Source organism: Chlamydiota bacterium, assembly GCA_012729785.1.
Taxonomy (GTDB): Bacteria; Auribacterota; Tritonobacteria; order UBA1439; family UBA1439; genus UBA1439.
Genome location: JAAYCL010000014.1, coordinates 1 through 55,068, shown reverse-complemented (window position 1 = coordinate 55,068; position 55,068 = coordinate 1). Strand labels below are relative to the sequence as shown.

Genomic DNA, 55,068 nt, shown 5'->3' with positions numbered 1-55,068 from the left:
GACGATCCCGAGCCCCTCCGCGAGCCCCTGGACGAAGCAGGTCTTCCCCGCCCCGAGTTCGCCGCGGAGCGCGAGCACCGCGCCGGGCTTCAGGCGCGCGCCGATGCGCGCCCCGATGCGCCGCGTCTCTTCAGGTCCCGAAGAGATAAATAAGGTAGACGTTGTATCCATCATACTCCCAGAGAACGAATTACAACTTTAAACGTACCGGGGACGATTAAAGTATTAACTCGTTGCGGCGGCGTGAGTTATATACAACGTCTACGCGAGGTGTGCAAACCCCCCCTCGATGAGGGGCCTCTCCCCCTCCGGCGTCGAGAGCGTGATGCCGTGCGCCTTTCCCATCACCGTCCCGATCCGCCGGATCCCGCAGTCGAAACGCGCGTCGAACGCCTCCTTCACGACGGCGTCGTCGACGGAGGGGGCCACCGCCGCGAGCAGCTCGAAATCCTCCCCGTCGTAGAGCGCCCTCCGGAGGAGCGTCTCCTCGTCCGCATCCCCGATCGCCGCCCTGTCGACAGGTATCCGGCCGGCGCACAGCCGGAACCCCGCCTCGCTCGCCTCCGCCATCCTGAACAGGTCGCTCCCGAGCCCGTCGCTCAGATCCATCATCGCCGTTACCGGGAAGCGCTCGACGAGGAAACGGGCCTCGTGCACCCGCGGCGTGAAGGCGAGGTGTTTGCCCGCGAGCGATCCCCCCAGCCACCCGGTCACCCAGAGGCCGTCGCCGGTGCGGGCGCCGGAGCGCAAGACGAGCCGCTCCCGCTCCACATCCCCGAGCATCGCCACCGACACGGCGAGCCCGCGACTGCTCCCGACGGTGTCCCCCCCCGCGATCCCGCAGTCGAACCGCCGGGCGGCCTCGTCCATACCCCGGTACAGCTCGCGGCAGAAGTCGACGCCGAGCCCCCCGGGGGCGCCAAGCGACACGACCGCGGCGCGCGGCACGCCGCCCATCGCGGCGATGTCGCTCAGACTGCAGGCGAGCGCCTTCCACCCGATCCGGTACGGGGAGGCGGCGGCGAGGTCGAAGTGCGTCCCCTCGACGAGCATATCCGTCGTGAAGAGCAGGACGCGCCCCGGGGCGGGCGGCTCGAGCACGGCCGCATCGTCCCCGATGCCGACGAGCGTCCCCGGCCCCGCGGACAGCCGCCCCCTCAGCTCCCGTATGAGGGCGAACTCGCCGATGTCGCCGAGCGTCCGTTCCACGCGCGCCTCCCGCCCCTCACCGCCGCGGCCTCGGTTTCACCCCCGCCTTCCTGAACGCCGCGCGCAGGTTCGCCCGGTACGGGGGGCCGACGACGCCGGTCTCCGTGATGATCCCCGCAATGAAGCGGGCGGGGGTCACGTCGAAGGCGGGGTTGTAGACCTTCACCCTCGCCGGGGCGATGCGCGTCCCGCCGATCGTCCGCACCTCGTCAGGGTCGCGCTGCTCGATCGGGATCCCCTTCCCGGTGCGGAGATCGAGGTCCACGGTGGAGAGCGGCGCGGCGATGTAGAACGGGATGCCGTGGGCCTCGGCGAGCCGCGCGAGGCCGTAGGTGCCGATCTTGTTCGCGGTGTCCCCGTTGGCGGCGATCCGGTCGGCGCCGGTGATGACGATATCCACCCGCCGCTCGAACATCAGCCGGGCGGCCATGCTGTCGCAGATGAGCGTCACGTCGATGCCCGCGCGCATCAGCTCCCACGCGGTCAGCCGCGCCCCCTGGAGGAGCGGCCGCGTCTCGTCGGCGAAGACGCTGATCCGCTTCCCGGCTTCGTGGGCGGCGAAGAGCACGGCGAGGGCGGTCCCGTACTCCGCCGTGGCGAGGCCCCCGGCGTTGCAGTGCGTCAGGATTCGAGTCCCGTGCGCGAGAAGGGCCGCGCCGTGCGCCCCGATGCGGCGGCAGATGTCGTTGTCCTCATCGAGGATGGCGAGCGCCTCCCGTTCGAGGATCCTCTTGAGGGCGGGGATGTCGTCGGTGCGGTGCCGGGCGGCGGTCTCCGTCATCCTCCGCAGGGCCCAGAACAGGTTCACCGCCGTGGGACGCGAGGAGCCGAGGTAGTCGGCGACCTTCCGGAGCTCCGCGAAGAACCGGTCGAAGGTCCGCGCGCGGGAATTCCGGATCCCGAGCAGCGCGCCCATCGCCCCCGCGATCCCGATGGCGGGGGCGCCGCGCACCTCGAGCCGCTTGATGGCGTCCCACGCCTCGCCGGGCGTCCGGCACTCCTTGTAGACGAGCTTCCCGGGAAGCTTTGTCTGGTCCACGATGCGCATCGCCCCGTTCTTCCACGCGATGGTTTTGACTCTCATACGGCCTCCATGCGGTCGAGATGCCGGACTGTCGAGAACCGATTGTAGCACAGTCAGGGGGATGCAATGGAGCGGAGCAGGAGGGCCGCCGCAACCGCCGCGCCGTTCTGGCAGAGGTGGACCGCGATCGGCGCCACGAGCGACCCCGTCGTCTCGAAGACGGAGGCCAGGACGACGCCGAGGCCGAGGATCGGCAGGAAGACCGCGGCGTTGGCGTGGAGGGCGGAGAAGAGGAGCGCGGTCAGGAGCACGGCCGGCAGCCGCCCCCACCGCCGCCTGACCGCCTGGTAGGCGAAGCCACGGAAGAAGATCTCCTCGAAGACCGGGCCGATGACGGCCACGAACGCCGCCAGGAATACCAGGGCGGGGCCCGACAGATCGGCGAAGAAGAGCCCGAGCGGCGCCTGCGGCTCGACCGCGACGCCCGTCCGCTCTGCGGCGATGCGGCTGATCACGACGAGGCAGAGCAGGACCGGGAGGAACCCGGCGTACGCCTTCACGCCGGCCCACGCCGCCGGGAGCGGCCGCCCGGCCCCGAGCCCGAGCCCCGCGAGCGGCCCGCGCGGCCCCGGCCGGACGGATACGAGGATGTACGCGACCGCGGCGAGTTCCGCCAAGAACTGGAAGGCGACCTGGAGCGTGACCTCCGAGGGGCCGCCAAAAAGCCGCCGGAACAGCGGCGCGAGCGCCTGCAGGGCGAGGAAGACGGAGAGAAAGAGGAGCGCCGCCTTCAGCACCTCGCCGATTCCCCACCCCTCCCCCGGGGTCCCGGCCGGCGCAAGACGCCGGCGGAGGAGGCGCGCGGCAACCTTGACGTCGATGAGCAGCCCCGCAACCACGGCGCCGGCGAAGAGGAGCGACAGGTGCCTCACGAGCGGCCGCTCGGAGACCGCCTTTTCGAAGAGGCGGAGCATCTCCTCCTCTCCGGGAACGGCGCGGCGGGCGGGCGCATCCGCGGGAACGGGGGCGCGCGGCGCGAGCGCCCCCCCGACGGCGATGCAGGCGCAGACGAGCACGGCGCCCCAGTATCGGGCGGACCGGGTCGGATCGGGCATCGGCAACTCCATGGCTGAGCGGACGACGATGGTAGCATCCGCGCGGCGGCGCGGGCAAGATCGCCGTCGCCAGATCGCCGTCGCCGGGAACGGGACGGGGAATGCGCTTTTCAGGGAATGCGCTTTTCGTGAATGCGCTTTTCGTTGACCCGCCTTGCGGCGCTCGTATATACTTTTTCAACCTCAAATCGCGTATGCGCACCTCTTCCAGGATTTCGCGGACGAAGCGCCCCGGTCCCGCGCGCCCCACGGCGCCCAAGGCCGGGCCGCCGCGCGCCCCCCTCGAGATATTTGACGCCGTCGGCTGTTTTGTCCTGATAGAGGACGCCTCCCATACCATCCTCTACAACAACGCCAGGCTGCGCGGACGCTACGGGGATCTCGTCGGCCGGAAGTGCTACGCCGCCATCGCCGGGCGAACGAGCAGCTGCCCCTCCTGCCCGATCACGGCGATCCTGCACGAGGGGAAGGAGTCCTTCAGCTGTGTGATGCGCGATCAGAAGGGGCGTCTCTACGAATCCTCCGCGAGCCCGTTCCTGATGCCCGACGGCGGCCGGGCCGTCATCCAGCTCCTCACCGACATCACGGCAAAGCGGAAGGCCCAGGCGGTGATCAGCGAATACACGACCGGGCTCAAGACCCTCGTGGCGGAAAAGACCGCCGAGCTCAAGGAGTCCGAGATCCTCCACCGGCTCCTGATGGAACGGGCGAACGACGCGATATTCACCATCGACCCACAGGCGGACCGGATCCTCACGGCGAACCGGATGGCGGAGACGATGACCGGCTACTCCGCGGAGGAGCTCCTCGGCCTGAAGAACTCCGAGCTCTACGCCCCGGGGGAGTTCGCCGGGATCCTGCGGCGCCTGGGCGATGACGAGGGGAGCTCCCGCGCATCCGCCCAGATCGAGATGCTCAGGAAGACCGGGGCGCATTTCGTCGCCGACGTCAGCGCGAGCGCAGTCGACTTCCGCGGCAGGCGGATCGTCCTCGCCATCTGCCGCGACATCTCCCAACGTCTCATCATCGAGCGGCATATGCGGCAGCTCGCCAGCGTCATCGAGAACACGTCGGCGAGCGTGATGATCATGGACCTCAACCGCCGGATCGTCTACGCCAACCCCGCCGTGCAAAAGATGCTCGGCTACCGGGCGGAGGAGATGCTCGGGATGCGCTCCGCCGATTTCTTCGAGGGCGTCCCCGGAAACCCGCCCGATCTCTCCGGCCGCATCGCCCGCGAGGCGAGGAACGGCCTCTGGGAGGGGGAGATCTTCGACCGGAGAAAATCAGGCGAGGTGTTCCCGGTCTCGCTGCGGATGTGCACCATCAGGGACGAGACGGGGAAACTGATCGGCTACGCGGGGATCTCCGAGGAGATCACGCGGCGCAAGCAGATCGAGGAGGAACTGATACAGAAGGAGAAGCTCTCGGCCCTCGGCGAACTCATCTCCGGCATCGCCCACGAACTGAACAACCCCCTCACCGGCGTCCTCGGGTACGCCGAGATCCTTCGACAGCATGACGCCCCGGCGGAACTCAAGGAGGACATCGACCGCCTCCACAAGGAGGCGCTCCGGTGCCAGTACCTGGTGAGGAATCTTCTCACCTTCTCCCGCAAGCCGCCGCTGCGACGCGTCTGCGCCTCGGTGAACGAGATCGTCGGCCTCGCGATCGACCTGAAGGCGCACCAGTTCATCGCCAACGGGATACGCGTGCAGACCCGCCTCGACCCGTCGATCCGGAAGGGGATGCTCGATTCCAACCAGCTGCAGCAGGTCTTCGTCAACATCCTCACCAACGCGCACCACGCCCTGATGGAGAAAGACGGGGAGCGCCTGATCACGGTGACGAGCCGCCACCAAAACGGCGCCGCCGAGATCGCCATCGCCAACAACGGCCCCCACATCCCGCCCGACCGGATCGAGAAGATCTTCGTCCCGTATTTCAGCACGAAGGAGTTCGGGCAGGGCACCGGGCTTGGTTTGAGCATCGCCCACGGGATCGTCAGGGAGCACGGCGGGAAGATCGAGGTGATGAGCCTCGAAGGGCGCGACACGGTGTTCACCGTCATCCTCCCGCTGATCAAGCCCGCGGAGGAGTGACGGATCCCTCAGACGAATCTTTTCAACACGTGGGCATCCCCGGTCTTCTCGAGCACGCAGTCGTAGTACCCTTTCCCCTCCCCCGCCACCATCCGCTCGATGATGAGCAGATCGCTGGGGATGATCTCGCCGCGCATCGGCCCAAGCGCCTCCAGCGGGCACCAGCGCAGCTCCCCCTCGGCGCCGGGGCGCAGCATCGTGCCTCGAGGTGCGAGCGCGCAAACGTGCAGGATGAAATGGCGCCTAACCCGCCCCTCCTCCACCAAATGCTCCGAGACGCAGCCGAGGTGCCGGACGAACGCCGCCTCGATGCCGCATTCCTCGCGTATCTCCCGCTCCGCCGCCTCCGACAGATGCTCGCCGCATTCGATCTTCCCGCCGGGCAGACCCCAGAGCCCCGGGTAGTCCCCCCGCGCCCGCCTGATCAGGAGTATCCTCCCCTCGTGGACGAGCGCCGCGATCGCCACGGCCAGCGGTCTCTCCTCGGCTTCCGGTCTCCCCACTGCGCACCCCCCTGCCGGTCTGGAACGCCATTGTAACACGGCCCGCGCACCCCGAGCCGCCCAGCGGGCCGAAGGCGCGCGTTCGACGCCTCACCCCCGCCCCTCCCCGCGGACGGCCCGATGCACCGCCGCCTCCACCGCCGCATCGAGCAGCCCCGCGATCTCCGGCTCGTCCGGATTCACGCCCCGCCAGCGCGCGTACCGGCGGGCGGCGTCGAGCGCCTGCGCGCGCGGCGGCGCCGCGCCCCGCATCCGTTCCGGCGACGGGAGGGCCGCGGCGGCCCCGAACTCCGCCGCCGCCTTGATGATCTCCCAGGCGAGGTCCTTCCCCTTGAACGACGCGAACAGCCTCTCCCAGAAGAAGCGGAACGATCTCCGGTAGCGCGCGCCGAGGCGCGGCAGGCGGCAGAGGAGAAGGTGGAGCAGCAGGACCGCGGCGGCGGAGAGGGCCGCGGATAGAAGCGCCGCGAACGATTTCGCGGTCTCCCTGCCCAGCCCGAGGAGCCAGTCCCGCGCCGCGTCGGCGGCGCCGGGGAGCGGATTCTTCCCGAGCCCCTCGGCGAGCTCGGCGACAGGGGCCTGGAGCGCCGCGGGCCCGGTGAAGAAGAGCCCCCCCTCGACCCCCTCCGGGTAGATGAACAGATCCTTGTCCGCGACCGAAAGACGGGCGCGCGCGGCGGCCGCGACGATCCGCCGCCGCATCTCCGCGGGCCCCGCCGCCCCCGTTTCCACCCGCAGCAGCGGAACGCGCTCCTCCTCCTGCGCCGGGGGAGACGCCGCGTCCATCGCCACGAGGGCCTTCTTGACGAGCGCGACGTCGGCATCCTTCCCCTTGATGAAGATCAGACGCGCCCGGTCGTCGCCGGGGAGCGGGAAGACCGCGAGCGCGTAACGCGGCCGCATCCGCAGCCGCTGGAACAGCTCCTTCAGCAACTCCTCCGCTCGGCCGGCGTCGAGCCGGGCCGCCACGACGTAGTCCACGACCTCCGCCGGGAGCTGTGTGGCGAGGTCGCGCTCGTGACTGGCGGGCGCCGCGGAGAGCAGCATCGCGAAGATCAGGCATGGCGCGGCACGCATAACGGCCTCCTCTCGATGTCGGCGCCGAACCCCCTGTCGGCCAGCGCCTCCGCGATCCGCCCCCGGTGGCGTCCGGCGAAGACGCACCCGGCGGCCTGCGCAAGCCCCGTCGCCGCGTCGGCGAACCGCGCGAACTCGGGCAGGAAATGCATGCTCTCGTAGACGAGCGCGTCCGCCGTCTCCGGCCCCAGCGCCCGTCGAAGGTCCCAGCACGCCCCGGCCCATATCGCGCCGTCCGCGTGCGGCGCGCCCGACAGGTCGCGCGGGTAGCGCAGGCGGTTCCCCAGGTTGCGGAGGCACGGCTCGCCGCGGGCGGCGACGACCCACTCCCCGATCAGGGGGTCTCCGGTGAGCGAACAGCCGAAGTAGTCGGCGTACCCCTCGTGCAACGCGTCGGCCTCGGGCCCCTTCAGGTGCGGATTGACCCGGTCGAGCACGGCGTGGGCGTACTCGTGGCAGATCACCGCCGCCTCCTTGGCGAGGTCGTTCAACCGCCCCGGCCCGCCGCCGTCGCCCAAGTATATGGCGCGGGTGGCCGGATCGTACCAGGCGTTCTCCATCCGCTCCCCGGCGTGCACATGGACGCGCAGCGTCCCGCGTGTCGCCAGCGCGGTCTCGATCCCGGGGTCGAGGCGCCCGAAGGCCTCGGCCGCGCGGTCGATATGGTAGTACGCCATCACCTCGTCGAAGTGCGTGTCGGAGGGATCATAGAGGAACTCCCCGTCCTCCTCGCGCGCCTCGGGGCAATCCTCGTTGACGACGGCGACGTGCGTCCCCTCCAGGAGGAACGGGTCGCGGAGGCGCTCGAGCGGGACAACGCGCGGCGCGGGATCCTCCGCGGGGCTCCTCGGGAAGACGCTGCCGCGGGCGAAGCGCATCGTGTTGCTGCTCCGGAGGATCGCGCCCGTGGCGGCGTCGACGAGGTAGACCCAGTTTCCGAGCGGCCGCGACGCGGGGAGCACCACCTTGTAGACCCGCCGCGCGTGCCGGCGCTCCACGAACACCAGCTCCGCGCACCCCTCCTCCGCCCGCAGCCGCGCGCCGCGCCCGAGGTCCGCCCGCGCGACCCGCGCCGCCTCCCTCTTGCCGATGCCCGCCTTTCGGAAGGCGCCGCTCCTCTTCAGCCCCCGGTGGAAGGCGCCGGTCACGACGGTCGCCGTCCCCGCGGCATCGAGGTGGACGTCGAGGAGCGCGCCTATGACGGGGACGCCGTCGAGGACCTGCTGGAACCTGACGTGGGCGCCGCTGCGCGTGCGCCAGAGGCGGACGAAGACGAGGCAGGGAGGATCGACGCCGAGGGCTTCGGCGTGGAGGGAGAGGAATCGCCGCGCCGTCCGGACCGCGGGATCCGACGCGGGGGAAAACGGCGCGGGGGCCGCGGGGAAACGGCGCGGCACAGGGGGCCGGCGCAGGAAGACGGGCCGGCGCCAGAAAACGGGCGCCGCCCCGTCCAGGGGTGCACGGGGGCCGCGACCGCACGGGGCGACGAACGGCCTGCGGCTGATGGAGCACGGACCGGGGCGGATCATGCGCCGTCCTCCCCGACGCAGACGTTGTATACAACACTCACCGCTTCAACATCTTACGGATTTAATCGTCCCCGGGACGAATAATGCCATACCACATTCGTGCGGAAACAGTTGCATACAGCGTCTTCGCTGCCATCGCACCCCCGGGGGACGCGCACCCTGCATCCCGCCGGCTTCGTGTGTGCCGTGAAGAGCGCCCCGAACTCGGCTACCGCTGCACTGTCACGAACACGCTCGCCTGGTAGAAGGCGTCGTCCCGGCTCGTGATCGGCCGACCCGGCGTGAAGAACGCCGCCACGATCTCGTATCGGCCCGGGGGAATCGTCCCCGGGATGACGAGGTTGTTTATGAGCGTGTACTCGAACCCTGCCGGAAGCCCCTGCACGTCGCTCGCCACCGGCTTCAATGCCGTGCTGAAGTCGAGGACGTTCACCATCGTCGCGCCGTCGGGGAATATGACGACCGCGTACGCGGTGAACGGTTGCGAGATCGGCTGGTTGGTCCGGAAGACGGCGCTGAGCGTGTCGCCCGGCGAGACCGTGCTTCCGCTGACGTCCACCTGCGCCGGCGGCACGGGGGTCGGCGTCGGCGTCGTCGGCACGCCCACGGACCAGAGTCGGTTGTCCCCCGTCCCGAAGTAGATCGTCCCGTCCGAGCCGATGGCGGGGCCACACGCCTCGACGAGAGCGGTCGCCGTGTAGGACCACCTGAGCGTCCCAATGGAGTTGCAGGCGTAGAGCCGGTTGTCCGTGGAGCCGAAGTACACCGTCCCGTCCGAGCCGATGGCGGGGGACGATTCGACGGTGCCGCCGGTGCGGTACGTCCACCTGAAGCCCCCGCTGAAATGGAACGCGTAGAGGCGGTTGTCGTACGACCCGACGTAGACCGTCCCGTCGGACCCGATGGCGGGGGAAGAATAGGCGTGTTTGCCCATCATATACGACCAGCTGCGCGCGCCGTTGGATTTGAAGGCGTAGAGCCGGTTGTCGTCGAATCCGACGTAGACCGTCCCGTCAGGCCCGATCGACTGGCCGGAGGGCTGGGCGCCTGTGCTGTACGACCACCTGACGGCCCCGTTCGAGTTGAAGGCGTACAGCCGGTTGGCCATGGAGCCGACGTACACCGTCCCGTCCGAGCCGATCGCCGGGGATTTGGGGACACCGGACGACATCCCGGGCATCTGGTAGCTCCAGCGACACGTCCCTCTCGAATTGAATGCATAGAACTGGCAATAGTCCGACCCGACGTCGTAGTCCGACCCGACGTAGATCGTCCCGTCCGAGCCGATGGCGGGGGATGATGCGGAGGATATCGGGCCGGTCGAGTACGACCACCTGAGCATCCCGGCGGAGTTGACGGCGTAGAAACGATTGTCGAGCGACCCGACGTACACCGTCCCGTCCGAGCCGATGGCGGGGGAGTTGTAGATGCCGCCGCCGGTGTGGTACGTCCACCTGTGCCCCCCGGATGAGTTCACGGCGTAGAGCCGGTTGTCCTGGGAGCCGAAGTACACCGTCCCGTCCGAGCCGATGGCGGGGGAGTTGTAGATGCCCCCGGTCAGGTAGGTCCAGTGAAGCACGGGTCTCGTGGGACCCGCGAACGGGCTCTGCCCCGTGCGCTGCGGGTTCTGCCCCTGCATCGGCCACACCGGTCCCGCTTGCGCGGCCCCCGACGCGAGCACCAGCACCGCCAACGCCGCGACAATTCTCTTCATACCCTCCCCTCCTCTCCCGACCGACCGCACGCCCGGCTGATCTTACTCCCGCCCGCAGCGGGGTGCAACGGAAAAATGGATCTCTGGCGTTTTGCTTGGGTTATGCCACATCCCCCCCTCTGATGGGGGAAAGACCAGATACGACGTGAGAGAACCGGAACTACAACGCGGGGACACTCTTCAGATCCCGCTTCTCGCCCCGCCGCGGCACAGGGCACAGTGAAAAACCCGGGGCGGAATGGCGCGTTCACCCGTGGAATGTCCACTTCGCGACCGCTTCCCCGCGTGTGCCCTGCAAAGAGTGTCTCCGCGTTACCGCGCGCCGAGACGCTTCTCCGCCGCCTTCCAGTCGACGGCGGCGAGGAACGCCTCGAGGTACTTCGCCCGGTCGAGCTTGAACTCCGTGATGAACGCGTGCTCGAAGACGTCCGCGATGAGTACGATGCGAGCCCCCGCGAGATGCCCGACATCGTGCTCGCCGATCCAGACGTTCGTCAGCCGGCCGCTCCGCGGGTCGTCGACGAGCGCCGCCCAGCCGATGCCGCGCATCATCCCCGTGTCGACGAACTCCTTCCTCCACGCCTCCACGCTCCCGAAGTCGCTCGCGAGGCGCCGGGCGAGCGGGCCCTTCGGGTCGAGCGCCTCGCGCCGGGAGCAGATGTTCTCGAAGTAGAGCTCGTGCAGACGCATCCCGTCGTACTCCCAGCCGAAACGCCGCTTCAGCTCGGCATACTCGGGCGAGCGGCCGCCCCCGGCGGCGGAGAGAGCCGTCAGCTTCTCCGCCAGAAGATTGGCGTTCTTCACGTACCCCTGGTAGAGCGTGACGTGCATCGAGAGAAGCGCATCGGGCAGGCCGGGGATCCCGTTGAGGCGCGAACAGTCCGCGGCCGTGTAGCGGGCGGCCGGGGCGGCGGAGACGGCCGCGGGCGGCGCGGCGGGCGGATCCGCCGCGGCCGCGCCTGCGACCAGCGCCGCGCAGCAGGCGGCGCACAGTCCGATATGCATACCCTCCTCCTCTCGCCCGCGACCCGGCGCGCCGGATGCGCCCCCCGCGCGGGACACCCGATTTTACCGCGGCGCCATCGGGAGCGCAACCTCGAAATGCGGCGCCTCGAAATGCGGCGCGCCCGCCCGCGCGAGTCCATACGCTCACACGCCTTCATAGTGGCATCCGCGGCCCGTTGTAGTATACTTCCCCCCCTATGAAGGATCGTTTCGACGAGATGATGGATATCTTCCTCGTCCCCATCGCCGAACTCGGGGAGAGGGTCACCGACTGCACCTACTTCCTCAGGAAGGACGGCAGCCTCGCCTTCGCCCAGGGCTACTGCCATCCGCCCGGGATGATCTCCGCGAAGATACTCTACTACCCGAAAAAGGGCGGCTGGGCGGAGATCTTCGGCCGCGACTACGACTGCCTCCACAAGACGTACCGCGACGGGAAGATGCACTCGTTCACCAACCCGCAGCAGATCGAGATGCACTACACCCTCTTCCCCGACCTCGCGCGGAGCGCCTGCGTCGCCCCGGTGATCAAGAACAACCTCCTGATGCCGCGCAGCGATTTCGTCGGCTTCTTCGACTCCAAGAAGTCCCTCCGGCTCTGCATGGAGCTCTACCCGAAGATCGACAAGGGGGTTCGGGCGGCCAGCGAGCTGCTGGAGGTCCCGGTCGAACGGATGGGCCTGACCGGCTCGCTCCAGTACGGGCGACTCGAGGAGCACGACGATGACACCGACCTCGCCGTGCACGGCACGGTGGAGGAGAACTACGCCCTGATGCGGCGCATCCTCGCCCTCGTCCGGGAGGACCCCTCCCGCCACGTCCACGAGTTCGGGAAGTTCTGGCCGCTGCGCCTCTATCACGGCGGCATCCTCGTCTGCCCGTTCTTCATCTACGCGCGCGAGGACGAGATCCCGCTGCGGGACTGCCGCATCCGCAGCCTCCGGAAGGAGGCGCGCCTCGAGGCCCGCATCACCGATATCCGCCACTCGATCTACATGCCGCTCGTCTTCCCCCTCGAGGAGGCCGAGGTCGACGGGGTGCGGGAGGAGCGGTTCGTCCTCGTCCTCTCCGACAGCTACGTGCGCGGCGAGTTTTGCGTCGGCGAGCATATCCGCGCCGCGGGCGAGCTCGTCGAGATCGAGAAGGACGGGCGCAGGACCCGCGCCCTGATCGTCGCGAACAACTGGGACGTGGAGAAGACGGCCGGCGGCGCCGCCTGAGGCGGGCCGCCTCGACGGAGAGGGGCACGATGGGATCCTCCCCATCCATCCGCATCGGGCGGCTCCTCGCGGCAACGCTCCTGGCCCTGGTTTCGCCCGGCCGGGCGGCGGCGGAGTCCCCACTCGGCGTGGACGCCGCCGAGCACCGCCTCTCCAACGGCCTCCTCCTTCTCGTCGTCGAGCACCGCCAGGCCCCCGTCGTCTCCTGTTCCGTCTTCTACCGCGTGGGCTCAGTGAACGAGGAGCCGGGGAAGACCGGCATCACCCATCTCCTCGAGCATATGATGTTCAAGGGGACGCGCACGGTCGGGACGAGGGACTGGGAGGCGGAAGAGCCCCTTCTCGCCAAGATCGAAGAGCTCCACGACGCGGTCGCCGCGATGGAACGCGGAGGCGGCGCGGCGGGGGAGACGGCGCGGCTCCGGAAGGAGCTGGAGGAGGCGGAGCGCCGCGCCGGCGAGCTGACGGTGCGCAACGAACTCTGGAAGATCTACATGGCCGCCGGGGCCGAGGGGCTGAACGCCGGCACCGGCAAGGACCGGACACAGTACTACTGCAGTCTGCCGGCGAACCGCTTGGAGCTCTGGATGGCGCTTGAGTCCGACCGGATGGCCAACGCGGTCTTCAGGGAGTTCCACCGCGAGCGGCAGGTGGTCCTCGAGGAGCGGCGCCTCACCGTGGACGACAGCCCGGGGGGGGCGTTCTGGGAGCAGCTCTTCGCGACCGCCCTGATCGCGCACCCGTACCGGTGGCCGATCATCGGATGGAGGTCCGACATCGAGCGCATCCCGCGTGCGGAGGTCGAGGCCTGGTACCGGCGTTACTACGCCCCCAACAACGCGATCGTCGCCGTCGCGGGCGACGTAGACCGAAACGAGGTCGTCGCCCTCGCGGAGCGCTACTTCGGCCCGATCCCCGCGCAGCCGCCCCCGCCGCCGGTCGTCACCCGCGAGCCGCCGCAACGCGGTCCGCGCCAGGCGCGTCTCTCGCTCGACGCCTCGCCGCGCGTCGCCCTCGCCTTTCAGAAGCCCGCGGCGGAGTCCGACGACGACATCGCCCTGAACGTCCTGGAGAACATCCTCTCCTCCGGCCGCAGCTCGCGCCTTCACCGGCGCCTCGTCCAGGAGAAGCGGGTCGCGGTCTCCGTCTCCGCCTCCTCTCCCCCCTCGCGGTACCCGTACCTGTTCGTCGTCCACGCGATCCCCCGGAGCCCCCGTACGGCGGAGGAGGCCGCCGAGGCGATCCGCGGGGAGCTGCGCCTGCTCGCGCAGGAGCCGGTGAGCGACTGGGAGCTCGCCAAGGCTCGGAACTCGATCGAGGCGGATTTCGTCCGCGGCCTCGAATCCACCGCGGAGATCGCCTCCGCCATAGGCACCTACGCCGCGATCGACCGCTGGGACTACGTGAACCGCTATATCCCGAGGATCAGGGCGGTCACGCCAAACGACCTCGTCCGCGTGGCGCGCAACTATCTCACGGAGGAAAAGTGCACCACCGTCCTCATCCCGTGACGCATTGGGCCGCCGCGCTGCTCCTCGTCTTCGCGCTCTCCGCCGCGGGCTGCGGCGCCCGGCGGGGCCCCGTCCACCCGGCCGAAATGGCGTTCCCCCCGCTTCGTTTCTCGCCCCCGGAGGCGGAACGGGTCGTCCTCGACTGCGGCGCCCCGCTCTACCTGTTCAGCGACGCGCGCCTCCCCCTCTTCAGTTTCCACGCGATGGCGCGCGCCGGCTCCGCGTTCGACCCGGAGGGCAAGGAGGGGCTCGCGGCCCTCGTCGCCGAGCTGATCCGCACCGGGGGGAGCGCCGGGATGGACGCCGACGAGGTGGACCGCCGTCTGGAGTACCTCGGGGCGGAGCTCTCCGCCGCCGCGGACCACGACGGGGCGGCGTGTGCGCTCTCCTGCCTCTCCCGCGACACGGAAGAGGCCCTCGGCATCGCGCTCGACCTGCTGCTGCGCCCCGCCTTCTCCCCGGAGAAGATCGACCTCCGCAAGGACCAGGTCCGCGAGGCGATACGCCGCTGGAACGACGAGCCGGGGCAGACCGCCGCCCGCGAGTTCCGCCGCCTCGTCTACGGCGCGCACCCGTACGCGCACCCGGTCATCGGCGAGCCCAGCTCGATGGACCGGATCGGGCGCGGCGACCTCGTCGCCTTCCACCGTGCGCGCTTCAACCCCTCGGGGATGATCTTCGGCGCCGCGGGGGAGTTCGACCGGGAGACGCTCGTGAAGACCCTCAACGACGCCTTCGGCCCGGCGCGATCCCCCGCCCCCGCCCCGCCACCCCCCGTGGAGGGGCGGGAGGAGCGCCTCGTCTTCCTCGTGCGCAGGCCCACCGAGCAGGCGCACCTCCTCGTCGGGCACGCGGGAATCCCGCGCGACGACCCGGACTACTTCCCGGTGATGGTGATGAACGAGATACTCGGGGGAGGGGTCTTCTCGTCGAGGATACTGGAACGCGTCCGGACCGCGGAGGGACTCGCCTACAGCGCGGGATCCCGTTTCACCCCGGCGGTGCGGGCGGGGCTGTTCTACGCGTCGTGCCAGACGAAGGAGAACACGGCGGCGCGGGCGCTCGACATACTGTTGGAGGAGATGGAGAGGATCCGCACGGAACCGGTGACGGACCAGGAGCTCCGGCGCGCGAAGGATTCGCGCCTGAACAGCTTCGTCTTCAACTTCACAAGCCCGTCGCAGGTGGTGGAGCAGATGATCGGCATCGAATTCGCAGGGCTGCCGCGGGACTATCTGAAGACCTGGCCCGAAAAGGTCGCGGCGGTGACCCGCGAGGACGTGCGTCGCGCGGCGCAGGCGCACCTGCGCCCCGGCGCCGCGACGATCCTCGCCCTCGGCGACGGCGAAGCCCTCCCCCCCGCCCTCGAGCGGTTCGGCCCCCTGCGCCCCCTGGTCCCGCGCTGAGGCGGCGCCGGACCCTTCAGGCGCCGCTCCCCCTCACCGCCCCCGGATATCCCCGATCTCCGCGATGACGGAGAGCCGCGTCCCCCCCTTCTCGTCGGACGCGGTTGCCCTGACCTCCCGCAGCGGCGCAAGCCACGCCAGCGCCCCGAGCGCGCGGCGCGCCCCGTCGATCCGCTCCCGATCGGCCTCTTTCTCGACGAACGCCCCGGCGATCGCGAGGATCTGCCGCAGCGAGGCGGCGGCGCGCTCCATCTCGCCCCCCCGCAGGAGGAAGCGTCCCGTCCCTCCCGCGTTCGCGGAAAGGGGAACGGCGGCGCCCAGGCCCGGCGGATCGGCGGTGGCGACGACGAGACGGCCGTCGCGCAGGAGGACGACCGGGGCGTAGAGATACTCCAGGGGCGCGCCGGGGCTGAGGCGCCAGCGGAGTCCCCGGTCCGCCTTCTCCTCCTCCACCTCCAGCGCGCCGCTCACCGGCGCCCATCCGCCGCCGCGCCCGTCGGCCAGGAACAACTCCGCGCCGTCGGCGAGCTCCAGGAAGCGCCTCAACCGCGCGCGGGCGAGTGTGCGATCGCCCACCGCAGCCGACGCGGCGGCGTGCAGCATCCCCCGCCCGTCGAGGTAGAGCAACAACGACCAGTCATCTCCGAGCCATCGCATCGAGAAGTGCGCCGCGGGAAACGTCGCCGCCCCTCCCTTCTTCTCGAACCGAACCTCGCCGCCGTCCCAGCTTCGGCGCGCCCGGTCGAGAAGGTCCCGCGGGTTCCATCGGCCCGCCGCGTACAGTATCCCGCCGCGCGCCGCGGCGGGCAGGAGCGGGTCCGCGGAAAGCGGTTTCGCCGAGCCGCCGCCGGGACGCCCGATGCGCGCCTCCAGGGTCGTGCGTTCGCCGAGCGTGAACGAACCCGACATCGTCGTCCACCCCGCCAGCGCCTCGCGCGCGGCGGCGCGTGCGGAGAAGGCCCCCCCCTCCTCGCACACGACCCGGCCGGATTTGTCGATCCGCGCGCCCGCGAGCTGCCGCAGCGCGGCGGCGTCCGCGAAGAAGGCCCCCTGCGCCTTCCCGCGGCCCGGCGCCCGCACCTCGGCGATCACCCCCTCCGCCCCCCGCGCGGGCGCGCCGCCCCCCTGCGCCAGGGCGGCGACGCGCTCCCAGAACCGTTCCCCGTCCCCCGTCGTCGCGATCCCGAGATCGCCGGCGAGGACGTAGCTGGCGTCGACCGTCCCCCGCTTCCGATCCAGCACCGAATTGACGGTGAGGGTCCCCACACGCCGTGTCTGGATTCTCCCCGCCCGCCAGAAGCATACGGCCGCGCGCCCCCTTTCCCAGAGATGGAGCAGGCGCGCTTTGAAGCCGACCCGCGCCCAGAGGGCGGCCCGGGGCGGCGTTCCCGCCCCCCCCGCGTACAGCACGAAGACGCAGTCGCGCCCGGCGATCTCGGACCATTGCGAGGTGTCGAGATCCTCCCACTCCTCCCGGAACTCCTCGTCGGCGGCGCGGAGCTCGTCGAGGGGGAAGATCTCCCCCCGTGCGACCATGCGGCCGAATTCCGAACGGGCGCAGCGCCGCCAGATCTGCCCGAGCCCCCGCGCGCGGACGCACACGGCGAGCCCCTCGCGGGGCACGAGACGGAGCATCGACGGAACCTGCCTCCTCGGGTAAGCGAGGAAGACGACGCCCGCCGCGGCGACGGCGGCCGGGATGCAGATGCGCGGGAGGAGGCGTTTTAGCGTGGCAATCGGCATGGGCGTATGATACCGTGTGCGGTGCGGGCGCGCAATCCGGAACCGGCGCCCGCGGGATCCCGGCGCGCCACAAGGAGGCGGTCGCGTGAAAAGAATCCTCGTGTCTGTGCAGCTCCTGCTCCTCGGTCTCCTCCTCGGCTGCGGCGGGGGGATGAACACGCCACCCCCGCCCCTCGCCTTCTACGCCCCCCCCGAGAAGCCGTTCGGCCACAGCCTCGCCATCGGCATATTCCAGGACAAGAGCTTCGCGCGCTACCCGCTCTTCATCGGCGTCGACGAGCTGCGCGAGGTGATCCAGGACGAGATCGAGCGGAACAAGGCGTTCATGGACGTCATCACGCTGCCGATCGACAAGGACGCCACGCCTCGGGACGTCGAGGAGAAGGCGCTCGCCGCCAAGGCGAATCTGCTGATGGAGGGCGAGCTGAACGAGTCGCTCTGCCGCTTCGAGGGGTGGAACTCGATGGGGGTCCCGGTCGCCCTCACCTACATCATCTTCCCGATCTCGTTCAACATCAAGGCGCAGACCTGGCAGGGCGCGGCGGAGGTCGTCTACCGGATACGGGAGATCAAGACCGGACGGGTGCTGCTCAACCGGAGGGTGCAGGCGGTCGCCTACCGGAACTTCAGCATCTGGGAGGAGCGCACCGAGCGGCAACTCAACAAGAACTTCATCCGCCACAGCCTGACGCCGCTGGTCCTGCAGAACCTGAAGTCCGCCATCACCAAGGATATCGTCACCAACTTCGCCGACTAGCGGACGCCGCAGGCGCCGCCTTCGCGCGCGACAGACAAGGCCTCTATCCGCCCCTCGGGCGGATAGAGGCCTTCCGCATCGGCGCCGGACTGGGCGCCCGCGGCGTGTGCTACTGCACGTCGGCGGGCGGCTGTTGCGGCACTGTGACGTCCACGCCGCCCTGCGACTTGTAGGCGTCGGCGAACCCCTTGCCCACCTCGGCCCAATCCTTGCTCGCCTGGCCCAGGTTCACGTCCACGCACCCCGCGGCGCACGCCGCCGCCATCGCCATCACCGCGCACGCGATCCTTCTCATATTCCACCTCCCTGACAACATCCGTGTGATCGATCCGCCCCGTTTCACCGAATCCGGCGCCTGCCCGCGTCGCTTCACGTTCCTTTCCCGCCCTCACCGGCCCCGTTCGCGCCCGCGCGACACCGCAGCGTCAGCGCCGCCTTTTCGTACAGCTCCCCGGCGAACCCGTTCGCCTCGGCGAATGCGTCCCGGATCTCGTCCATCCAGGCCGCGTAGAGGCCAGCCCTGCCGCTCCGCTCTGCGACCTGGCGCATCGCGGCCAGCGTCGCCGCCGCGCAGAGGGCGCTGAACGCGAGCCACCAGGCGATCCCCTTGAGGATGCGCATCGCCGTCTCGCCGCCTCAGGAGCGGTCCTTGAACAGGTAGGCGCAGAGGGCGGCCAGGACTATGGAGAGCACGATAAGGCCCACGAGGAAGAAGGCGAAATACTGCCAGAAATCCGATTCCATCGTCACGGAGGCGCCCTCCAGATTCGACCCCGTCGCCGCGTCACTCCGCCCCCCCGGCCCCTTTCGTCTCCCCGCCGCCTCCGGCGGCATAGGGGCACCCTCCGGGGGGCGGCCCCTGGAGGCCGGGCGGGGGCGCGGGAACGAAGTTCACCGGCCCCATACGCCGCATCTCGTTCAGCAACTCGCCCATCGACTGTTTTTTCGAGGTCGAGAAGGTCGAGTAGGCCCTCCGCAGCCGCCTGCTGCCGCAGGAGGCGCAACGCCTCCGCCAGAAATTCCAGGCGCCGCGCCGCTCGAGCAGTGCGGTCAGTTTTCCGCAACGGGCGCAGGAGTATTCGTAGATCGGCATTCCGCACCTCCCGGGCCGCACGCGCGCGGAGCGGAGACCTTGAACCGGCTGCAGTATAGCACCCGCGCCCGCCGCGGGCAACCCGGCGCCGACGTCGGGGTCAGGTTCTTATTCAGCATCTTTCGCCCGGCTTCGCACCGGCCGCGGAGCACGCCTCCGGCCCCCTCCCGCCTTCCGCAGCTTCCGCAGCACCGCGAGATTCCGACGGTCCATCGCCATCCCGTCGCCCTTCGGCGTCTCGAGCACCATCGGCAACCCCTCGAAACGCCGGTCGTGCAGGAGCGCCCTGAACGCCCCGAGGCCGACTGTTCCCCTGCCGATGTGCGTGTGCCGGTCGAGGCGCGCGCCGAGCGACCCTTTGCAGTCGTTCAGGTGAAACGCCTCCAGGCGCCGCAGGCCGACGAGGCGGTCGAACTCCCCCATCGTGCGCGCGTAGCCGTTCGGGGTGCGGATGTCGTACCCCGCGGCGAAGACGTGGCACGTGTCGAAGCAGACCCCCAGCCGTTCCGCGCGGCGCGAGGCCGCGATGATCTCCGCGAGCTCCTCGAACCTCCCCCCGACGCTCGTCCCCTGGCCCGCTGTCGTTTCGAGGAGCACCTTCGGCCCCCCGGTCCCCGCGGCGTCGAGCGCCTCGTCGAGCCCCGCGGCGATCTTTCGGATCCCCTCCTTCGGCCCCGCGCCTCCGTGCGCCCCGGGATGGAGGACGATGAACGGGAGACCGAGCGCCGCGCAGCGCCGCAGTTCCGCCCCGAGCGATCCGATCGATCTTCTCCGGACGCGGACATCGGCGGAGGCGAGGTTGATGAGGTAGGAGGAGTGGGCGAAGACGAGGATGCCGAGCCTGCGGCGCGCCGAGAGGAAGTCGACGCGCTCCTCCCGGCGGAGGGGCGGCATGCGCCACTGGACGTTGCTCTTGACGAAGATCTGGACGGCCTCGCAACGGAGTTCCGCGCCGCTGCGCAGCGCCTGCCCGACCCCCCCCGCGATGGAGACGTGCGCCCCCAGGAGCGGGCCCCGGCACGGGGCGGCATCGGATGGCGTCATACGCGGCGGCCCGCCCCCCCGGCCGGTCAACGGACAGCGGACGCGGGTGGAGCGGCGTCCTTGATGAAGATATCGCCGGGCCAGATGAACTCGGGCTGGAGCATCGGGTCGTAGTTGCCGGGGAGCGGGTAGAAGAAGAGGCCCGTCTCCAGGACGCCCACCACGCTCCGGATTACCGTCATCGCGATCCCCTTCAGCGGGCCCCAGGTGAATCCGAGGAGCCGGCCGCGGTCCTGCGTGATCTCCAAGGGGCATCTGATCAGTTCGCCCCACCCCGTCAGGACGTTGACGATGCCGCGGCCGAATTTGCCGCTCGCGTTCCGCGACGCGGTGTCGGCGGTCTCGATCCGTGCCGCCTCCGCCCGCGCCACTGCACCCGCCCCCAGCAACGCAACCGCCATCGCCGCAACCAGCGCCCTCCTCGTGCTCATGCCGTTCCTCCCGATTGCCGCCAGCTCCGCGCGTCCGCCGCCGTGCGGCGTGCCGCCGGCCGCGGCCTTCATCGCTTCAGCTTCCACTTCCCTATCGCCGCAATGCTCTCGTAGGCGGTCATGTCGAAATGCAGCGGGGTCACCGAGATGAACCCGGCCCGCAGCGCGGCGCTGTCGGTCTCCTCATCCTCCTGCATCTCGAGCAGCTCCCCCCCGAGCCACCAGTAGGCGTGCCCGCGGGGATCCACCCGCTTGTGAAACTCCTCGGAGAACCGCGCCATCCCCTGCCGCGTCACACGCACGCCGCGCATCGCCGATCTCGGGAGCACGGGGATGTTCACGTTGAGGAGCACCCCTGACGGCAGTCCCTTCCGCGCGACGATCCCCGCCAGACGCGCGGCGAACTCTGCGGCGGGGCCGAACTCGCGCACGGTGAAGCTGTCAAGGGAGACGGCGAAGGCGGGGATCCCCAGCATCGTCGCCTCCGTGGCGGCGGAGACGGTCCCCGAGTAGATGACGTTCATCCCCGTGTTCGGCCCCTGGTTGATCCCGGAGATCACGAGATCGGGACGCCAGGGGAGGAGCGACTTGACGGCGATCTTCACGCAGTCCGCCGGGGTCCCGGAGACGGCGAGGCCGTAGAGGGAACCGTTCCGCTTGACCTCGACGACCCTGAGCGGGTCCACGGTCGTGATGGCGTGCCCGACCGCGCTCCGCTCGCTGTCGGGCGCGACGATCGCGACCTCTCCGTGCTTTTTCATCTGCGCCTGAAGGGCGTTGAGCCCGGGCGCGTTGATCCCGTCGTCGTTTGTGAGCAGTATCTTCATCAGGGGGCGATTATGCCACATTCCGTCTCCCGCGGGGAAGGTTTCACGCGCCGTTCGCCGTTCGCGCCCCTCCGGCATGCCCGCGCGCGTCCCGCGGGCTCTCCACGCACAGCGTCACCGGCCCGTCGTTTTCGATCCTCACGAGCATCGTCGCCCCGAAGCGCCCCGTCTGCACCGGCACCCCGCCTCCCCGGAGCAGCTCGACGAATCTCTCGTACAGCGCCTTTCCCTGTTCCGGCCGGGCGGCCGCGTCGAAACCCGGCCGGCGCCCCCTCCGGCAGTCGCCGTACAGGGTGAACTGCGACACCACGAGCGCCTCCCCCCCCGCGTCGAGGATCGAGAGGTTCATCCTGCCCCCCGCGTCCTCGAAGACGCGGAGATGGGCGACCTTCTCCGCGAGCCAGGCGGCGTCTTCCTCGCCGTCCCCCCTCCCGACGCCGACGAAAATCAGGAGACCGGGCCCCGTCGCGGCGACGGTCGCCCCCCCGGCCTCCACGGACGCCGCCCGAACCCGCTGCACGACGATCCGCACGGCTCGCTCCTCCTCATCGACTGCGCGATTCCAGCCGCGGCATCCGCCCCGCGCCGGCGGGAAGGCCGTACCCGTGACGGCGTCCGACGACGACGGCCCCTCCGAGCCCGCGGGGCGCGCCCGTCTCCGCCGGGAGGCGGACGCCCCGGAGGTCTAGACGCACCGGAGCGTGCGCAGACGGTTGAGCGCCGCCGCCACCTCGAACATCCGCGGCAGCGCATAGTCGCCCCGGCGATACGGCGAGAGGATGTCCATCCCCTTCTCGTCGAGATCCCGTTTCAGAAGGGCGAGCGCCTCGGCGAGCGTCCTCTTCCCGTCCAGGTACCGCTCCCGCAGGTACACCAGGGCATCGCCGATCGCCCTTGTCTGGCTGATATCGGCGATCCCCCCGACACAGGAGAGGTCGATGGCGTGCGCGCCGAAGAGGATCGTGGCGGGCCCCTTCGCGGAGACGCTCGCCGCGCGCTTCCCGCGCGACGGGTCGACGCTCCGGGGAAGCGGACGCCGGGCCTTCACCGGGCCGAAACGGTCCCCCCCCTCGCGTTCCCGCGCGGCGGCGCGGTCCCGCGCGATCTGTTTGGCCTCCGCGGTCACGTCCCGCGGCAGATATTCCTCCATCGCGATCACCGTATCGGCGACGTCGAAGTAGTCGCCCGAGCCGCCCATCACCAGCAGCGTCGAGACGCCGAGGTCGCGCCCGAGCTGCCCGACCTTGTCGATGAACGGAGTGATCGGCTCCTTCTTCTTCGCCACGAGGCGCTGCATCCGCCCGTCGCGGATCATGAAGTTCGTCGCGGAGGTGTCCTCGTCGATGAGGAGCACCCGCGCGCCCGTCTCGAGCGCCTCCAGTATGTTGGCCGCCTGCGAGGTCGAGCCGCTCGCGTCCTGCGTCGAGAAGGAGGAGGTGTCCTTCCCGAACGGAAGATTCGAGATGAACGGGCTGATGTCCACGTTCTCGATGCCGCGGCCGTCCTCGGCGCGGATCTTCACGGCGCCCGTATCCGTGACGACGAGCTCCCTCCCGTCGCCGGGGATGTGGTTGTAGATTCCCTTCTCCACCGCGGCGAGGAGCGTGGACTTGCCATGGTAGCCGCCGCCCACCACCAACACCACGCCCGCGGGGATACCCATCCCCGTGACGCGCCCGCGGTTCGGCGTTTCGAACTCCGCGCGCAGGCCGGGGGGCGAACAGAACGGGACGACGGTCCCCTCCGCGAGCGGACGGTCGTCCACCCCGCTCACGCGCGGCAGGATGGCCCCGTCGGCGACGAAGGCGACGAGCCCCCTCCCCTCGAGGGCGTCGCGGATGCACTCGGCATCCTCGACCGTCTCCACCTGCCGCCTGACCGCCGCCGCGTCGAGGTTTGCGTAGCGGAGCGCCCCGTCCACAACGGCGGGGATCTCCCGGAAGAACAGCTCCTCCGCCTGCCGCCCCAGCACCGTCCTCCCGCGCGCCGGCAGCCCCACGACGAAACGGGCCTCGACCCCCTCCGCCCCCATGGTGACCGAGGTGCGCCGCAGCACCTCCTGCGGCGGCCGGTCGATTGAGACCAGGCCGCTCCCGCCGGTGCCGCGGCTTCCCGCCCGGGCGCGCGAGGAGAGGGCGTAGAATCTGCGCGTGATAAAATCCTCGAGGGCGGTCGCCCGGACAGGCGTGCGAAGCAGTTCGGGAGGAAAGCCGGCCACGTTCCGGGGGACGGTGACGATCACCTGGCTGGGCGGGGCGAACGGGTCCGGCTGGACGTAGTCCACCTCGAGCCGGTACCCCGGAAACGCGTAGGCGCCGCGGATCTCCCTGTACGCGGGGTACCCCCGCCCGTCGATCCGCTGCAGGATCCTTCGGAGTTCGTCGGCCGCGCCGCCCTGCCGGGGGGTTCGGGATTGGACCACGGTGTCTTCTTCTCGCGGAATGGGCTGCGCGCGCAACGACCCCGGGGGCCGGAGGCGGCATGCAGCCGGATTACCGCCCCGGGACGCCCAACTGCTCCCGGAGATCCTTGATCTCGGCGTCGATCGCGGCGATCTCCTGCGGCGGCTTGTTCTGTTGCACGGCCTCCGCCCGCCTGTGCGTGAGCACCCGCAGCCGGTCCTCCAGGAGGGTCGGCGCCGCCGGCCCCTCGGGCCCCGGCGCGACGACGGCGTGGGGCCGGCTCCGCCGCATCTCCTGCTTCGTGTGTGTCTGTTTGAACTCCGCGTCCAGCTGCTGCTCCAAAAACGGATGGTCGTAGTCCTCGGCGCGTGCGAAAAGGACCGAGACCGCCAGCACGGCGACGAGGACCGCGTACCGGCAATAGTGCATACCGCGCCTCCCGGGGATGGATGACACCGCTACCGTGCGGTACCAGTATACCCGTCCCGCGGGGCGATGGGAAATGCAATCTCCCCGCGGTTGACACCGGGGCCGCCATCTGCAATCATCCACCTGAAGGCGGGTATCCCCGCCACCGGAGCAGCCGATGCGCATCTCCAACATCTTCTCCAACATCCCGGCGAACACCGCTTCGGAGATCGTCGAGCGGGTCGTGCGTTCCTCCGCGGTCACCATCGAGCGCATCATCTCCCCGCGCGGGTACGCATCGCCCGAGGGATTCTGGTACGACGGAACGCGGAACGAGTGGGTGCTGGTGCTGCAGGGCGGGGCGGGGATCCTGTTCGAGGGGGAGTCGTCCCCCCGCCTGCTCTCCGTCGGCGACCAGCTTGTCATCCCGGCGCATGCGCGGCACCGCGTGGAGTGGACCGACCCCGACCGGGAAACGGTCTGGCTCGCGGTCTACTATTAAGCGCGAGCATTCCTCATAAGGTTTATTTCGGGGACATTGCATGAAGATAACAGTCCTCGCACTGCTTCTCCCGTGCCTGCTGTCCGTTCCGCTTCTCGCGCACGGGGCTGAAATCGCCGGAGAGACCATCACGCTGACCCTCCCGCAGTTGCACTGGGTTCTCGAGTTCGGGGCGCCCGGTTTCGTGCTCCGGGAGAAAGAGGTCGTCGAGTCGAAAGAAGCGACGCGTTTCTTCGCCGTGAATGCAAAGACAGGCATGGTCATGTCCGCTTTCCTCGAGAAGGCCGACCACCCCGGGGACTCGAAGGAATGCCGGGCCTTCTACTGGGAGCGGGGGAAGAAATCGCCCACCAGGAAAGACGATTTCTCAATGTCGGAATCCGGCGGAATGGCGATCCTCGAATACATCGTGCAAGAGACGGAAGGCGTCAAGGTCAACCAGAAGAATATGAATGTCTATCTCTCCCGCGACGGCTACTGGGGGGATATCCATCTTTCCAAAGTCAAATTCAATGCGGGAGAGGAGAAGCTCTTCAAAGAGGTTCTCGGGAAAGTGCGGTTCAGGCCTAAAGCCGCCCTATCCGATCGGCCGGCCCCCCGGCACTATGGCCTCCCCGAACACGGATCGATCACCCTTGATGTGCCGGAATCCTGGTCCGACGCCATCCCCCCCCCGGGCAAACTCCCCAACCCTACCGTTGTATTCGCTCCGAAATCAGGCAATGAATTCAGCATTCTGATTACACCCTACTGGAGTTTGAGAAACGAAGCGGGATTCAACAGCCCAGGGAAGCTCACGCACCTTGTAGAACAACTCGGCAAGAAACATATCGCGGGCTCGGTTGGGCAAAAACTCACACTGCAGGAATTCTGCAATCCTTCCGTGGCGGGGTACTATTGCTCTTTTACCGACAAGGCCCCCAAGCCGGGCGGATGGACCTACGCGACCCAGGGGGCTTTCGGCATCGAGGACTTGATGATCCATTTCACCATCCTCACGAACACGAAAGACTCCCCGGAGGAGAAAGCGGCCTTCACCATGCTGCGCACCATGCAGCGGCATAAGGAACCGGAAGCGGCTGCCGTCAAGCGCCCCATGCGGTGCTGGAAATGCACGAAGACATTTGAGACAGAGGAACAAGCGCCGGGCGGGAAATGCCCTCATTGCGGCGCAGCGTGGAAGGCCCTTGGGGAGGACTCAACGAATAACGAGATCGTCAAAAAAATGTCACTCCTCTATGACAAATTTTCATTTCGGGGTGACATTGGCGATGGCGGCGGGATATGAACACAAGGAACGCGTCAACAGTTATGACCTATATACATTTTCACTCGATGAATGTGATTTCATCGTAAAGAAGGTCACTGACGGACTCGAGATTTATGTCAGCGGCCAAGATATCAAGAAGTGCGAGGGATTGTTGGATACCCTCATCAAATCGGCCGAACAGCAGGAATAGTCCGGGATGTTATTACCTTGTGGCATATGTATAAATAATGCATACTTATATGCATGAGAACAACGCTCAACATCAACGACCGTATCCTCCTCAAGGCGGCCGAGATGACCGGGGTGAAGGAGAAGACCTCCCTCGTGCACATGGGACTGGAGGCGCTCATCGCCCTTGAGAGCGCGAGGCGCCTGGCGAGTCTCGGGGGCACGGAGCCGCGCCTTGCGCGAATTCCCCGCCGGCGCGGGTGAGGCGCGCGCATGGTCCTCGTCGATACATCCGTATGGGTGGATCACCTCCGCCGCGGAGAACCCGGTCTCCGGGACCTTCTCACCGCCGGGCGCGTGTCGACCCATCCGTTCGTCATCGGCGAACTGGCATGCGGGAACATCTCCCAGCGGGAGCGAATTCTCGCCCTTCTTCAATCCTTGCCCTCTGTACGGGTGGCTACGGACGGGGAGGTGCTTCAATTCGTCACTGCCCGCCGTCTCTACGGCATGGGGCTCGGCTGGATCGACGCGCATCTCCTCGCCTCCGCCTGCCTCACGTGCATATCCCTCTGGACAAGGGACCGAAGGCTTTCGTCCGCCGCTTCGCGCATCCGTGTGGCACTGCATACATAGACTGGGATACGAGAATTCCGCCCCTGCATGAATCCGGCTCTCTCGCATAGACTGGCCGAACTCGCCGCGCTCTTTTTCCGCCTCGGGGCCACCGCCTTCGGCGGCCCGGCCGCCCACCTGGCGATGATACACGACGAGACGGTGCGGCGGCGCCAATGGCTCGACGACCAGCGGTTCCTCGACCTCGTCGGCGCGACGAACCTCATCCCCGGGCCCAACTCCACCGAGATGGCGATCCATATCGGCTTCCTGCGCGCGGGGTGGCGCGGGCTCCTCGTCGCCGGCGCCAGCTTCATCGTCCCCGCCGTGTGCATCGTGACGGCGCTCGCCTGGGGATACGTGCGCGTGGGCTCCGCCCCGGAGCTCGACGGACTCCTCTACGGGATCAAGCCGGTGGTCATCGCGATCATCGCGCAGGCGATCTGGTTTCTCGGGCGGAAGGCGGTAACGGGCGCGGGCACCGCCCTGATCGCCGCCCTCGTCGCCACCCTCTACCTCGCGGGGGCGAACGAGATCGCCCTTCTCCTCGGCGGCGGGGCCGCGGTGATGGCGGCGAGGAATCTGCCGCGTCTCCGCCGCGGGGCGCTCGGCTCGTGCATCGTTCCCCTCGGCGGCCTCGGCGCCTTCTCGGCGGCGCAGGCGCACTGGTCGTACCCGGCGCTGTTTCTCACCTGCCTCAAGATCGGGTCCGTCTGGTACGGGAGCGGCTACGTGCTCCTGGCGTTCCTCCGGGCAGACTTCGTCGCGCACCACGGCTGGATCACCGAGCGGCAGCTCCTCGACGCCATCGCCGTCGGCCAGGTGACCCCCGGCCCGCTCTTCACCACGGTCACCTTCATCGGCTACCTCCTCGGCGGCGTTGCGGGGGCCCTGCTCGCCACGCTCGGCATCTTCATCCCCTCGATCGTCCTCGTCTCCCTCACCAACCCGATCATCCCGCGGATACGACGCTCCCCGTGGGCGGTTGGCCTCCTCGACGGCATCAACGCCTCCTCGCTCGGCCTCATGGCGGCGGTGACGTGGCAGTTGGGCGTGAAGGCGCTGTGCGACCCGTTCGCCGTCCTCGTCGCCTGCGCCTCGATCGCCCTGCTGCTCCGGTACCGGATCAACTCGACCTGGCTCATCGCGGGCGGGGCGCTGCTGGGGCTGGGGAGGACGCTGCTTTGACGAGAAGACAGGGCCTCCTCTGCCTCCTCCTCGCCGTCACCGCCGCGGCGGGGCTCCTTGCACGGCGCTACGGCGGTCCGGGTGCGTGGCTGATCCGGGGATCGCTCGGGGGGTTCTTCTACGTGCTCTTCTGGTGCCTCCTCGCCTTTCTCCTGTGTCCGCGCCTCCGCCCGGGGGCGCTTGTCCTCGCCGTCGTCGCCGCGACCTGCCTGATCGAGTTCGCCCAGCTTTGGCGTCCGCCGTTCCTCGAGGCCGTCCGTCGAACCGCCGCGGGGGAACTGCTGGTGGGATCGGTCTTCGGCTGGGCCGACATCCCCTGGTATCTCGCCGGCGGTCTCGCCGCCCGGCTCGCGGAGCGGGCGCTGCCGCCGGGGAGGTCACCCGAGGGAGCGGATCTCGTCGACTAGGGCGCGGACGAACTCCTTCTCCTTCACCTTCCGGACGACCTTCCCCTTCCGGAAGATGAGCCCCTCGCCTTTCCCGCCCGCGAGCCCCACGTCCGCCTCGCGCGCCTCGCCGGGGCCGTTCACCGCGCAGCCCATGATCGCCACGGTGACGGGGAGGCGGAGATCGACGATTTCGCGCTGCACCTCCTCCACGATCCGCACCATGTCGATCCGGGTGCGGCCGCAGGTGGGGCAGGAGACGAGCGTGGGGCCGAAGCTCCTCAGGCCGAGGGACTGGAGGAGCTCGCGGGCGATGAGCACCTCCTCGACCGGGTCGCCGGTCACGGAGACGCGAAGCGTGTCCCCGATCCCCTCGAGGAGGAGATGACCGAGCGCCGCGGAGGAGCGCACCGCCGAGATGCGCGGGGGGCCCGCCTCGGTGACGCCGATGTGCAGCGGGTAGCGGACCGCCCTCGAGATCCGCTCGTACGCCTCGATCGTGCCGCGCACCGAGGAGGCTTTGACCGAGATCTTGATGCGGTCGTGCCCCGCGTCCTCCAGCATCCTCGCGCCCAGGACGGCGCTCTCCGCCAGCGCCGCGGGCGTCGGCCCGCCGTGCTTCTTCAGCATCCCCTTCTCCACTGAGCCGGCGTTCACCCCGACGCGGATCGGGATCCCCCTTTCAAGGGCGGCTTTCGCGACCTCCGCGACGCGGCGCGCGCCGCCGATGTTGCCGGGGTTGATCCGGATCCCGTCCGCCCCCTCGCCGATCGCGATGAGGGCGAGCCGGTGGTCGAAATGGATATCGGCGACGAGCGGGATGGAGACGGCGGCCCGGATCCTCCCGATCGCGCGGGCGGACTCCTCGTCGGGGACCGCCACCCGGACGATCTCGCAGCCGGCGGCGGCGAGGCGGGCGATCTCCGCGACGGTGGAGGTGACGTCGGCGGTAAACGTCTTCGTCATCGACTGGATCGAGACCGGCGCCCCGCCCCCGATCGCGACGTCGCCGAGCGAGATCCGCCGGGTCTTCTTCCGCGCGCTCCTCATCCCGCCCTCCCTCCCCGGGAAACCCGGCGCGAGCCCCGCCGCGCATGGCGCGCCGCGCTCACGGCTTTTCGGCCGGGGCGCCGCCCCGGAACAGACTCGCGATCCCCTCCCCCCAGCTGCGCACCACGTCGTTGGCCGACACCATCAGCATGAACGCCAGGAGCAGGGCGACGAAAACGTTCTGGACGGCCGTCATCACCCGCGCGCTGAGCGGCTTCCCTCGCACGCGCTCGACGAGGGCGATGAGGATGTGCCCGCCGTCGAGGACCGGGACCGGGAGGAGGTTGAGCACGCCGAGGTTCACGCTGATCACGGCCATGATGTAGGCGAACTGCCTGAGCCCCGCCTGCATCGAGTAGCTCATGATCTGGACGATGCCGATGGGGCCCGCGAGGCCGCGGGGCGAGACGGCCCGCAGCACGAGGCCCTTCATCGTGAGATACATCTCCCGCACGTTCCGGGCCAGTTCGCCGACCGGATTGCGGTACAAATAGACCACCAGCCCGTTCGCCTCGAGCTCGCGCATCGGCACCGCGGTCTTGAGCCGCACCCCGATCGCCGGGGCCCCGAGCGCCTCGCTCCAGCGCGGCGCCACTGTCGCCTCCGCCGCCTTCCCCCGCCGCAGCAGCCCGAGCCGGACCTGCTCCCCGCCGCGGATCGTCCGCATCAGCTGCTCCCACGAGCGGACGGCGGCCCCATCGGCCGAGACGATGAAATCGCCGTTTCGCATCCCCGCCGCCGCGGCCGGCGTCCCCTCGAGCACATCCACCGAGACGAGCTCCACGGGGTAGATCCCGATCCGCTTCAACTGCAGCTTCTCGTCCTTCTCGGGCACGATCCGCTCGATTCGGGGAAGAGCGTCGCGCACGAAGGCGATCTCGACCGCCGGGGTCGTGGCGTAGACGATCGCCTTGTTCAGATCCTCCCAGCGGCCGACCCGGTTCCCGTTCACCGAGAGGACCCGGTCGCCGGCCCGCAGCCCCGCCCGCTCCGCGGGGGAGCCCTCCGCCACGCTGCCGATGACCGTGCTCTCCAGGTTGGCGGGCACCGGAAAACCGGCGATATAGAGCCCCGAGAAGAGCAGGAAGGCGGTGAGGATGTTCATCGCGGGGCCGCAGGCGCACAGGGCGATCCTCGTCAGGAGCCGGCTCGCGTAGTAGCCGTCCCGCACGCCGCGCGGATCGACGCCGTCCTCGAACTCCATCCCCGCGAGCTTCACGTACCCGCCGAAGAGGATCCAGGAGAGCCGGTACTCGGTTCCCCCCCGTCTGAAGCCCCAGATCTTCGGGGGGAAACCGATCGAGAAGATCTCCACCCGGATCCCGCACAGCTTGGCGACGATGAAGTGCCCGAGCTCGTGGATGAAGACCACGATCCCGAGCGCGAGCACGCCGAGGACGATCGAGAGGAAATGCTCGGGGATCCAGCCGCCGACGGCGGCGATGATGCCGCTCATTCCGCCCTCCCCGCCTCGGCCCGGGCCCACGCGTCCGCCCGGAATATCTCCTCCAGCGACGGCGCCCGGACCGCCTCGTGCCCCCGCATCGCCCCCTCGACGACCGCGGCGATCGCGGCGAACGAAATCTCGCCCGCGAGGAACCGCTGCACCGCGACCTCGTTGGCCGCGTTCATCACCGCTGGCATCGTCCCTCCCGCCGCCATCGCCCGCCGGGCCAGTTCGAGGGCGGGGAAGCGCGCGGGGTCGGGGCGCTCGAACTGCAGCGCCCCGAGCCGGTCGAGACGGAGCGGGTCCCACGGCGCGGAGAGACGGCGCGGGTGGAGGAGCGCGTACTGTATCGGGATGCGCATGTCGGCGGGGCTGAGCTGGGCGATCATCGAGCCGTCCTCGAACTCGACGAGCGAGTGCATGGCGCTCTCCGGGTGGACGAGCACGTCGATCCTCTCCGGGGCGACGCCGAAGAGCCAGCGGGCCTCGATCATCTCGAGCGCCTTGTTCATCATCGTCGCGGAATCGATGCTGACCTTTTTCCCCATCTTCCAGCGCGGGTGCCTGAGCGCCTCCTCGGGCGTCGCCCGGGCCATCCGCGCCTTCGAGAGGCGCAAGAACGGCCCCCCGGAGGCGGTGAGGACGAGCCGCCGCACCTCCCCGTGCGCGCCCGCGCGCAGGCACTGGTGGATCGCGCTGTGCTCGCTGTCGACGGGGAGCAGCTCCGCGCCGCGGCGGGCGGCCTCGCCCATGATGATCTCGCCGGCGCAGACGAGGGCCTCCTTGTTCGCGAGGGCGATCCGCTTCCCCGCGCGCACGGCCTCGAGCGTCGGCAGCACGCCGGCCGCGCCGACCATCGCCGAGACGACCGTGTCCGCCCCGGGCATCGACGCGAGGCGCAGCATCCCCTCGCGCCCTCCCGCCACCTCGACGGCGCCGCCGACGGCCGTCCGCAGCTCCGCCGCCCGCGCCTCGTCCTCCACCGCGACGAGGCGCGGCTTGAAGCGGGCGATCTGCTCCTTCAACGCGGCGATGTTCCGGCGGACGCCGAGGCCGACGACGCGGAGCTCGCCGGGGAACGCCTCGACGACCTTGAGGGTGTTCACCCCGATGGAGCCGGTGGACCCGAGGATGACGATCGTCTTCATCGCGCCAGCACCAGATAGAGGTACATCACGGGGAGCGCGGGGAGCAGGCTGTCCAGCACGTCGAGCGTCCCGCCCATGCCCGGAATGGAGCCGCTCGAGTCCTTCACGCCCGCGGAGCGCTTCAGGGCCGACTCCACCAGATCGCCCGCCTGGCCCACCACGCTGAGGAGCAGGCCGAGGGCGAGCGCGGAGCCGGCGGAGAGCCCGCACGGGAACCAGCGCCACGCAACGAGTCCCCCGGCGATCCCGCCCGCGAGGTTCGCCGCCGCCCCCTCCCATGTCTTGCCCGGGCTGAGGCGCGGGACGAGCTTGTGCCGCCCCACCGTCTTCCCTACGAGATACGCGAGGATGTCCCCGCCCTTGACGATGAGGAAGAGCGCGTAGAGGAGCCAGCGCCCCTCCACGCCGGGGAGGTAGAGTATCCGGAAGATAAACGACCAGAGCCAGGCGACGTAGACGAACCCGGTGACGGCGCCCGCGGTGCCGGTGAGCGCATGCGCGCGGTCGCGCCCGAAGGTCTCGAGGAGGAGCAGCCCCAGCAGCAGCGCCACCGCCGCGGCGAGCTCCATCCGCCCCCCCGACGCGGGGAGGGCGCAGTCGGCAAACACGGCGGCGAGGTAGAGGACGACCGCCGCGCTCCCGTAGCCGGAGCGGACGCGCATCCCCCTGGCCTCGAGCAGCCCGTAGTACTCCTGCACGGCCGCGACCCCCATGAGGGCGGCGACCCCGAACGCGGCGATCGCCGCGGGCCCCCGGCTGAACCAGACCGAGAGGATGCCGGTGGCGATCAAAACCGCGGCGCTGACGACACGAGTGGCGAACATCGGCGATACCCCCGGGTCACACCCCGCCGAATCTCCGCTCCCGCCGCTGGTAGTCGAGGAGCGCTCGGACGAGGTGCGGTCTTCGGAAGTCCGGCCAGTAGACCGGGGTGACGTGCATCTCCGCGTACGATATCTGCCAGAGGAGGAAGTTGCTGACGCGCATCTCCCCGCTCGTGCGGATGAGCAGGTCGGGGTCGGGGATGCCGGCGGTGTAGAGGCTCCCGGCGACGGTCTCCTCACCCACCTCCTCCGCCGTGAGTTCCCCGCGCGCCGCCCGCGCGCAGAGTTGGCGGACCGCGTCCACGATCTCGCTCCTCCCCCCGTAGTTCAACGCGAGGATGAGCGTGAGCCCCGTGTTCGAGGCGGTCGCGGCGCACGCCTTTTGCAGCGCCCCCTGCACGTCGGACGGCAGGCCGGCGATGCGGCCGATCGCCCGCAGGCGGACGTTGTTGCGGTTGAGTTCGGCCTCCTCCCGCGCCAGGAAGCGCTTGAGCAGCGCCATCAGCGAGGAGACCTCGCGTTTCGGCCGCTTCCAGTTCTCCACCGAGAAGGCGTAGAGCGTGAGGTACCCGATCCCCAGCTCGCCGGCGGCGCGCACGATCTCCCGTATCGACTCGGCCCCCGCCAGGTGCCCCCTGATCCGCGACAGTCCGCGCGCGCGCGCCCAGCGGCCGTTGCCGTCCATGATGATGGCGACGTGCGCGGGAACGCGGGCGGGGTCGAGGGACGAGCCGCCGGAGAGGCCTTTCGGTGCACGGTTCATTCGACCTCGCTCCGGGGATGCGGAGCGGCTGGGGGAATCAGGCGCTCTTCTTGCCCGCGGCGGCGTACTCCATCACCGGCTTCCCGGTCCCCCGCACCGCCTCTTCCGTGACGAGACATGCGGCGAGCCCGCGCTGGGAGGGGACCTCGTACATCACGTCCAGCATCAGCTCCTCGAGCATCAGCCGGAGGGCCCGCGCGCCGGTGCCTTTCTTCATCGCGCGCTGCGCGAGCTCGCGCAGCGCCCCGGGGGTGAACGAGAGCTCGACCCCCTCCATCGCGAGGAGCGCCTTGAACTGCCGGACGATGGCGTTGCGCGGTTCCGTGAGGATGCGGACGAGATCCTCCTCGCCGAGCCCCGCGAGGGTCGCGACCGCCGGCATGCGCCCGACGAACTCCGGGATCAGGCCGTACTCGATCAGATCCTCCGGCTGCACCTGGGCGAGGATCTCTCCGCGCAGCTTCTCCCTCTCCCCGGAGAGCTTCACCCCGAAGCCGACCCGCTTCTGTCCGAGGCGCCGGGAGATGATCTCCTCCAGCCCGTTGAACGCCCCGCCGCAGACGAAGAGGATGTTCGTCGTGTCGACCTGGATGTACTCCTGGTGGGGGTGCTTCCGTCCGCCCTTCGGCGGGACGTTGGCGACGGTCCCCTCGAGGATCTTCAGGAGCGCCTGCTGGACCCCCTCCCCGGAGACGTCGCGGGTGATCGAGACGTTCCCGGTCGAGCGGCGCAGCTTGTCGATCTCGTCGATATAGACGATGCCGCGCTCCGCCCAGGCGGTGTCGTAGTTCGCCGCCTGCAGCAGGCGCAGCACGACGTTCTCCACGTCCTCGCCCACGTAACCGGCCTCGGTCAGGGTGGTGGCGTCGGAGATGCTGAACGGGACGTCGAGGATCCTCGCGAGCGTCCGGGCGAAGAGGGTCTTCCCCGAGCCGGTGGGGCCGATCAGGAGGATGTTGCTCTTCTCGATCTCCACGCCGCCCGGCTCGCCGCAGACGAGCCGCTTGCCGTGGTTGTGCACGGCGACCGCGATCGCGCGCTTGGCCCGCTCCTGGCCGATCACGTACTCGTCGAGACGGCGCTTGATCTCGGCGGGCTTGGGGACCTTGACGCGATGCGCGCCCCGCGGCTGCGCGAGGAAGGCGCGACACAGCTCGACGCACCGGTCGCAGATGTTCGCAGAAGAGCCGGCGATGAGCTTCCCGACGGAGGCGCGGTCGCGCCCGCAGAAGGAGCATTTCGCGGCGCGCCGGCGCGCGGCCGGGGTCTTACTTGGCACCCTTGGCCTCTTTCTGCGTCATGATCACCTGGTCCACCAGCCCGTAGTTCCGCGCCTCCTCGGCGCTCATGTAGAAGTCCCGGTCGGTGTCGCGCGCGATGTCCGCAAGCGGCTTGCCGGTGTGGTGGGAGAGGAGCTCGTTGATCTTCTCGCGCAGGCGCAGGATCTCCTGCGCCTGGATGCTGATGTCGGCGGCCGCGCCCTGCACGCCGCCCCACGGCTGGTGGATCATAAGCCGCGCGTGCGGGAGGCAGTGGCGCTTCCCCTTTGTCCCCGCCGCGAGGAGAAGCGCCGCCATCGACGCCGCCTGCCCGATGCAGTAGGTGTGCACGTCGCATCGGACGAACTGGATCGTGTCGTAGACCGCCAGCCCCGCGGTGACGGAGCCGCCGGGGGAGTTGATGTAGAGGTTGATGTCCTTGTCCGGATCCTCGCTCTGGAGGAAGAGCATCTGGGCGACGACGATGTTCGAGACGGTATCGTCGATCTCCGTGCCGACGAAGACGATCCGGTCCTTGAGAAGCCGCGAGTAGATGTCGTACGCCCGCTCGTAACGGCCGGACGTCTCGACCACCATCGGGATGAGCTGATTCTTCATGTCGCCTCCGCGCATTGCGCCCGCATTCCCCGCGCGCTGCGCGGGCACCAGCCCGCGCACCGCCCCGGAGGCCCGAGAGCCCCCTACCTCGCCTCCCGCACCTTCGCCTTCTCGAGCAGGAACGTTTCGATCTTCTCCCGGACGATGTCGTTCTCGATCTCGTCGAGCCGGTCGTCCTTCTCGAGGGCGGCGCGCACCTCCGCCGGTTCCCGTTTCGCGGAGGCGGCGATCTGCGCGACCCTCGCCTCCACCTCGGCGGGCGTGACGGCGATCTTCTCGCGCCGGGCGATGCTCCCGTAGACGAGGGAGAGGGCAAGGCGCTTCTCGGCGTCCTTGCGGGAGACCGCCAGAAGCTCCTCCTTGCGATCGAGGATATCCTCCTTCTTGAGCCCCCGCGCCAGGAGGTTCCCCGCGGCCTTCTGGGCGAGGGAGACCCCGTCCAGCGCCGCGCGCGTCTCGGGGAGGGGCACCGCGTGGCGCTCCAGGAGGTAGTCGTTGATCTGGCGGATCAGGTCGTCTCGCGCCTCCGCCTCGGCGTACGCGCGCAGATCCTTCCGGACCGACGCGCGGAGCTCCTCAAGGTTCGCGCAGTTCCCAAGCCTTTTGCAGAAGTCGTCGTTCAGCTCCGGGAGGCGCTTCTCCTTCAGCTCGCGGATTGTGACGACGAAACGCGCCTCCTTGCCGGCGAGACCCTCCCGCAGCCCCTCCGCGGGGAGTTTGAGGGTGAATTCGCGGACCTCACCCGGCGAGGCGGCGGCGAGCTTCTCGCAGAAGCCGTCGCAGTACGCCTTCGGCCCCGCCTCGATCCAGGCGGCGCGCTTCTCGTCGAAGACCGTCCCGCCCGTCTCGCCGGAGATATCGAGGAGGGCGAGGTCGCCGTCCCGGAGCCCGCGCCCCTCGACGGGGACGATCTCGGCGTGCCGGTCGAGGAGCATCCGGATATACCCCTCGACATCCTCCTCCTTCGCCTCGATCTTCTTCTTGGCGACCTTGATCCCGGTGTAGCCGCTCGCCGCCACCTCCGGCCACACCTCGACCTCGACCTCGAAACGGAACGGCTGCCCCGGGGAGAGGGGGAACGAGTCGATATCGAGGCGGGGCGGGACGGCGGGGGAGAGACGCTGCTCCCGGAGGGCGGACTCGACCGACTCCTCGATGAGCCGTTCCTTGATATCCACGCGCACCTTCGCGCCGTAGTGGAGCTCGATGACCTTGCGCGGGGCCTTGCCGGGGCGGAAGCCGGGGACGACCGCCCCGCGGCCCGCCTCCGTGTAGGCGCGCTCCAACTCCTCGTCGACGCGCCCCGCGGGCACCTCGATGCGCAGTTTCCTCTTGCACGGACCGAGCGTCTCGATCTTCAGTTCCATCCGCAACCCCTTGCCGTCGCCGGCCCCTCCGCGGCGCCGAAAAGAACGCCCGCCCCCGCTCCCGCGGGGCCGGTCGATGCGCCCACGCTTCTCCACGCCGCGGGGGAGGCGAGCCCTTGTCCCGCCGGGGATCGCCGGCGCCCCCCTGCCGGCGGGCTGCCCCGGCGCATCAGGAAGGAGTAATGGAGCGAGCGAGGGGATTCGAACCCCCGACAGCCACCTTGGCAAGGTGGTGCTCTACCAGCTGAGCTACGCTCGCCCCCGCGATCAGCCGCCAGATCCTCGGTGCCGCATCCCCGCCCGCCGCGCATGGTGCGAGAGGGGGGAGTCGAACCCCCACGCCTTGCGGCATAAGATCCTAAATCTTACGTGTCTGCCAGTTCCACCACTCTCGCGACGGCCACGGCGTACGACCAGACACCCGGGATTGAACGCGGGTCGCACCCGAGCCGGCGCGATACCGCCGATCGATGCCGGGGCGATCCGGTCGATTCGGTCCCCCCGCCTTCACCCTTGCGCCTTGCGACTCTCCTGACGAAGTAATGGTGCGCCACCAGGGACTCGAACCCCGAACCTCCTGATTAAGAGTCAGCTGCTCTACCATTGAGCTAGTGGCGCCCGGGCACTATAGTATACTACCGCCTACAACGGGTCAAGGGTCTCCTCCGGGTCCGCGGGACCCGGGGGCCCCGTGGAGCGCCGGATGCTTTCGACCGTGCTTCTCTCCCTGCTGCTCGCCGCCCCCTCCGCGGCCGCCCCCCCGCTCGTCCCCGGGGAGAAGCTCCAGTACAAGGGCTACGTCCTCGGCTGGATCCCCGTGGGAAACGTCTGGTTCGAGGTCGGGAAGGAGACGCGCGCGGGCCGGGAAACGTACCGCATCGATGCCCGCGCCTACGGGAGCTACCTGATCTACACGCTCGACATCCGGATGACCTCCTGGGTGGACGCGGAGACGCTCAGGAGCGTCGAGTTCCGACGCCGGGAGGTCGGCTCCGAGAAGCGTGACCACCGCGTCCTCTTCGACCGCGAGGCGGGGCGGGGCACCTTCCTCCGGAAGGCGGGGAGGTTCTCCTCCGTGGAGATGATGGACGAGGCCCCGTGGGAGACGCGCGCCGTCTTCCCGCTCGACGCCGAGACGAACGACATCCTCTACACGCTCTACTTCGCCCGGGGGATCGGCGACGCGGTCGGGACCCGCAAAAACTACCGGTTCGTGGAGAACCGGGACGTCTGGAACGCGCGGGTGACCGTGGCCGGGGAGGAGACGCTCCCCCTCGGCAGGCTGGGGACGTTCGACGCGCTGAGGATCGGCATCGAGCCCGACTACGGCGAGGAGGAGGAGAAGGGCAGGAGGTTCAGCGGCCTCTTCGGCGTCCAGGGCACCCTGCGGGTCGTCGTGGACAAGAAGACCCGCATCCCGCTCGTCGTGAGCGGCGAGCTCCCGTTCGTCGTCTTCCGTCCCACCGTCTCCGTGGTGCTCCAGGAGTTGTCGCTGCCCGCGGCGGCGCACTGATCCCCCGCCCGCGTCCTACCGCTCCTCGAGCTCCATCAGCACATCGCCCGTCTCGATGTCGACCACCGCGTCGGCCACCCCGTTCCCGTTCAGGTCCGCGAACCTCGCCTCCGGCGGCCCGTCCCCCTTCAGGTCAACCATCGTCCCGACCGGCGGCTGCTGCGCGATCGGCGGGTTCCACGCCGCCCCGTCGTACGTGTGCTCCGACACCCCGTCGCCCTCGTAGTCCAGCGTCGTCCCCATGCGCGGGCCGACCGGGATGACCGGCTCCTCGAGCTCCATCAGCACCTTGCCCGTCCCGATGTCGACCACCGCGTCCGCCACCCCGTTCCCGTTCTGGTCCGCGAACCTCGCCTCCGGCGGCCCGTCCCCCTCCAGGTCAACCATCGTCCCGACCGGCGGCTGCTGCGCAATCGGCGGGTTCCACGCCGCCCCGTCGTACGTGTGCTCCGACACCCCGTCGCCCTCGTAGTCCAGCGTCGTCCCCATGCGCGGGCCGACCGGGATGACCGGCTCCTCGAGCTCCATCAGGACCTCGTCGGTGTCGATGGCGGCCACCGCGTCGGAGACGCCGTTGTTGTTCCGGTCGATCAGGTCGGCGTCCGCGTTGTCGTCGCCGGTGCCGTCCACCAGCGTGCCGACCGGCGGCATCTTCGTAATGGGCGGGTCCCAGGCCGTCCCGTCGAAGGTGGTGTCCCAGAAACCGTCGGGCGGCGCGAAATCAAGCCGCGTCCCCTCCGGCTGCGCAGATGCCCACCCTGCGGCAAGAAGCAGGCACACCGTCATACACACACATAGCCTTCCCATCGCGGCCTCCTTTCCTGTGGCCCAGCGTACATCAAGAAGACCAAATATTGAGCCGTTTGTCAAGCGGATTCTGCTCGGCTGATTCCGCTCGGCGATCGCGTCGCCTCTTGGCCGGCATCCGCCCTTGCGCCCCGGTCGCGGAGGCCCTATAATGCCCGTTTGGGAGGAATGTGCCGATGACGCCGATGACACGCCGCAAGGAGATGCTGGCATTCTCGCGTCCCTCGCTGGGGGATGAGGAGATCGCGGAGATCCTCCACTCGATGCGGTCCGGCTGGATCACCACCGGCCCGAAATGCGCCCGGTTCGAACAGGACGTCTGCGAATACGTCGGCGCCAAACACGCCGTCGCCCTCAGCTCGGCAACCGCCGGCCTCCACCTCGCCCTCCTCGCCGCGGGCGTCGGTCCCGGCGACGAGGTGATCACCACCTCGATGACCTTCGCCGCGACGGCGAACGTCGTCGCCCTCGTCGGCGCGACGCCGGTCTTCGTGGAGATCCGCGACGACCTGAACATCGACCCCGCCTGCATCGAGGCCGCCGTCACCCCGCGCACGAAGGCCGTCATCCCGGTCCACTTCGCCGGCTACCCGTGCGACATGGAACGGATCCTCGAGATCGCCCGCCGCCGCAACCTCGTCGTCATCGAGGACGCCGCGCACGCCATCGGCACCGAATACCGGGGGCGGCGGATAGGGTCGCTCGGCGCGATGACGGTCTTCTCCTTCCACCCGATCAAGAACATCACCACCGGCGAGGGGGGGATGCTCGTCACCGACGACCCGGCCCTCGCGGAGAAGGTGCGGCTCCTGAAGTTCCACGGCATCCAGAAGGACGCATGGAAGCGCTACGGCGGCAAGGAGATCCCCCAGTACGAGATCCACTTCCCCGGCTTCAAGTACAACCTTACCGATCTCCAGGCGGCCCTCGGCATCCACCAGTTGAAGAAGCTCGACGGGTTCATCGAAATCCGGACGCGCCTCGCGGCGCGCTACCGTGCCCTGCTCGCGGGGGCCCCGGGCATCCTGCTCCCCGTCACGCCCCTCGAGGAGGGGATCCGCCACTGCTGGCATCTGTTCGTGGTGCTCGTCGACATCGACCGCCTCACGATCGACCGGGACCGGTTCATGGGGGCGATGCTCGAGGCCAACATCGGCATCGGCCTGCATTTCCCCGCGGTGCATCTCCAGCCGTATTATCTGAAGGCGTTCGGCTGCCGCCGCGGCACCCTGCCGAAGACCGAGTTCGTCTCCGACCGCATCTTCTCCCTCCCGCTGTATCCGAAAATGCGCGAGGCGGACGTCGACGACGCCGCCGCGGCGGCGAAGGAGATCGCCGCGAGGCACCTGAAATGAGTTCCGCGTCCGACAGTTTGAATCCCGGGGCCCCCGCCTCTCCGCCCGTCGACCTCTCCGTCGTCATACCGGTCTTCAACGAGGAAGAGAACATCCCCGTACTGTACCGGCGCCTCACGGACGCGCTCGAGACGCTCGGCAGGCGCTACGAGGCCGTCTTCGTCGACGACGGGAGCCGCGACCGTTCCGCCGCCCTGCTCTCGGAGATCGCCCGCCGAGACCCGCGCGTGCGCCTCGTCGAATTCAACCGGAACTACGGGCAGCACGCCGCCGTCTTCGCCGGCCTCGAACACTCCAGGGGGGAGATCGTCGTCACGATGGATGCCGACCTCCAGAACCCCCCCGAGGAGATACCGAAGCTGGTCTCCAAGATGGAAGAGGGGTTCGACATCGTGGGTGGCCTCCGGATGGACCGGCGCGACTCCCCCCTCAGGAAGATCCCGTCGTGGGTCGTGAACCGTTTCGTCCAGCGCGCCACCGGCGTCTACCTCAGGGATTACGGCTGCATGCTTCGGGCCTACCGGCGCGTCGTGGTGGACCAGATCCTGCGCTGCAACGAGGTCTCGAGTTTCATCCCCACGCTCGCCAACTCATTCGCCAGCTCCGTCACCGAGATCGGCGTCGCCCACGAGGAGCGGAAGAAGGGCCGCTCCAAGTACACCCTGGCGCGCCTGCTCAAACTGAATTTTGATCTGGTGACCGGCTTCTCCCTCTTCCCGATCCAGCTCATCAGCGGGCTCGGGATCCTCATCGCGCTCCTCGGGATGTTCTTCGGCATCTTCCTGTTTGTCAGGCGCCTCGTCACCGGCCCGGAGGTCGAGGGGGTCTTCACCCTCTTCGCCGTGCTGTTCGTCTTCGTCGGCATCCAGCTCCTCGCCATGGGGCTGATCGGGGAGTATATCGGCCGGATCTACGCCGAGGTCCGGAACCGACCGCGCTACGTGATCAAGCGGACCAGCCCGTGAGGGTCGCGCCGCTTCCGGAATGTGCCCGATGAACGACCCAACGCCGGCCCCGCGCACGCGGATTTTTCCGTTCCTCCTCGCGGCCACCGCCGCCTTCGTCCTCCTCTTCCGTCTCGGCGCGCGCGACTTCGAGAACAAGGACACCCTCTGGTACGTCGAGATCGCGTGGGAGATGCTCCGCTCCGGGGACTGGGTCGTCCCCCGCTTCAACGGCGTCATCTTCACCGAGAAGCCGATCCTCTTCATATGGCTCGTCGCCGGCGCCGCGAAGCTCTTCGGGGGGCTCACCCCGTTCGTCGCGCGCCTGCCGTCCGCGCTCGCGGCGACGGGCTGCGTCGCCCTTACCGCATCGCTCGGCCGCCGGCTCTTCGGGGCGCGGGCGGGGATCCTCGCGGGGTTCGTCCTGTGCACCGGCTACGCCTTCGCCTGGGAGGCGAGGACCTGCATGGTGGACATGACGTTCAGCTTCTTCACGACCCTAACCCTCTTCTTCCTGTACCTGGGCGAACGGGAGGACGGGAGGCGCGCGGGCCCGTTCCTCCTCGCCTATGCGGCGGCGGGACTCGCCGCGCTCACCAAGGGCCCGCTCGGCCTCGGCTTTCCCGCGATCGTGTTCCTCGCCTACCTGGCGTGGGCGCGGCGCCTCCGCCTCGTCCGGCGGATGCGCCTGCCGTGGGGCGTCGTCATCGTCGCCGCGCTGCAGGCGGCATGGTACCTCCCGTACCTCGTCCGCATCGGGCCCGACGGGCGGGCGTTCTTCTGGGAGATGTACGTCGTCAAGGAGAACCTCCTCCGGCTCACCACCGGCTTCGACAAGCCCGAGCCGTTCTGGTTCTACCTGCCCGAGATCGCGGGTCATTTCCTCCCGTGGAGCGTCTTTCTCCTCCTCGTCCCGTGGGCGCCGCCCCCCGCGCGCGACCGGCGATTCCCCGCGGCGTGGTTTCTGGCCGTCTTCGCCTTCCTCACCCTGAGCAGCGGCAAGCATTCCCGCTACGCGCTCCCGCTCTACCCGGCCGCGGCGCTGCTCGTGGGCGACTACTGGGACCGGCTCATCGCCGCCCCCGCCCCCCGCCTGCGGCGGATCATCCCCGCCGCCATCTGCGTCCTCTCATGCGCGACGGCGGTCGGGATCCCGGTCGCGGCCTTCTTCCTCTTCCCCCGTTTCCCCTGGAGGTCGCTCGCCGCCGCCGCGGCTCCCGCGGCCGCCGCGGTCGCCTTGTGGCGCCTCGACGCCTCGCGGAGGATGCCCGCGGCGTTCGCGGCGATCGTGGTCGCCTTCGCGGCGGGGTGGGCCCTCTTCGTCGCGAGCCTTCCGCTGCGCGACGCGCGGCGCGCCGATCACCGGCGGCTCGCGGAATCGGTCGCCCCGGCGGTGGGGGAGGCGCGGCTCGCCACCTACGGTCTCTTCAGCAGGCGACTGGCGCTCGGCTTCTTCACGGGGCGCGTCGTGGAGTATCTCGGCGCCACGGAGCACGGCGACGCGGAACGTCTCTCCGCCTACCTCTCCTCCCCCGAGCCGGTCTTCTGCCTTCTGGACACCGGAGAATACGCGGCCCGGGGTGGAACGCTCCCCCCGCACTCGATGGCGCCGGAGAAGTACCGGTACAAGAAATTCGATCTCGTCCTGATATCCAACCGCTGATGGGGTCAGGTCCTTATTTATTAGTATTGTGGCGAAGGGGGGGAATAGACGCACATTCCGGCCGCCGTGCCGTAGTATACTAATCAAGGATCTGACCCCGAGCGCGGAGGAAGATGAAGCTCGTCGTACTGGGGTACCACGACATCGGGTATGTCTGTCTGAAGGAACTGCTGGACGCCGGAGCGGATCTGCGTCTGGTGCTGACGCACGCCGACAGCCCGAACGAGACCATCTGGTTCCGCTCCGTCCGCGATCTCGCCCGCGAACGCGGCCTCCCCGTCCTCGAGCCGGCCGACGTGAACGCGCCGGAGATCGTGGAGAAGGTGCGCCGCATCGGCCCCGACATCATCTTCTCCTTCTACTTCCGCCAGATGGTCAAACAGGAGCTCCTCGACATCCCCCGCGTCGGCGCGTTCAACCTGCACGGCTCGCTTCTCCCCCGCTACCGCGGCCGCTGCCCGGTCAACTGGGTCCTCGTCCGCGGCGAGACCGAGACCGGCGTGACGCTCCACCGGATGGAGCTCAAGCCCGACCGGGGCGCCATCGTCGCCCAACGGCGGGTGCCGATAGAGTTCTCCGACAGCGCCCGAACGCTTTTCGACCGGATGACCGCCGCAGCCGCGGATCTGATGCGCGAGACATGGCCGCTGATGCTCCAGGGCCGCTTCCCGGAGACCCCGCAGGACCAGCGCCTCGCCTCATACTTCGGAGGTAGGTCGCGAAAGGACGGGCTGATAGACTGGTCCAAGCCCGCGACGGAGATCTACAACCTCGTACGCGCCGTCACCCGCCCCTACCCCGGCGCGTTCAGCCCGTATGCGGGCGGAACGCTCATCGTCTGGTGGGCCGAACCGGACGAAACGGCCCCGACCGGCGGCGCCGCGCCGGGGACCGTCCTCCCCTCGCGCGTCCCGGGCGCCCTCGAGATCGCAACCGGGCGTGGGATCCTCCGCGTCACCCGCGCGCAGCGGGAGGGGGGGGAGACGGCGGAGGGCGGATCCGTCGCCCGAACGATTGGGGTTTCCCCGGGGACCGTATTGGGGTAAACTTATATGTTACGCAACCCGCGCCTCTGTGCGCGGGCGGCGGGGACCACCACAAGGAGAGTGCAATGAGAGTGCTCATCACCGGCGGCGCGGGCTTTCTCGGCTCGCACCTCACCGACGCGTTTCTCAAGGACGGCCACGAGGTCTTCATCCTCGACACCGGCTCCACCTTCAAGATCAAGCACGTGCTTTCCCACCCGAAGTTCCACTACGTCCACGACACCGTCTTCAACCTCGAGATGCTCGAGTCGCTCATCATCAAATGCGACCTCGTCTACCATATGGCGGCGGTCGTGGGCGTCGAGCATTATGTCGCGGATCCGTACGCGGTCCTCAATGTCAACATCAACGGGACGCAGAACGTGCTGCGCCTCGCCCACAAGCACAACAAGAAGGTTGTCTTCACCTCCACCTCCGAGGTCTACGGTCGCAACCCCAAGGTCCCGTGGGACGAGGACGACGACCGGGTGCTCGGCTCGACCCGCATCGACCGCTGGTGCTACTCGACCTCCAAGGGGGTCGGCGAGCATTTCTGCCACGCCTACCGGAAGATGGGGCTGCCCGTGGTGATCGTCCGCTACTTCAACGTCTACGGCCCGCGCCTGGACAAGATCGACGTGGGACGCGTCCTCACCATCTTCATCGGCCAGCTCCTCCGCAACGAGCCGGTCACGGTCATCGGCGACGGCAGCCAGACCCGCTGCTTCACCTACGTCGACGACGCCATCCGAGCAACCGTCGCCGCGGGCCTCAAACCCGAGGCGGAGGGGGAGATCTTCAACATCGGCACCAACGTCGAAACCTCCATCAGGGACCTCGCGGAGCTGATGATCAAGGTCTCCGGGGCGAAGTCGAAGATCAAGCTCGTCCCGAAGGAGTCGATCTACGGTGAGAGCTACGAGGATATCCAGCGCCGCGTCCCCAGGGTCGAGAAGATGAAGCGGATCCTCGGCGTGGTGGCCACCACCCCGCTCGAGGAGGGCGTCCGCCGGACCTGGGAGTGGTTCCGGGACCTGGCGCAGTAGCCGCGCCCCGGAACGGCTCCCGCGAACGCGGGCCTTGCGCGCACCCCGCAGGCCCGATGCGGTCGCTGTTGCCTCTATGAAGCCGACCGACATCGAGCGGTTCCTCTACGAGCTGTTCTCCGGCGGCCGGGATATTCCCGGCTACTATCGCCTGCGGCGCTTTCTCTCCGATTTCGAGCTCGTGCGCCCGGCCCCCGAAACCCTCCTCGACGCCGGCTGCGGGTGGGGGGCGCCGAAGAGCATCTACCTCGCCAGACACCACCCGCGCACACAGGTGACCGGCATCGACCTGTCGGAGAACGCCGTGACCCGCGCGGAATCCCTCGCGCGAAAGCATGGCCTCGAGAATGCGCGGTTTCTGCGGCGGGACCTGACCCTCCCTCTCGATCTCGGGCTGTTCGACTGCGTCATCGTTTCGGACGTCCTGGAACACGTTGCCGACGACGCGCGTCTCGCGGCGAATATCGACGCCTCCCTCGCCCCCGGTGGATACGTGCACGTCAATGCCCCCTTCAAGGCGCACGACTACGACCCCTCCCAGCTCAGCCCGGCGGAACGGGAGGATCTGGCGAGGTGGATGCGGGACGCTGGCCACGTGCGCTTCGGCTACACCATCGACGAGATCGAGGCCCTCTTCGGCGGCTACGAGGTGGTGCGCGCGCGGATCGTCGGCAACGCCCTGTGCAAGCTGGCCTTCTTCCTCTGGGAGAAAGCGGTGTTCGATCCCGGGAGGACGCCTCCCCGCGCCTCCGTGCGGCGCTTCGCGCTCCCGTTCCTCGGCCGGCTCGACGCGTTCGCGGATCGCTGGCTCGTCCGGAAAGAGCCCCCGCCCCCCCCGCCTCCCCCGCTCAACGAGCGGATCTTCGTCCAGGCGATCCGCGCGATCGATCTGGGCATCGAGATGGAGACGCGCGGGGATCTCGGCGAACGTTATCTCATCGGTGAGGAGATCTGCGTCCTGTTGCGGAAGCCGTCCTGAGGCGGCACGGAGGGGTGCCGCGATATGCCCATGCACGCCAAGCTGTGCGTCCTTTCACTCAAGATCGACGTCGACACCTATCGCGGTATGGCGGAGGGGGTCCCCCGCCTCGCCGACCTCCTCGCCGGGCGCGGCGTCCGCGCGTCGTTCTTCATCGCCATGGGCCCGGACAACTCCGGCAGGGCGGTCCTGCGCTTCTTCACCCGCCGGGGTTTTTTGAAGAAGATGCTCCGCTCGAACGCCGTCGGGATGTACGGCCTCCGCACGGCCCTCTCCGGCACACTCCTCCCCGCCCGGCAAATTGCCCGGTCGTTCCCGGGCCATATCAGGGACCTTCTCGATGCGAAACACGAGGTCGGCATCCACGGCCACGACCACGTCCGCTGGCACGACCGGATCCCGCGTATGGGGCCGGAGGAGACGCGCGCGGAGTTCGGGGCGGCGTGCGCAGTCTTCCGCGAGATCGTCGGGCGCGACGCCGACTGCTCGGCCGCGCCCGGATGGAGCTGCTCGCCGCGCCAGCTCGAGGCGCAGGACGAGACCGGCATGCGCTACCACAGCGACAGCCGCGGGACGGGCCCGTTTTTCCCCTCGATGGGCGGCTACCCCGCGACGCACCTCCAGGTGCCGACCACCCTCCCGACACTCGACGAACTTCTCGGATCGGGGGCCTGCGCGAGCCCGGATGACCTCTCGCGCCTGTACCTCGATCGCATCTCGGCGCGGGGGAGGCACGTCCTCACCGTGCACGCCGAGGCGGAGGGGATGGGCTGGGCGGGCTGGTTCGACCGGCTCCTCGGCGAACTCGCGCGGCGCGGGGTCTGTTTCTCGATGCTGGGCGAAATCGCCGACGAGGCGCTCGGCCGGCCGGAAACGATCCCCCGCTGCGCGCTCGAGATGGGCGAACTGCCCGGCCGCGCCGGCCTCGTCGCCATACAGTCGTAGTAGACGTTGTATGCAACAACTTCCGCCACTTGTAGTTACACAATAATTCGTCCCCCCCCGTCCCACCCACGGCGAGCATTCCGCCTCAGCCGGCAACTTATAAGAACCGTGACGCGGACGTTGTATCCAATATACTCCGCCGCTGAGTGTTGCGAACTATTTATCCCCGTCTCAATTTCTCCTGTAATCTTTTTTCTCATTTCGCGACTAATCTGATGGGAGGTGAAACTATGCCACCGCGAGCCAGAAGGCATCAGCTTACCGGTTCACTTGTCTTCCACGCGTACAACCGCACGAACAACCGCGCCCCGCTGTTCCGTGCAGGGGAGGATTACGCCTATTTCATAGGTCTGCTTCGCCGATACACGGAATCCTCCCTACTCAGCATCTACCACTGGGTTCTGATGCGAACGCACTTCCATCTGCTCCTGGAGATCGCCGATCCACGGAGGATCTCGTCTTTTATGGCCGGCCTCGACCGGGCCTACACGCATTACCACCACAGGGTCTACCAAACCTCGGGCCTTCTTTGGCAGGGCCGGTTCGGTCTTCAGCCAATCCAGATTGAACGCTACCTGCTGGCGTGTGCCAGGTACATCGAGAGGAACCCGGTGCGCGCGCACTATGTAGCGCACGCATGGGAATACCCGTACAGCAGCGCGCGGCTGCACTGCCTCGGCATCCCGGACCCCGTGACCGTGGAAGCCCCGATATGGGAGCGTTTCGGCGCCGATGCCGCGCAACGGATGGCGGGATACATCTCCTACCTTTGCGATTCCGACGCGGATGAGGAGAGGCTATTCAGGGCCAATCCGGATCCTGCCGGAGACGATGACTTCCGCGGCCGAATCGGGATCATAGGCGGACGCCCTCAACCAGGAACACGTGGAGCGCCGAGAAGGGCGGGAAGAGGGACGAATTAATGCGCAACATCAACGACAGCAGCCGGTTGCATACAACGTCTACTAATCCAAATCGTAGATGTCGTTGATGACGTACCATGTCACCAGCGCGGTGACCTCGGCGAGCTTCTCGGCCCCCTCCGACCGGATCATCACGAGCCCGTAGTGCCGGCAGACCGCCTTCATGCGGCGGATGATCTTGCGCACCGAGTTCTTGTTCGAGTGCAGTATCCACCGGGCCACCCCGGAGATGATCGCCTCCCGGTACCGGGTGAGGAAGTCGGCGGCGGCAACGTGGTACTCCCTGCGGCGCACCCGCCGGAGGAAGATCTGTCCGAGATCCTTGATGTAGTCCTCCATCTCCTGCTCGCCCAGCGCGGTCACCGCCTCCACGTCGTACAACTCCGCGAGGGTGCGCCGCTCCTTCCGGGCGGGGGCGTCGTAGGCGATGCGGCGCGCGGCGGGGCAGACGCCGCCGATCTGCTTCATGATGATATCGACGTAGATCAGCTTCTCGATCGCGTCCCAGCCTTTGTAGCACCGGCGCCAGTTGACCCCCGGCGTGAGCCAGACGGCGAACGACTCCGCCCAGTCCTCGTCGGGGTGGCGCTGCGCGTAGAAGGAATCGAGGTGCTGCACGTGCTTCTTGCTCCACGGCTTCGTACGGTAGCATTTCGGGTACCGTTTCGTGAAGTCGCCGAAGATCCCCTGCCAATCCTTGCGCTCGTGGAGCCGAAAGGCGTAGTTGATCGCATGGCCGGTCTCGTGGCGGAGGATCTTCAGTATCTCCGCCTCCCCCTCCACCTCACCGTAGTACTCCTTGTGCAGCGCCATGAGCTCCGGGTTCCCGAGGTAGAACGGCACCTCGATGCAGATCGTGCCGTCCACGCATCCCCACCCGTCCTCGATCTCGGCCCCGAGGTAGAAACGGGGCCTGAACCGTATCTTTCGCGCCTGGAGCTCCCGGTAGTGCGCGAGGATGCAGTCCCGCAGCGGCCCCTCGATCTTCAGCGGCAGGTCGCAGACGCGGGTGTTGAGCAGCTCGTAGCGCCGGATCTCCTTGAGCGAGATATGCGTTCTCCTGGCCGTCATAGCCGCTCCGTGCAACCGTGTGCGCGGTCAGCCGCGCCGACCCGGCGACCGAGGGAAGATCGAAGGTACCCCTTGTCCCCCCGCCGCAGCTCCTTGAAAAAAACGTAGTACCCCGACATGGCGGCCGCCCAGGCGGCGCGGCCCCGCATCCGGTAGGTCACCGAGACGCGCTTGAGGGCGAACGGATCGCCGTCGGGCCACCCCCGCCCGGGCGTGTTGCAGCACGCCGCGCGGAACCCTGCCGCCTGCACCATATCGCGCACGCCCCGGTTGAAGAATCCGTACGGGTAGCAGAAGGTCGGGACCTCCTCGCCCAGTCCGTCCTCGAGTTGCTTCTTGCTATCCTCGATCTCGCCTCGCGCCTGCTCCGGGGGGATCTCGGTCAGGCGCGGATGGCTCACGGTGTGCGCACCGAACGTGATCCCGCAGCTGCGCATCTCCCGTATCTCGCCCCACCCGACATACTCCCGCAGCCCGATCCGCCCGGAGACGAGGAAGACCGTCGCCGGAACCCTGAAGCGGACGAGGATCGGGAGGGCCGCGGCGTAGGTGTCGAGCCACCCGTCGTCGAAGGTGAGCGCGACCGCGCGGCGCGGCATCCGCTCCCCCAGGCGGATCCTCTCCGCAAGCGCGGCCAGATCCAGCACCGCGAATCCGCCCCTCTTCAATCGGTCGAGCCCCTCCTCGAAGAGGTCCGGTTCGAGCCAGGAGCGCGACGGGCGGCCGATGCTCCCCATGCGGTGGTACATCAGTATCGGCACGAGCCTCCGCGGCAAATACCGCCTCATCCAGCCGCCTCCCGGGCCACCGCCCCAAGACCGTCCGCCGCCTTCGTGAACTGCATGCCGAGTTCCCGCGCCGCCTTCCGGTTGTCCATCGAGTTGTCTTTCGGCCTCGGCATAAGCCCCTGCATCTCGTCCATCCGCACCGGGTTGAGAAGCCGCTCGGGGAAGCCGAAGACCGCCGCCGCGAGCCGTCCGAGCTCGTACCGGTTCATCCGCTCCGGCCCCGCGAGATGGTACACCCCGCGGGCCTCCGGCCTCGCGAGGATCCGCCCGATTGCGCGGCACGCATCGCGGACATAGAGCGGGGTCCGGTACTGGTCGGTGAAGAGGTTCACCGTCTCGCCCTTTTCGAGGCGGCCCCGCATCCAGCCGAGGAAGGAGCTGTGCGGCGCGGGGCCCGCTCCGTACATAAGCGACAGGCGCGCGACGACGTTCGAGGAGGCGGTCCGCAGCGCCAGCCGTTCCCCCTCGAGCTTCGTCTCCCCGTAGACGCTTATCGGGGACGGCTCGTCCTCCTCGGTGTACATCCCCTTCGTCCCGTCGAAGACCATATCCGAGGAGAAGTAGACGAGCCGTGCGCCTATCTCCGCCGCTGCCTCCGCGATACGCCCCACCGCCTCCACGTTCAGCCTGCGCGCCCGCGCAGGCTCCCGCTCACAAAGATCCACGTCGACGAGCGCCGCGGCGTGCAGCACCGCGGCGGGCCGGACGCGCCGCACGAGGGCCGTGAGATCGCCGGCTCCTTCCAGATCGAGCCGCTCCATCAGGCACCCCGGGATATCGACCGGATGGGAGGCGAAGGTGCCCCATAGCTCGCACGTCCCCGAGAGACTCCGCGCGAGGTTCCAGCCGAGAAAACCGCTTGCGCCGGTGATGAGGATTCTTTGCATGGAACAGACCGATGACAGAGTCGAAGGGGTATATTATATACCAACCCGGGCACAATGCGGCGCGCTTCAGGCGCCAAAATGAAATATATCACATCCTATTGCGGTGCATAGAATTGCGAATGCGCTTTCGCCGCCGCGGCCCCGGAGCGGTTCCGGTCGGCGCCGGAATGGACTATACTGCCGGAACGGAGGCAACACACGTGCCCGCGACGCGGCTGCTCCTCCATATCTGCTGCGCCCCCTGCTCGACGCATGTCATCAGGGTCCTCTCCGTCGGCCACGCCGTGACCGGCTACTTCTTCAATCCGAACATCCACCCCCCCGCGGAACACGCGCGGCGGCTCGCCGAGGCCTCCCGCCACTGCCGCGACTCGTCGCTGCCGCTCATCGTCCCCCCGTACCGCCCCCGCGACTGGTTCGACATCGTCAAGAAACTCGATCGGGAGCCTGAGGGGGGGGCGCGGTGCGCCCGCTGCATCCGCATGCGGCTCGAGGAGACGGCCCGCGCCGCGGCGGCACGCGGTTTCGAGCGGTTCGGGACCACGCTCACCGTAAGCCCCCACAAGAACGCCGCCCTCGTCAACCGGCTGGGCCGGGAAGCCGGGGCGCTGCACGGCGTCGAATTCCTCGATGCGGACTTCAAGAAGGGGGACGGGTACGGGGAGAGCTGCCGGATGAGCCGGGCCCTCGGGATCTACCGGCAGAACTACTGCGGCTGCGTCTTCAGCGCCCTGGCGAGGCGGAACCGCGGAGGGGCGAAGACGCCCCCCTGACCCTCTTCAGCCGCCCCCCTCCGCGGGCGGCTCGGGTGCGTCCCCCGCCGCCTCGAGGACATGCGGCGCCGCGTAGATCCTCGCTCCGCTGAGCAGGGCGACGGCGAGGCAGTCGCTCGGCCGCGCGTCGATCTCGAATATCCTCTTCCCCGAGGCCCCGTTGTCCTGCAGGAACAGGCGCGCGAAGAAGGTGTTGTCCCTGAGGTCGTTGATCACCACCTTCTCGACGTCTATCTCGAGCCCCTTGAGGATGCTGAGCAGGAGATCGTGCGTGAGCGGACGGGAACGCGGGGCGCCCGCCCTGTAGAGGGAGATGGCGGCCCCCACCTCCCCGTCGACATAGATCACGAAGGTCTTCTCATTGCCCCGGAGGAAGACCGCGTAACCGCCGCCCGCCGGGACCACGCGGCGCATCGACAGCCCGATCAGTTCGTTTGACATCGCATCAGATCCCCGCGAACGCCTTCTCCACCGCCTCCTCCGGCGTCTCCGCCGTGGGGAACCCGGCCCCGCCCCGGTCGATGCTCCCGATCTCCCACGTCCCGAGCCCGACGATCGGGACGCCGAGATTCAAGGCGTAGGCGATCTCCGAGAGCGTGCCGTAGGAGCCCCCGATGGCGATGATCGCATGCGCGGAGCGCACGATCACGATGTTCCGCGCGTAGCCCATCCCGGTCACGATCGGGACGGAGATGTGGGGGTTGGCCCGGCTTCGGTCGTCCCCCGGGAGCACGCCGATGGTGAGGCCTCCCTCCTCGCGGGCGCCGCGCGCGGCCTCCGCCATCACGCCGCCGAGCCCCCCGCAGATGAGCGCCGCCCCCCGCCGCGCGACGAGCCGCCCCACCTCGTATGCGTTTCGCGCGGCCCGCCGATCCGGGCGCGACGCCCCGACGACCCCCACGACGACCGGCCGTTCCCCGCGCCTCATGCGATCCCCCTGTCCCGAGGGCCGAACCCCGAGGCCCTGAGCCGTATCGCCGAGACGAGGTAGCGCAGCGGCGTCCCGGCCCGGAGTTTCGACTGCCCGGCTCTGCGGTCGCGAAACACGATCGGCACCTCGACGATCCGGATGCCGCTGCGCGCGCACCGGTAGAGCGTCTCCGCGATGATGAACGGGTCGCGCGCCCGGAGCGGCTCGGCGGTGATGGCCGCGAGCGTCTCCCGGGTGTAGCATCTGAACCCCGAGGTCGGGTCCTTCACCCGCACGCCGAGCACGGTTCGCAGATAGCGCCGGGCGAGCGCGCTCATTGCCCTCCGGAAGCGGCTCCTCCCCTCCTCCCTCCCCCCGGGAACGTATCGCGACCCGATCACCAGTCCCGCCGACCCGGCCGCGCGCAGGAGGTCGGGAATGAACGCGGGGTCGTGCGAGCCGTCCCCGTCCATCTCCACGATCCGGTCCGCCCGCTCCTCAAGCGCCCGACGGAACCCCTCGGCGCCCGCGAGCCCCCGCCCGCGCCTGTCGCGCCTGCGCAGGAGGTGCACGCGCGGGACGGCCCGGGCCTCCTCCTCCACGAGCCGCCAGGTGCCGTCGGGCGAGTTGTCGTCCACGACCAGCACCTCGATATCCCTTGCCTGCTCGACGATCTCGCGTACCAGGGGGAGGATCGAGGAGGCCTCGTTGTACGTGGGGATCAACGCCATCGTCTTCATCGGCAGCGCTCTCCAGCCCGCCTGCGCGGCGCCGCGGTCACCGGTTCAGAAGACCTTGAACCGCTTCGAAGACGGCCGAGGGGGAGATCCGCGCCATGCAGGAAGGACGGCGTTCGCACGCGCGGAGATAGCAGCAGGCGCAGTCCGCGTCTGAAACGATCTTCACCCCGCGCCCATAGACGTCGATCTCCGCGGAGGAGGTCGGCCCGAAAAGCCCCACGACCTTCTTGCCGAAACCGAGGGCGACGTGGAGCCCGAGACTGTCGCTCGAGACGAGAAGGTCGCAGAGTCCGACGAGCGCGATGAACTCCCGGAGGCTGTTGCCGCACCCGGTGTCGACCAGCGCCGCCCCCGCGGCGTTCCGTATCGCGGCGTTCCTCGCCTTCTCCTCCTCCCCGCCGAACAGGAGCACCCGCGTCCCGCGAAGCCCGGCGAGCCGCCGCACCAGGTCCGCGCAGAGGGCCGCCGGCCACTGCTTCATCGGCCAGCGGCTCCCGCTCCCCGTGTTGACGCCGACGATCGCGCGCCCCCGCCCGCCGGGCGCGAGTCCCTTCCGAGCGGCGAAACGGCGGGCGAATTCCCTCTCCTCGTCGGAGAGCGCCACGACGATCTCCTGGCGCAACCCGGCGAGGCCGCTGATCCCCATCACGATCTCCTGATAGGTGCGGCGGTTGGCCTTCTTCGCGTCGTCGAAGAGCCCCATCATGAGCCAGGCGCGGGCCTCCGCGCCGATCGGCGCCACCCTGCCCCTGGCGTCGAGGCGGAACCCGCGCTTCTCCCCCGCCCGCGCGAGGCTCCCGAGCGCGGCGCTCCGCGGGGCCGCGTCGAGACAGAGTGAGATGTCGAACCGCTCGACGCGCAACATCGCGAGCGCCTCGGCGCCGTACGGGATCACCCGGTCTATGAACGGGTTATGCTCGAGCAGCGGCATCGCGGCGGGGAGGGTTATCCATGTGACCTGCGCCGAGGGATGGATTGTTCGCAGGGCGGGGAGGATGCAGGTGGTCCGCAGCACGTCGCCCAGCGCGTCGAGCTTGATGACGAGGATCCGCTTCCCCACCGGATCGTAGTGGCCGCACCCGCGGCAGCGCGCACCCTCGGCCTTATGCGGCGCACATGGCCGGTCCCACCGCATATGGCGACAGTCCCGTCGGACAAGTTCCATCGGGGGCAATTCTACCATCCGGGCGCGTCGCCTAGTATGGTAAAATCCCGCTCGCACGGACGGGCCGGACCGCACCCGCCGTTGACGCCCGCTTCCGTCGAGGCGGGAATGGCGGACGGCGCGCCCCCACGCCGCGCGGGGTTCCCTGTGTGCCGGCCGGGCACCCGGGAGGGATCAGGAATGGCGCCGCGCCTCCGTCTCGCCGCCGTCGGCGTATTCGCCGTCTCGTTGGCGATCTTCTCCCTTGCCAGGATGCGGTTGGTGTCGTTCGGCGCGGAGGGGCCCGGGCAGGCGCGGTTCCTCACCGGCGACGAGCCGTCGTACCTCCTCCTCGCGCACAGCGTCGCGTTCGACCGGGATTTCAATCTCTTCAACAACCGAACCGAGGAGCACGGCCGCTTCTTCGGCGTGCCGCGGTGCGAGGGGCACGGCGCCCGGAAGGACTGGGAACGAAGGGAGATCTACTCCATCCACACCCCCGGCCTTCCGATCCTCATCGCGCCGGTCTACGCCCTCGCCGTGCGCCTCGGTGTTTCGCCACGGGCGGCGGTTCTCCTCTTTATGAACCTCCTCGCCGCCCTCCTCGCCGTCAACACCTGGCTCCTCTGCGTCGACCTGGTCGGTGGCCGGGCCTCTTTGGACCGACCCGGCTGCGTGCCGCTCGTCCCCCCTCTGCTGGCCATGGCGGCGGTCGTCCTCACCCCGCCGGTGATCTTCTACGCCAACCTGATCTACCCGGAACTCCCCGCGGCCCTGCTCGTCCTGTACGCGTTCCGCAAGGCCCTTCCCACCTGGAGCGGGGGAGCCGG

Annotated in this window: 57 protein-coding genes and 3 tRNA genes (1 of these 60 only partly in view); 22 read left to right on the top strand and 38 right to left on the bottom strand. The window is 69.0% G+C overall.

All coding sequences use genetic code 11. The annotated features are described in order from the left end of the window. The 4 genes from tsaE to GXY35_02960 form a co-directional block, all read right to left on the bottom strand. A protein-coding gene (gene tsaE / locus GXY35_02975; protein NLW93553.1) for a tRNA (adenosine(37)-N6)-threonylcarbamoyltransferase complex ATPase subunit type 1 TsaE crosses the window boundary here: on the bottom strand, positions 1–171 show its 5' end (the start). It extends 297 nt beyond the left edge of the window; the window shows 171 of its 468 coding nt (coding positions 1–171); its start codon is at positions 169–171; its stop codon lies beyond the left edge, outside the window. A gap of 90 nt (positions 172–261) precedes the next feature. Further along, on the bottom strand, positions 262–1,209 hold the full coding sequence (gene thiL / locus GXY35_02970; GenBank protein ID NLW93552.1) for a thiamine-phosphate kinase: 948 nt from the start codon (positions 1,207–1,209) through the stop codon (positions 262–264). A gap of 16 nt (positions 1,210–1,225) precedes the next feature. Beyond that, positions 1,226–2,293, bottom strand: a complete 1,068-nt coding sequence (gene mtnA, locus GXY35_02965; protein NLW93551.1) for an S-methyl-5-thioribose-1-phosphate isomerase — start codon at positions 2,291–2,293, stop codon at positions 1,226–1,228. Between the two features lie 53 nt (positions 2,294–2,346). Then, entirely contained in the window at positions 2,347–3,348 is a 1,002-nt protein-coding gene (locus GXY35_02960) for a CPBP family intramembrane metalloprotease (GenBank protein ID NLW93550.1), read from the bottom strand. Positions 3,349–3,542: 194 nt separating this feature from the next. On the opposite strand from GXY35_02960, the gene GXY35_02955 reads away from it, so the two are divergent. Further along, on the top strand, positions 3,543–5,450 hold the full coding sequence (locus GXY35_02955) for a PAS domain S-box protein (protein NLW93549.1): 1,908 nt from the start codon (positions 3,543–3,545) through the stop codon (positions 5,448–5,450). Positions 5,451–5,458: 8 nt separating this feature from the next. Here the strand turns inward: GXY35_02955 and GXY35_02950 are convergent, their stop codons facing one another. The 5 genes from GXY35_02950 to GXY35_02930 form a co-directional block, all read right to left on the bottom strand. Further along, positions 5,459–5,953, bottom strand: a complete 495-nt coding sequence (locus tag GXY35_02950) for an NUDIX domain-containing protein (protein ID NLW93548.1) — start codon at positions 5,951–5,953, stop codon at positions 5,459–5,461. A gap of 90 nt (positions 5,954–6,043) precedes the next feature. Then, entirely contained in the window at positions 6,044–7,030 is a 987-nt protein-coding gene (locus tag GXY35_02945; GenBank protein ID NLW93547.1) for a hypothetical protein, read from the bottom strand. Further along, positions 7,009–8,559, bottom strand: coding sequence for a hypothetical protein (locus GXY35_02940; GenBank protein NLW93546.1), 1,551 nt, complete (start codon positions 8,557–8,559; stop codon positions 7,009–7,011). Before GXY35_02940 ends, GXY35_02945 begins: the two co-directional genes overlap by 22 nt. 208 nt (positions 8,560–8,767) lie before the next feature. Further along, positions 8,768–10,273, bottom strand: a complete 1,506-nt coding sequence (locus GXY35_02935; protein NLW93545.1) for a PQQ-binding-like beta-propeller repeat protein — start codon at positions 10,271–10,273, stop codon at positions 8,768–8,770. A 312-nt stretch (positions 10,274–10,585) separates the two neighbouring features. Then, positions 10,586–11,278: a superoxide dismutase gene (locus GXY35_02930; GenBank protein ID NLW93544.1), complete on the bottom strand. Its 693-nt coding sequence runs from the start codon at positions 11,276–11,278 to the stop codon at positions 10,586–10,588. Positions 11,279–11,475: 197 nt separating this feature from the next. On the opposite strand from GXY35_02930, the gene GXY35_02925 reads away from it, so the two are divergent. From GXY35_02925 to GXY35_02915, 3 genes are read left to right on the top strand one after another with little or no spacing between them, the layout of a single operon-like run. Further along, positions 11,476–12,498, top strand: a complete 1,023-nt coding sequence (locus tag GXY35_02925) for a hypothetical protein (GenBank protein ID NLW93543.1) — start codon at positions 11,476–11,478, stop codon at positions 12,496–12,498. A gap of 29 nt (positions 12,499–12,527) precedes the next feature. Continuing rightward, positions 12,528–14,009 carry an insulinase family protein gene (locus tag GXY35_02920; protein NLW93542.1) on the top strand — a complete coding sequence of 494 codons (1,482 nt, stop codon included), beginning with the start codon at positions 12,528–12,530 and terminating at the stop codon, positions 14,007–14,009. Then, on the top strand, positions 13,985–15,415 hold the full coding sequence (locus tag GXY35_02915; protein NLW93541.1) for an insulinase family protein: 1,431 nt from the start codon (positions 13,985–13,987) through the stop codon (positions 15,413–15,415). The genes GXY35_02920 and GXY35_02915 overlap by 25 nt, the downstream gene beginning before the upstream one ends. A 33-nt stretch (positions 15,416–15,448) precedes the next feature. Here the strand turns inward: GXY35_02915 and GXY35_02910 are convergent, their stop codons facing one another. Further along, complete coding sequence (locus tag GXY35_02910; GenBank protein NLW93540.1) at positions 15,449–17,158, bottom strand: hypothetical protein; 1,710 nt, start codon at positions 17,156–17,158, stop codon at positions 15,449–15,451. Between the two features lie 85 nt (positions 17,159–17,243). Here GXY35_02910 and GXY35_02905 point away from each other — a divergent pair, with 85 nt between their 5' ends. After that, positions 17,244–17,915, top strand: coding sequence for a hypothetical protein (locus GXY35_02905; GenBank protein NLW93539.1), 672 nt, complete (start codon positions 17,244–17,246; stop codon positions 17,913–17,915). Between the two features lie 109 nt (positions 17,916–18,024). On the opposite strand, the gene GXY35_02900 is transcribed toward GXY35_02905, so the two are convergent. The 9 genes from GXY35_02900 to GXY35_02860 form a co-directional block, all read right to left on the bottom strand. Further along, complete coding sequence (locus GXY35_02900) at positions 18,025–18,210, bottom strand: hypothetical protein (GenBank protein NLW93538.1); 186 nt, start codon at positions 18,208–18,210, stop codon at positions 18,025–18,027. A 74-nt stretch (positions 18,211–18,284) separates the two neighbouring features. Next, a complete protein-coding gene (locus tag GXY35_02895; protein ID NLW93537.1) occupies positions 18,285–18,536 on the bottom strand; it encodes a hypothetical protein in 252 nt (83 codons plus the stop codon). Positions 18,537–18,699: 163 nt separating this feature from the next. Then, entirely contained in the window at positions 18,700–19,008 is a 309-nt protein-coding gene (locus GXY35_02890; GenBank protein NLW93536.1) for a hypothetical protein, read from the bottom strand. Positions 19,009–19,116: 108 nt separating this feature from the next. Then, positions 19,117–20,052 carry a deoxyribonuclease IV gene (locus GXY35_02885; protein ID NLW93535.1) on the bottom strand — a complete coding sequence of 312 codons (936 nt, stop codon included), beginning with the start codon at positions 20,050–20,052 and terminating at the stop codon, positions 19,117–19,119. Between the two features lie 26 nt (positions 20,053–20,078). Further along, positions 20,079–20,483 carry an exosortase system-associated protein, TIGR04073 family gene (locus GXY35_02880; protein NLW93534.1) on the bottom strand — a complete coding sequence of 135 codons (405 nt, stop codon included), beginning with the start codon at positions 20,481–20,483 and terminating at the stop codon, positions 20,079–20,081. 68 nt (positions 20,484–20,551) lie between these two features. Further along, complete coding sequence (gene surE / locus GXY35_02875; protein ID NLW93533.1) at positions 20,552–21,310, bottom strand: 5'/3'-nucleotidase SurE; 759 nt, start codon at positions 21,308–21,310, stop codon at positions 20,552–20,554. A 43-nt stretch (positions 21,311–21,353) separates the two neighbouring features. Continuing rightward, positions 21,354–21,842 carry a D-tyrosyl-tRNA(Tyr) deacylase gene (locus GXY35_02870; protein NLW93532.1) on the bottom strand — a complete coding sequence of 163 codons (489 nt, stop codon included), beginning with the start codon at positions 21,840–21,842 and terminating at the stop codon, positions 21,354–21,356. A gap of 153 nt (positions 21,843–21,995) precedes the next feature. Next, positions 21,996–23,732: an ABC-ATPase domain-containing protein gene (locus tag GXY35_02865; protein NLW93531.1), complete on the bottom strand. Its 1,737-nt coding sequence runs from the start codon at positions 23,730–23,732 to the stop codon at positions 21,996–21,998. A gap of 70 nt (positions 23,733–23,802) precedes the next feature. After that, the gene (locus GXY35_02860; protein ID NLW93530.1) at positions 23,803–24,141 is read right to left on the bottom strand and encodes a hypothetical protein; all 339 of its coding nucleotides are present in this window, start codon (positions 24,139–24,141) and stop codon (positions 23,803–23,805) included. 157 nt (positions 24,142–24,298) lie between these two features. Here GXY35_02860 and GXY35_02855 point away from each other — a divergent pair, with 157 nt between their 5' ends. The 6 genes from GXY35_02855 to GXY35_02830 all read left to right on the top strand — a co-directional run bounded on the left by GXY35_02855 (position 24,299) and on the right by GXY35_02830 (position 28,270). Then, positions 24,299–24,622, top strand: coding sequence for a phosphoribosylaminoimidazole carboxylase (locus GXY35_02855; GenBank protein NLW93529.1), 324 nt, complete (start codon positions 24,299–24,301; stop codon positions 24,620–24,622). Positions 24,623–24,662: 40 nt separating this feature from the next. After that, positions 24,663–25,910 (top strand): hypothetical protein, encoded by a 1,248-nt coding sequence (locus tag GXY35_02850; protein ID NLW93528.1) that lies wholly within the window; start codon positions 24,663–24,665, stop codon positions 25,908–25,910. A gap of 225 nt (positions 25,911–26,135) precedes the next feature. Beyond that, positions 26,136–26,324 carry a type II toxin-antitoxin system VapB family antitoxin gene (locus GXY35_02845; protein NLW93527.1) on the top strand — a complete coding sequence of 63 codons (189 nt, stop codon included), beginning with the start codon at positions 26,136–26,138 and terminating at the stop codon, positions 26,322–26,324. A 9-nt stretch (positions 26,325–26,333) separates the two neighbouring features. Continuing rightward, a complete protein-coding gene (locus GXY35_02840) occupies positions 26,334–26,696 on the top strand; it encodes a PIN domain-containing protein (protein NLW93526.1) in 363 nt (120 codons plus the stop codon). A 27-nt stretch (positions 26,697–26,723) separates the two neighbouring features. Next, positions 26,724–27,863: a chromate efflux transporter gene (gene chrA / locus GXY35_02835; protein ID NLW93525.1), complete on the top strand. Its 1,140-nt coding sequence runs from the start codon at positions 26,724–26,726 to the stop codon at positions 27,861–27,863. Further along, on the top strand, positions 27,860–28,270 hold the full coding sequence (locus GXY35_02830; protein NLW93524.1) for a DUF2809 domain-containing protein: 411 nt from the start codon (positions 27,860–27,862) through the stop codon (positions 28,268–28,270). Before chrA ends, GXY35_02830 begins: the two co-directional genes overlap by 4 nt. On the opposite strand, the gene ispG is transcribed toward GXY35_02830, so the two are convergent. The 11 genes from ispG to GXY35_02775 all read right to left on the bottom strand — a co-directional run bounded on the left by ispG (position 28,241) and on the right by GXY35_02775 (position 37,343). Further along, positions 28,241–29,299, bottom strand: a complete 1,059-nt coding sequence (ispG, locus tag GXY35_02825) for a flavodoxin-dependent (E)-4-hydroxy-3-methylbut-2-enyl-diphosphate synthase (protein ID NLW93523.1) — start codon at positions 29,297–29,299, stop codon at positions 28,241–28,243. The genes GXY35_02830 and ispG overlap by 30 nt on opposite strands. A gap of 58 nt (positions 29,300–29,357) precedes the next feature. Beyond that, a complete protein-coding gene (rseP, locus tag GXY35_02820; GenBank protein NLW93522.1) occupies positions 29,358–30,755 on the bottom strand; it encodes an RIP metalloprotease RseP in 1,398 nt (465 codons plus the stop codon). Continuing rightward, on the bottom strand, positions 30,752–31,894 hold the full coding sequence (locus GXY35_02815) for a 1-deoxy-D-xylulose-5-phosphate reductoisomerase (protein ID NLW93521.1): 1,143 nt from the start codon (positions 31,892–31,894) through the stop codon (positions 30,752–30,754). Before GXY35_02815 ends, rseP begins: the two co-directional genes overlap by 4 nt. Then, complete coding sequence (locus GXY35_02810; GenBank protein ID NLW93520.1) at positions 31,891–32,718, bottom strand: phosphatidate cytidylyltransferase; 828 nt, start codon at positions 32,716–32,718, stop codon at positions 31,891–31,893. Before GXY35_02810 ends, GXY35_02815 begins: the two co-directional genes overlap by 4 nt. 16 nt (positions 32,719–32,734) lie before the next feature. Next, positions 32,735–33,481, bottom strand: coding sequence for an isoprenyl transferase (locus GXY35_02805; GenBank protein ID NLW93519.1), 747 nt, complete (start codon positions 33,479–33,481; stop codon positions 32,735–32,737). Between the two features lie 37 nt (positions 33,482–33,518). Beyond that, positions 33,519–34,760, bottom strand: coding sequence for an ATP-dependent Clp protease ATP-binding subunit ClpX (gene clpX / locus GXY35_02800; protein NLW93518.1), 1,242 nt, complete (start codon positions 34,758–34,760; stop codon positions 33,519–33,521). Next, complete coding sequence (gene clpP, locus GXY35_02795) at positions 34,750–35,358, bottom strand: ATP-dependent Clp endopeptidase proteolytic subunit ClpP (protein NLW93517.1); 609 nt, start codon at positions 35,356–35,358, stop codon at positions 34,750–34,752. Before clpP ends, clpX begins: the two co-directional genes overlap by 11 nt. Positions 35,359–35,441: 83 nt before the next feature. Then, a complete protein-coding gene (gene tig, locus GXY35_02790) occupies positions 35,442–36,725 on the bottom strand; it encodes a trigger factor (GenBank protein NLW93516.1) in 1,284 nt (427 codons plus the stop codon). A gap of 183 nt (positions 36,726–36,908) precedes the next feature. Further along, positions 36,909–36,984 (bottom strand) — tRNA-Gly (locus tag GXY35_02785). Positions 36,985–37,035: 51 nt separating this feature from the next. Continuing rightward, a tRNA-Leu gene (locus GXY35_02780) sits at positions 37,036–37,120 on the bottom strand. A gap of 148 nt (positions 37,121–37,268) precedes the next feature. Further along, a tRNA-Lys gene (locus tag GXY35_02775) sits at positions 37,269–37,343 on the bottom strand. 85 nt (positions 37,344–37,428) lie between these two features. Here GXY35_02775 and GXY35_02770 point away from each other — a divergent pair. Further along, complete coding sequence (locus GXY35_02770; protein ID NLW93515.1) at positions 37,429–38,238, top strand: DUF3108 domain-containing protein; 810 nt, start codon at positions 37,429–37,431, stop codon at positions 38,236–38,238. A gap of 15 nt (positions 38,239–38,253) precedes the next feature. Here the strand turns inward: GXY35_02770 and GXY35_02765 are convergent, their stop codons facing one another. Beyond that, on the bottom strand, positions 38,254–39,024 hold the full coding sequence (locus tag GXY35_02765) for a hypothetical protein (GenBank protein ID NLW93514.1): 771 nt from the start codon (positions 39,022–39,024) through the stop codon (positions 38,254–38,256). A 197-nt stretch (positions 39,025–39,221) separates the two neighbouring features. Between GXY35_02765 and GXY35_02760 the strand changes: the two genes are divergently transcribed. The 8 genes from GXY35_02760 (at position 39,222) to GXY35_02725 (ending at position 47,925) form a co-directional block, all read left to right on the top strand. Further along, positions 39,222–40,400 (top strand): aminotransferase class I/II-fold pyridoxal phosphate-dependent enzyme, encoded by a 1,179-nt coding sequence (locus tag GXY35_02760; protein ID NLW93513.1) that lies wholly within the window; start codon positions 39,222–39,224, stop codon positions 40,398–40,400. Next, positions 40,397–41,365: a glycosyltransferase gene (locus GXY35_02755; protein ID NLW93512.1), complete on the top strand. Its 969-nt coding sequence runs from the start codon at positions 40,397–40,399 to the stop codon at positions 41,363–41,365. Before GXY35_02760 ends, GXY35_02755 begins: the two co-directional genes overlap by 4 nt. A 28-nt stretch (positions 41,366–41,393) precedes the next feature. Then, positions 41,394–43,007 carry a glycosyltransferase family 39 protein gene (locus tag GXY35_02750; protein ID NLW93511.1) on the top strand — a complete coding sequence of 538 codons (1,614 nt, stop codon included), beginning with the start codon at positions 41,394–41,396 and terminating at the stop codon, positions 43,005–43,007. Positions 43,008–43,120: 113 nt separating this feature from the next. Then, positions 43,121–44,053 carry a formyltransferase gene (locus GXY35_02745; GenBank protein NLW93510.1) on the top strand — a complete coding sequence of 311 codons (933 nt, stop codon included), beginning with the start codon at positions 43,121–43,123 and terminating at the stop codon, positions 44,051–44,053. A 65-nt stretch (positions 44,054–44,118) separates the two neighbouring features. Further along, positions 44,119–45,078 (top strand): NAD-dependent epimerase/dehydratase family protein, encoded by a 960-nt coding sequence (locus GXY35_02740; protein ID NLW93509.1) that lies wholly within the window; start codon positions 44,119–44,121, stop codon positions 45,076–45,078. Positions 45,079–45,154: 76 nt separating this feature from the next. Continuing rightward, the gene (locus GXY35_02735) at positions 45,155–46,057 is read left to right on the top strand and encodes a class I SAM-dependent methyltransferase (protein ID NLW93508.1); all 903 of its coding nucleotides are present in this window, start codon (positions 45,155–45,157) and stop codon (positions 46,055–46,057) included. Between the two features lie 24 nt (positions 46,058–46,081). After that, positions 46,082–47,002: a 4-deoxy-4-formamido-L-arabinose-phosphoundecaprenol deformylase gene (locus GXY35_02730; GenBank protein ID NLW93507.1), complete on the top strand. Its 921-nt coding sequence runs from the start codon at positions 46,082–46,084 to the stop codon at positions 47,000–47,002. 230 nt (positions 47,003–47,232) lie between these two features. Then, a complete protein-coding gene (locus tag GXY35_02725; GenBank protein ID NLW93506.1) occupies positions 47,233–47,925 on the top strand; it encodes a hypothetical protein in 693 nt (230 codons plus the stop codon). A gap of 42 nt (positions 47,926–47,967) precedes the next feature. Here GXY35_02725 and GXY35_02720 read toward each other — a convergent pair whose 3' ends face one another. Genes GXY35_02720 through GXY35_02710 form a run of 3 tightly spaced genes read right to left on the bottom strand, consistent with a single transcriptional unit; the run spans position 47,968 to position 50,671 of the window. Continuing rightward, a complete protein-coding gene (locus GXY35_02720; GenBank protein ID NLW93505.1) occupies positions 47,968–48,996 on the bottom strand; it encodes a hypothetical protein in 1,029 nt (342 codons plus the stop codon). After that, entirely contained in the window at positions 48,993–49,784 is a 792-nt protein-coding gene (locus GXY35_02715) for a polysaccharide deacetylase family protein (GenBank protein ID NLW93504.1), read from the bottom strand. Before GXY35_02715 ends, GXY35_02720 begins: the two co-directional genes overlap by 4 nt. Then, entirely contained in the window at positions 49,781–50,671 is an 891-nt protein-coding gene (locus GXY35_02710) for an SDR family oxidoreductase (protein ID NLW93503.1), read from the bottom strand. The genes GXY35_02715 and GXY35_02710 overlap by 4 nt, the downstream gene beginning before the upstream one ends. Before the next feature lie 200 nt (positions 50,672–50,871). Between GXY35_02710 and GXY35_02705 the strand changes: the two genes are divergently transcribed. Next, positions 50,872–51,444 (top strand): epoxyqueuosine reductase QueH, encoded by a 573-nt coding sequence (locus tag GXY35_02705; protein ID NLW93502.1) that lies wholly within the window; start codon positions 50,872–50,874, stop codon positions 51,442–51,444. A 6-nt stretch (positions 51,445–51,450) separates the two neighbouring features. Here the strand turns inward: GXY35_02705 and GXY35_02700 are convergent, their stop codons facing one another. Genes GXY35_02700 through GXY35_02685 form a run of 4 tightly spaced genes read right to left on the bottom strand, consistent with a single transcriptional unit; the run spans position 51,451 to position 54,154 of the window. Continuing rightward, positions 51,451–51,885, bottom strand: coding sequence for a bifunctional nuclease family protein (locus tag GXY35_02700; GenBank protein ID NLW93501.1), 435 nt, complete (start codon positions 51,883–51,885; stop codon positions 51,451–51,453). Between the two features lie 4 nt (positions 51,886–51,889). Continuing rightward, positions 51,890–52,372: a TIGR00725 family protein gene (locus tag GXY35_02695; protein NLW93500.1), complete on the bottom strand. Its 483-nt coding sequence runs from the start codon at positions 52,370–52,372 to the stop codon at positions 51,890–51,892. Next, positions 52,369–53,094 carry a polyprenol monophosphomannose synthase gene (locus GXY35_02690; protein NLW93499.1) on the bottom strand — a complete coding sequence of 242 codons (726 nt, stop codon included), beginning with the start codon at positions 53,092–53,094 and terminating at the stop codon, positions 52,369–52,371. The genes GXY35_02695 and GXY35_02690 overlap by 4 nt, the downstream gene beginning before the upstream one ends. A 37-nt stretch (positions 53,095–53,131) precedes the next feature. Then, positions 53,132–54,154, bottom strand: coding sequence for a glycosyltransferase family 9 protein (locus GXY35_02685; GenBank protein ID NLW93498.1), 1,023 nt, complete (start codon positions 54,152–54,154; stop codon positions 53,132–53,134). A gap of 285 nt (positions 54,155–54,439) precedes the next feature. Between GXY35_02685 and GXY35_02680 the strand changes: the two genes are divergently transcribed. Continuing rightward, positions 54,440–55,068: hypothetical protein (locus GXY35_02680; GenBank protein NLW93497.1), on the top strand; the 629-nt coding region annotated here is incomplete at its 3' end.

Bases quoted from the DNA above. Each gene is read 5' to 3' on its own strand.
- mtnA (NLW93551.1), bottom strand. From the start codon at position 2,293: ATGAGAGTCAAAACCATCGCGTGGAAGAACGGGGCGATGCGCATCGTG.
- GXY35_02960 (NLW93550.1), bottom strand. From the start codon at position 3,348: ATGCCCGATCCGACCCGGTCCGCCCGATACTGGGGCGCCGTGCTCGTC.
- GXY35_02955 (NLW93549.1), top strand. From the start codon at position 3,543: ATGCGCACCTCTTCCAGGATTTCGCGGACGAAGCGCCCCGGTCCCGCG.
- GXY35_02945 (NLW93547.1), bottom strand. From the start codon at position 7,030: ATGCGTGCCGCGCCATGCCTGATCTTCGCGATGCTGCTCTCCGCGGCG.
- GXY35_02940 (NLW93546.1), bottom strand. From the start codon at position 8,559: ATGATCCGCCCCGGTCCGTGCTCCATCAGCCGCAGGCCGTTCGTCGCC.
- GXY35_02935 (NLW93545.1), bottom strand. From the start codon at position 10,273: ATGAAGAGAATTGTCGCGGCGTTGGCGGTGCTGGTGCTCGCGTCGGGG.
- GXY35_02930 (NLW93544.1), bottom strand. From the start codon at position 11,278: ATGCATATCGGACTGTGCGCCGCCTGCTGCGCGGCGCTGGTCGCAGGC.
- GXY35_02925 (NLW93543.1), top strand. From the start codon at position 11,476: ATGAAGGATCGTTTCGACGAGATGATGGATATCTTCCTCGTCCCCATC.
- GXY35_02920 (NLW93542.1), top strand. From the start codon at position 12,528: ATGGGATCCTCCCCATCCATCCGCATCGGGCGGCTCCTCGCGGCAACG.
- GXY35_02910 (NLW93540.1), bottom strand. From the start codon at position 17,158: ATGCCGATTGCCACGCTAAAACGCCTCCTCCCGCGCATCTGCATCCCG.
- GXY35_02900 (NLW93538.1), bottom strand. From the start codon at position 18,210: ATGAGAAGGATCGCGTGCGCGGTGATGGCGATGGCGGCGGCGTGCGCC.
- GXY35_02895 (NLW93537.1), bottom strand. From the start codon at position 18,536: ATGCGCATCCTCAAGGGGATCGCCTGGTGGCTCGCGTTCAGCGCCCTC.
- GXY35_02890 (NLW93536.1), bottom strand. From the start codon at position 19,008: ATGCCGATCTACGAATACTCCTGCGCCCGTTGCGGAAAACTGACCGCA.
- GXY35_02885 (NLW93535.1), bottom strand. From the start codon at position 20,052: ATGACGCCATCCGATGCCGCCCCGTGCCGGGGCCCGCTCCTGGGGGCG.
- GXY35_02880 (NLW93534.1), bottom strand. From the start codon at position 20,483: ATGAGCACGAGGAGGGCGCTGGTTGCGGCGATGGCGGTTGCGTTGCTG.
- surE (NLW93533.1), bottom strand. From the start codon at position 21,310: ATGAAGATACTGCTCACAAACGACGACGGGATCAACGCGCCCGGGCTC.
- GXY35_02860 (NLW93530.1), bottom strand. From the start codon at position 24,141: ATGCACTATTGCCGGTACGCGGTCCTCGTCGCCGTGCTGGCGGTCTCG.
- GXY35_02855 (NLW93529.1), top strand. From the start codon at position 24,299: ATGCGCATCTCCAACATCTTCTCCAACATCCCGGCGAACACCGCTTCG.
- GXY35_02850 (NLW93528.1), top strand. From the start codon at position 24,663: ATGAAGATAACAGTCCTCGCACTGCTTCTCCCGTGCCTGCTGTCCGTT.
- GXY35_02845 (NLW93527.1), top strand. From the start codon at position 26,136: ATGAGAACAACGCTCAACATCAACGACCGTATCCTCCTCAAGGCGGCC.
- GXY35_02840 (NLW93526.1), top strand. From the start codon at position 26,334: ATGGTCCTCGTCGATACATCCGTATGGGTGGATCACCTCCGCCGCGGA.
- chrA (NLW93525.1), top strand. From the start codon at position 26,724: ATGAATCCGGCTCTCTCGCATAGACTGGCCGAACTCGCCGCGCTCTTT.
- ispG (NLW93523.1), bottom strand. From the start codon at position 29,299: ATGAGGAGCGCGCGGAAGAAGACCCGGCGGATCTCGCTCGGCGACGTC.
- rseP (NLW93522.1), bottom strand. From the start codon at position 30,755: ATGAGCGGCATCATCGCCGCCGTCGGCGGCTGGATCCCCGAGCATTTC.
- GXY35_02815 (NLW93521.1), bottom strand. From the start codon at position 31,894: ATGAAGACGATCGTCATCCTCGGGTCCACCGGCTCCATCGGGGTGAAC.
- GXY35_02810 (NLW93520.1), bottom strand. From the start codon at position 32,718: ATGTTCGCCACTCGTGTCGTCAGCGCCGCGGTTTTGATCGCCACCGGC.
- GXY35_02805 (NLW93519.1), bottom strand. From the start codon at position 33,481: ATGAACCGTGCACCGAAAGGCCTCTCCGGCGGCTCGTCCCTCGACCCC.
- clpP (NLW93517.1), bottom strand. From the start codon at position 35,358: ATGAAGAATCAGCTCATCCCGATGGTGGTCGAGACGTCCGGCCGTTAC.
- tig (NLW93516.1), bottom strand. From the start codon at position 36,725: ATGGAACTGAAGATCGAGACGCTCGGTCCGTGCAAGAGGAAACTGCGC.
- GXY35_02770 (NLW93515.1), top strand. From the start codon at position 37,429: ATGCTTTCGACCGTGCTTCTCTCCCTGCTGCTCGCCGCCCCCTCCGCG.
- GXY35_02765 (NLW93514.1), bottom strand. From the start codon at position 39,024: ATGACGGTGTGCCTGCTTCTTGCCGCAGGGTGGGCATCTGCGCAGCCG.
- GXY35_02760 (NLW93513.1), top strand. From the start codon at position 39,222: ATGACGCCGATGACACGCCGCAAGGAGATGCTGGCATTCTCGCGTCCC.
- GXY35_02755 (NLW93512.1), top strand. From the start codon at position 40,397: ATGAGTTCCGCGTCCGACAGTTTGAATCCCGGGGCCCCCGCCTCTCCG.
- GXY35_02750 (NLW93511.1), top strand. From the start codon at position 41,394: ATGAACGACCCAACGCCGGCCCCGCGCACGCGGATTTTTCCGTTCCTC.
- GXY35_02745 (NLW93510.1), top strand. From the start codon at position 43,121: ATGAAGCTCGTCGTACTGGGGTACCACGACATCGGGTATGTCTGTCTG.
- GXY35_02740 (NLW93509.1), top strand. From the start codon at position 44,119: ATGAGAGTGCTCATCACCGGCGGCGCGGGCTTTCTCGGCTCGCACCTC.
- GXY35_02735 (NLW93508.1), top strand. From the start codon at position 45,155: ATGAAGCCGACCGACATCGAGCGGTTCCTCTACGAGCTGTTCTCCGGC.
- GXY35_02730 (NLW93507.1), top strand. From the start codon at position 46,082: ATGCCCATGCACGCCAAGCTGTGCGTCCTTTCACTCAAGATCGACGTC.
- GXY35_02725 (NLW93506.1), top strand. From the start codon at position 47,233: ATGCCACCGCGAGCCAGAAGGCATCAGCTTACCGGTTCACTTGTCTTC.
- GXY35_02720 (NLW93505.1), bottom strand. From the start codon at position 48,996: ATGACGGCCAGGAGAACGCATATCTCGCTCAAGGAGATCCGGCGCTAC.
- GXY35_02715 (NLW93504.1), bottom strand. From the start codon at position 49,784: ATGAGGCGGTATTTGCCGCGGAGGCTCGTGCCGATACTGATGTACCAC.
- GXY35_02710 (NLW93503.1), bottom strand. From the start codon at position 50,671: ATGCAAAGAATCCTCATCACCGGCGCAAGCGGTTTTCTCGGCTGGAAC.
- GXY35_02700 (NLW93501.1), bottom strand. From the start codon at position 51,885: ATGTCAAACGAACTGATCGGGCTGTCGATGCGCCGCGTGGTCCCGGCG.
- GXY35_02695 (NLW93500.1), bottom strand. From the start codon at position 52,372: ATGAGGCGCGGGGAACGGCCGGTCGTCGTGGGGGTCGTCGGGGCGTCG.
- GXY35_02690 (NLW93499.1), bottom strand. From the start codon at position 53,094: ATGAAGACGATGGCGTTGATCCCCACGTACAACGAGGCCTCCTCGATC.